37 protein-coding genes, 2 tRNA genes and 1 pseudogene (1 of these 40 running past the window's edge) are annotated in these 57,671 nt (G+C 55.5%); 24 read left to right on the top strand and 16 right to left on the bottom strand.

Features of this window, described 5'->3' with window-relative positions; genetic code table 11:
- From B9A24_RS11085 to B9A24_RS11075, 3 genes are all read left to right on the top strand, one after another.
- Nucleotides 1–758, top strand: the 3' portion of a protein-coding gene (locus tag B9A24_RS11085) for an endonuclease/exonuclease/phosphatase family protein (RefSeq protein WP_084445666.1). Its footprint begins 385 nt before the window's first position; only the last 758 of its 1,143 coding nucleotides appear in the window; its start codon lies beyond the left edge, outside the window; its stop codon occupies nt 756–758.
- 307 nt (nt 759–1,065) lie between these two features.
- The gene (gene cysS, locus B9A24_RS11080) at nt 1,066–2,571 is read left to right on the top strand and encodes a cysteine--tRNA ligase (RefSeq protein ID WP_084445663.1); all 1,506 of its coding nucleotides are present in this window, start codon (nt 1,066–1,068) and stop codon (nt 2,569–2,571) included.
- Nucleotides 2,572–2,765: 194 nt separating this feature from the next.
- Nucleotides 2,766–3,785, top strand: a complete 1,020-nt coding sequence (locus B9A24_RS11075; protein ID WP_084445910.1) for a M28 family peptidase — start codon at nt 2,766–2,768, stop codon at nt 3,783–3,785.
- 81 nt (nt 3,786–3,866) lie between these two features.
- Here B9A24_RS11075 and B9A24_RS11070 read toward each other — a convergent pair whose 3' ends face one another.
- Nucleotides 3,867–4,769 carry a S66 peptidase family protein gene (locus B9A24_RS11070; RefSeq protein WP_084445661.1) on the bottom strand — a complete coding sequence of 301 codons (903 nt, stop codon included), beginning with the start codon at nt 4,767–4,769 and terminating at the stop codon, nt 3,867–3,869.
- A 436-nt stretch (nt 4,770–5,205) separates the two neighbouring features.
- The gene (locus B9A24_RS11065) at nt 5,206–6,174 is read right to left on the bottom strand and encodes a GAF domain-containing DNA-binding protein (protein ID WP_084445658.1); all 969 of its coding nucleotides are present in this window, start codon (nt 6,172–6,174) and stop codon (nt 5,206–5,208) included.
- Between the two features lie 338 nt (nt 6,175–6,512).
- Here B9A24_RS11065 and tatA point away from each other — a divergent pair, with 338 nt between their 5' ends.
- From tatA to B9A24_RS11015, 10 genes are all read left to right on the top strand, one after another.
- Nucleotides 6,513–6,734: a twin-arginine translocase TatA/TatE family subunit gene (tatA, locus tag B9A24_RS11060; protein WP_084445656.1), complete on the top strand. Its 222-nt coding sequence runs from the start codon at nt 6,513–6,515 to the stop codon at nt 6,732–6,734.
- 10 nt (nt 6,735–6,744) lie between these two features.
- A complete protein-coding gene (locus B9A24_RS23085; RefSeq protein ID WP_084445653.1) occupies nt 6,745–7,146 on the top strand; it encodes a Sec-independent protein translocase subunit TatA/TatB in 402 nt (133 codons plus the stop codon).
- Between the two features lie 13 nt (nt 7,147–7,159).
- Nucleotides 7,160–8,599: an Asp-tRNA(Asn)/Glu-tRNA(Gln) amidotransferase subunit GatA gene (gene gatA, locus B9A24_RS11050; RefSeq protein WP_084445650.1), complete on the top strand. Its 1,440-nt coding sequence runs from the start codon at nt 7,160–7,162 to the stop codon at nt 8,597–8,599.
- Nucleotides 8,599–10,641 carry a lytic transglycosylase domain-containing protein gene (locus B9A24_RS11045; RefSeq protein WP_084445647.1) on the top strand — a complete coding sequence of 681 codons (2,043 nt, stop codon included), beginning with the start codon at nt 8,599–8,601 and terminating at the stop codon, nt 10,639–10,641. Before gatA ends, B9A24_RS11045 begins: the two co-directional genes overlap by 1 nt.
- A 166-nt stretch (nt 10,642–10,807) precedes the next feature.
- Nucleotides 10,808–13,078, top strand: coding sequence for an NADP-dependent malic enzyme (locus tag B9A24_RS11040; RefSeq protein WP_200813909.1), 2,271 nt, complete (start codon nt 10,808–10,810; stop codon nt 13,076–13,078).
- Nucleotides 13,079–13,151: 73 nt separating this feature from the next.
- Nucleotides 13,152–13,757 carry a Holliday junction branch migration protein RuvA gene (gene ruvA / locus B9A24_RS11035; RefSeq protein WP_084445643.1) on the top strand — a complete coding sequence of 202 codons (606 nt, stop codon included), beginning with the start codon at nt 13,152–13,154 and terminating at the stop codon, nt 13,755–13,757.
- A 191-nt stretch (nt 13,758–13,948) separates the two neighbouring features.
- Nucleotides 13,949–21,241 carry a T9SS outer membrane translocon Sov/SprA gene (gene sov / locus B9A24_RS11030; protein WP_234997201.1) on the top strand — a complete coding sequence of 2,431 codons (7,293 nt, stop codon included), beginning with the start codon at nt 13,949–13,951 and terminating at the stop codon, nt 21,239–21,241.
- 116 nt (nt 21,242–21,357) lie between these two features.
- Nucleotides 21,358–21,738 (top strand): glycine cleavage system protein GcvH, encoded by a 381-nt coding sequence (gene gcvH, locus B9A24_RS11025; RefSeq protein WP_084445636.1) that lies wholly within the window; start codon nt 21,358–21,360, stop codon nt 21,736–21,738.
- Nucleotides 21,739–21,756: 18 nt separating this feature from the next.
- Entirely contained in the window at nt 21,757–22,164 is a 408-nt protein-coding gene (locus B9A24_RS11020; protein WP_234997218.1) for a VanZ family protein, read from the top strand.
- An 86-nt stretch (nt 22,165–22,250) separates the two neighbouring features.
- Nucleotides 22,251–23,573, top strand: a complete 1,323-nt coding sequence (locus B9A24_RS11015; protein ID WP_084445630.1) for a M28 family metallopeptidase — start codon at nt 22,251–22,253, stop codon at nt 23,571–23,573.
- Between the two features lie 296 nt (nt 23,574–23,869).
- Here the strand turns inward: B9A24_RS11015 and B9A24_RS11010 are convergent, their stop codons facing one another.
- Both B9A24_RS11010 and B9A24_RS11005 read right to left on the bottom strand, forming a co-directional pair.
- The gene (locus B9A24_RS11010) at nt 23,870–24,412 is read right to left on the bottom strand and encodes a hypothetical protein (RefSeq protein WP_143434904.1); all 543 of its coding nucleotides are present in this window, start codon (nt 24,410–24,412) and stop codon (nt 23,870–23,872) included.
- A gap of 328 nt (nt 24,413–24,740) precedes the next feature.
- Entirely contained in the window at nt 24,741–25,619 is an 879-nt protein-coding gene (locus B9A24_RS11005) for a YicC/YloC family endoribonuclease (protein ID WP_234997199.1), read from the bottom strand.
- Between the two features lie 286 nt (nt 25,620–25,905).
- Here B9A24_RS11005 and B9A24_RS11000 point away from each other — a divergent pair, with 286 nt between their 5' ends.
- The 4 genes from B9A24_RS11000 to B9A24_RS10985 all read left to right on the top strand — a co-directional run bounded on the left by B9A24_RS11000 (nt 25,906) and on the right by B9A24_RS10985 (nt 33,010).
- Entirely contained in the window at nt 25,906–28,764 is a 2,859-nt protein-coding gene (locus tag B9A24_RS11000; RefSeq protein WP_084445622.1) for a TonB-dependent receptor, read from the top strand.
- Between the two features lie 51 nt (nt 28,765–28,815).
- Nucleotides 28,816–30,351, top strand: coding sequence for a hypothetical protein (locus B9A24_RS10995; RefSeq protein ID WP_084445619.1), 1,536 nt, complete (start codon nt 28,816–28,818; stop codon nt 30,349–30,351).
- Between the two features lie 107 nt (nt 30,352–30,458).
- Nucleotides 30,459–31,694: a glycosyltransferase gene (locus B9A24_RS10990; protein ID WP_159452031.1), complete on the top strand. Its 1,236-nt coding sequence runs from the start codon at nt 30,459–30,461 to the stop codon at nt 31,692–31,694.
- A gap of 17 nt (nt 31,695–31,711) precedes the next feature.
- Nucleotides 31,712–33,010 (top strand): polysaccharide biosynthesis protein, encoded by a 1,299-nt coding sequence (locus B9A24_RS10985; protein ID WP_159452030.1) that lies wholly within the window; start codon nt 31,712–31,714, stop codon nt 33,008–33,010.
- A gap of 28 nt (nt 33,011–33,038) precedes the next feature.
- Here B9A24_RS10985 and B9A24_RS10980 read toward each other — a convergent pair whose 3' ends face one another.
- The 7 genes and pseudogenes from B9A24_RS10980 to mutS form a co-directional block, all read right to left on the bottom strand.
- A complete protein-coding gene (locus B9A24_RS10980) occupies nt 33,039–33,860 on the bottom strand; it encodes a class I SAM-dependent methyltransferase (RefSeq protein ID WP_084445610.1) in 822 nt (273 codons plus the stop codon).
- A 124-nt stretch (nt 33,861–33,984) separates the two neighbouring features.
- Complete coding sequence (locus B9A24_RS10975) at nt 33,985–34,983, bottom strand: AAA family ATPase (protein WP_084445607.1); 999 nt, start codon at nt 34,981–34,983, stop codon at nt 33,985–33,987.
- 120 nt (nt 34,984–35,103) lie between these two features.
- Nucleotides 35,104–39,135: a PAS domain-containing protein gene (locus B9A24_RS10970; protein ID WP_159452029.1), complete on the bottom strand. Its 4,032-nt coding sequence runs from the start codon at nt 39,133–39,135 to the stop codon at nt 35,104–35,106.
- A 146-nt stretch (nt 39,136–39,281) separates the two neighbouring features.
- Nucleotides 39,282–39,364: transfer RNA gene (locus tag B9A24_RS10965), tRNA-Leu, on the bottom strand.
- Between the two features lie 42 nt (nt 39,365–39,406).
- Nucleotides 39,407–39,832, bottom strand: a pseudogene (locus tag B9A24_RS23230) (HNH endonuclease signature motif containing protein); the annotation flags it as partial.
- A 150-nt stretch (nt 39,833–39,982) separates the two neighbouring features.
- Nucleotides 39,983–40,058 (bottom strand) — tRNA-Gly (locus tag B9A24_RS10955).
- A gap of 205 nt (nt 40,059–40,263) precedes the next feature.
- On the bottom strand, nt 40,264–42,987 hold the full coding sequence (gene mutS / locus B9A24_RS10950; protein WP_084445907.1) for a DNA mismatch repair protein MutS: 2,724 nt from the start codon (nt 42,985–42,987) through the stop codon (nt 40,264–40,266).
- 136 nt (nt 42,988–43,123) lie between these two features.
- Here mutS and B9A24_RS10945 point away from each other — a divergent pair, with 136 nt between their 5' ends.
- Nucleotides 43,124–43,657, top strand: coding sequence for an RNA methyltransferase (locus B9A24_RS10945; protein ID WP_084445599.1), 534 nt, complete (start codon nt 43,124–43,126; stop codon nt 43,655–43,657).
- A 151-nt stretch (nt 43,658–43,808) separates the two neighbouring features.
- Here the strand turns inward: B9A24_RS10945 and B9A24_RS10940 are convergent, their stop codons facing one another.
- Complete coding sequence (locus B9A24_RS10940; RefSeq protein WP_143434903.1) at nt 43,809–46,379, bottom strand: T9SS type A sorting domain-containing protein; 2,571 nt, start codon at nt 46,377–46,379, stop codon at nt 43,809–43,811.
- Nucleotides 46,380–46,521: 142 nt separating this feature from the next.
- Here B9A24_RS10940 and B9A24_RS10935 point away from each other — a divergent pair, with 142 nt between their 5' ends.
- The 3 genes from B9A24_RS10935 to B9A24_RS10925 all read left to right on the top strand — a co-directional run bounded on the left by B9A24_RS10935 (nt 46,522) and on the right by B9A24_RS10925 (nt 48,365).
- Nucleotides 46,522–47,001, top strand: coding sequence for a DUF6438 domain-containing protein (locus tag B9A24_RS10935; protein WP_084445596.1), 480 nt, complete (start codon nt 46,522–46,524; stop codon nt 46,999–47,001).
- Between the two features lie 87 nt (nt 47,002–47,088).
- Entirely contained in the window at nt 47,089–47,547 is a 459-nt protein-coding gene (locus B9A24_RS10930; RefSeq protein ID WP_084445594.1) for a hypothetical protein, read from the top strand.
- Entirely contained in the window at nt 47,544–48,365 is an 822-nt protein-coding gene (locus tag B9A24_RS10925; protein ID WP_084445592.1) for a J domain-containing protein, read from the top strand. The genes B9A24_RS10930 and B9A24_RS10925 overlap by 4 nt, the downstream gene beginning before the upstream one ends.
- 86 nt (nt 48,366–48,451) lie before the next feature.
- Here the strand turns inward: B9A24_RS10925 and B9A24_RS10920 are convergent, their stop codons facing one another.
- The gene (locus tag B9A24_RS10920; protein WP_084445590.1) at nt 48,452–49,216 is read right to left on the bottom strand and encodes a TerC family protein; all 765 of its coding nucleotides are present in this window, start codon (nt 49,214–49,216) and stop codon (nt 48,452–48,454) included.
- Between the two features lie 105 nt (nt 49,217–49,321).
- Complete coding sequence (locus B9A24_RS10915; protein ID WP_084445588.1) at nt 49,322–49,813, bottom strand: YajQ family cyclic di-GMP-binding protein; 492 nt, start codon at nt 49,811–49,813, stop codon at nt 49,322–49,324.
- Between the two features lie 263 nt (nt 49,814–50,076).
- Between B9A24_RS10915 and B9A24_RS10910 the strand changes: the two genes are divergently transcribed.
- Both B9A24_RS10910 and B9A24_RS10905 read left to right on the top strand, forming a co-directional pair.
- Nucleotides 50,077–50,520, top strand: coding sequence for a GNAT family N-acetyltransferase (locus B9A24_RS10910; RefSeq protein ID WP_159452028.1), 444 nt, complete (start codon nt 50,077–50,079; stop codon nt 50,518–50,520).
- A gap of 117 nt (nt 50,521–50,637) precedes the next feature.
- Nucleotides 50,638–51,105 carry a PaaI family thioesterase gene (locus tag B9A24_RS10905; RefSeq protein WP_084445584.1) on the top strand — a complete coding sequence of 156 codons (468 nt, stop codon included), beginning with the start codon at nt 50,638–50,640 and terminating at the stop codon, nt 51,103–51,105.
- A 325-nt stretch (nt 51,106–51,430) separates the two neighbouring features.
- On the opposite strand, the gene B9A24_RS10900 is transcribed toward B9A24_RS10905, so the two are convergent.
- Both B9A24_RS10900 and B9A24_RS10895 read right to left on the bottom strand, forming a co-directional pair.
- Nucleotides 51,431–52,426 (bottom strand): NYN domain-containing protein, encoded by a 996-nt coding sequence (locus B9A24_RS10900; RefSeq protein ID WP_317044237.1) that lies wholly within the window; start codon nt 52,424–52,426, stop codon nt 51,431–51,433.
- A gap of 709 nt (nt 52,427–53,135) precedes the next feature.
- Nucleotides 53,136–53,876: a metal-dependent hydrolase gene (locus B9A24_RS10895; RefSeq protein ID WP_084445582.1), complete on the bottom strand. Its 741-nt coding sequence runs from the start codon at nt 53,874–53,876 to the stop codon at nt 53,136–53,138.
- 243 nt (nt 53,877–54,119) lie between these two features.
- On the opposite strand from B9A24_RS10895, the gene mfd reads away from it, so the two are divergent.
- A complete protein-coding gene (mfd, locus tag B9A24_RS10890) occupies nt 54,120–57,593 on the top strand; it encodes a transcription-repair coupling factor (protein WP_084445580.1) in 3,474 nt (1,157 codons plus the stop codon).
- The last annotated feature ends 78 nt before the right edge of the window (nt 57,594–57,671 follow it).

Raw genomic sequence — 57,671 nt, 5'->3', positions numbered from 1 at the left:
ACCCCGATCTGGCGTCGTCGCGGCAGATGATTCAGTGGCTGGCTGAAAACTCTGCCGATATTTTGTGCTTACAGGAGTTTTACAACGAGCCCCGCGGCTCGCGGGAGGATAGGCAGGTTTTTCGGTCCATAGATAAAATTGGTGAAAAAGCTGGCCGGGGGGCTTTTTTGTCTAAAACGCTGACCAATAGCATCGGAGCGGAGTTCGGCCTAGCTATTTTCTCTCGTTTTCCGATTGTAAAGCGGGGCACTATTTCCTTCGGCAAGCTCACGCAGAATCACGCCATGTTTGTTGATGTGCGCCTGCCCGCCGGCGACACGATTCGGGTGTATAACTTTCATCTCCAGAGCATGAGCATGGAGGAAAAAGCCATTGTCGACAGCTATTCGAGTCGGGAAGGATTGAAGCGGGAAGGCCGCGGACTGCTGCGCCGCTACAAGCGCGGCCTCATTGCGCGCAGTGTACAAATAGATACCCTTGCCCGGCGCTTCGAGCGGTGTCGCTACCCTATTCTGGTCTGCGCCGACCTCAACGATGTACCGTATAGCTACACCTACGATCAGCTCGCCGACCGCTTTCAGAACGCTTGGACAACCGTCGGAACTGGCGTAGGCGCTACCTATAATGGTCGCCTACCTTTCGTCCGCATCGACCATCAGTTTGCCGGCCCGCGTTGGCTGGTAGAAGACTTTCAGGTACACTACGAGATTCCTTACTCCGACCATTTTCCTACATCGGGTACTTACCGCCTGAAGTAAGAGCTACCATCTGATTACGTATTTGTGCTCGCTCTTGGTTAAATGGATTACATAGCCCCATAATGATTGTAAAGGGCTTTTCGAGCCAGAAAAAGGATCAATAACAGACAACTATTTTATTACTATCGGCTTTGGAGTTAGACTACTCATTGAACTTTATATACCACCCGCAAGAGTTTTATACTAATATCAGATGCTTTTTGAGCCAGAAATGCACCTTTTACTTCTGTTTGATCGAGAAGCAATAAACCACGTACCAGCTGCTATTCGCTAAGCTTACCAAGCTGTAAGTACTTACTTTTACCGCATGCACCACCCGCTTTCCCTCTACAACACCCTTAGCCGCCGCAAAGAGGCGTTCGAACCCGTGCATTCGCCTTTCGTGGGCGTATATCTATGCGGTCCAACCGTTTATAGTGAGGCTCACTTGGGCAACGCCCGTGGCCCCGTAGTATTCGACGTGCTCACGCGCTACCTGCGCTACCTTGATTACACCGTACGCTACGTGCGCAACATAACCGACGTAGGTCATCTTGAAAGTGACGCCGATGAAGGCGAGGACAAGATGGCCAAGGCTGCCCGCGCCCAGCGCCAGGAGCCCATGCAGATTGCCCAGCACTTCGTGAATCTCTACCGCCAGAATATGCTGGCACTGGGATGCTTGCCACCCGATATTGAGCCCCAGGCCAGCGGCCACATCACCGAGCAGATTAGCATGGTAGAGGAAATAATTGCCAATGGCTTCGCCTACGAAGTAAATGGCAGCGTGTACTTCGATGTACCCCACTATAATGCCGAGCAGGACCGTTACGGCAAGCTTTCGAATCGCAGCATCGATGACCAATTGGCGGGCACCCGCGACACGCTGGCCGGGCAGGACGAAAAGCGGAGCCCTCTGGATTTTGCGCTCTGGAAAAAAGCGTCGCCCGAGCACATTATGCGCTGGCCTTCGCCCTGGGGCGAAGGCTTTCCTGGCTGGCACCTCGAGTGCTCAGCTATGAGCCGCAAGTATCTGGGCCAGCTGTCCGATATTCATGGTGGAGGCTTGGATCTGATGTTTCCACACCATGAGTGCGAGATAGCGCAGTGCCAGGGCAGCCATACGCACACCGACGAGTCGCGCTTCTGGGTGCACCACAACCTGATAACCGTGAGCGGCACCAAGATGAGCAAAAGCCTGGGCAACTTCGTGCTGCTGGGTGATATGTTCAAGGGTCCGACAGCTACCCTTACGCAGGCCTACTCGCCCATGGTAGTGCGTTTTTTCCTGTTGCAGGCGCACTATCGCAGCCCCGTCGACGTATCGGACGAGGCTATGCAGGCTGCTCGCAAAGGCTACCGTAAGCTCATGAATGGTCTGCGCCTTTTGGAAAAGCTGAACCTGCCCGAGGGAACAGAGCGCCAACAAGACACAGAGAAAGCAGACGCCGAGCTACGTAAACTAGTGTCTGATTGCTTTGTGGGGCTTAATGATGATCTGAATACGGCCCGCGCTGTTGCGAGCCTGTTTAATCTACTGCGCAAGCTCAACGGATTCTTTGCTAATCTGCCTACGCTGGCGACGGTAAGCGAAGCGGCGTTGGAAGAGGCAATCACCGCTTACCGTACGTTAATAAGCGACATTCTAGGTCTTCAGGATGAGCCGCGCGCTAATGCTGAGCAGCTACTTGACCTTACCTTAGGCTTCTATCAGGAAGCCAAGGCCACGAAAGCTTACGACAAAGTAGACCAAATTCGGGCTGCGCTTAAGGAGCAGGGCATTTTGATTAAAGATCTGAAAACCGGCGTTGACTGGGCATACAGCGAGGAATAAAGTCTGTAACGCCAAGCTCCAGCTTGGAAATTGGTCGTGATTAGCAAAAAAGCCCCCCAGTGTCTCTTTATTTAAATAACTAACAGCAAACGGTAAGACAGCGAATTCAACACTGGATTCACTGTCTTACCGTTTGTTTGCTTACCAACTGTTCAACAACCCGCCAAGCTATGCTTGCGGATACTGTGCCCCTTATGAAGCTCTTTCGTTTTGCTCCTGTTGCTTTAGTTGCGCTGCTGGTGCTCACTGGCTGCCCCGACAGAAGCCGACAGGAATCTGCCACCAGTAAAGAAGAGCCCGCCATGCGCGCTGCCCCCGCCTTCAATGCCGATTCGGCCTTTACTTTTACGGCCAGGCAGGTAGCCTTTGGCCCTCGCGTGCCCAATTCACCGGCCCATATAGCTTGTGGCGATTGGATGGTAGCCGAGTTCAAGAAAATGGGGCTGACCGTACGCGAGCAGCCATTTGAAGCAATGGCCTGGGATGGCAAGATGTTGCGTGCTCGCAACATTATAGCGCAATTTGCCCCCCAGGCGTCCCGCCGCGTAGCTGTGTTTGCCCATTGGGACACGCGCCCCTTTGCCGATAAAGACAAACAAACTCCGAACGCCCCACTCGACGGAGCCAGCGACGGCGCCAGCGGCGTAGCCATAGCCCTGGAAATGGCCCGCGTTCTGAGCCAGCAGTCTGATAGCACGGCTCCAGCGGTAGGAGTGGATTTTATTCTCTTCGACGCGGAGGACTACGGCTACGATACTGCTACACAAAGCAAGCTCGAAAACAAGCTGGCCGCTCAGGGCACGGATAGCTGGTGCTTAGGCTCGCAGTATTGGTCCAAAAATCTGCTGCCGGCCGGCTACAAGCCCAGCTACGGCATCTTGCTGGACATGGTAGGTGCCCAAAATGCCAAGTTCAGCCGCGAGCAGCTCTCCCGTGAGGTAGCCCGCGACGTGGTAGACAAAGTATGGAACACGGCCGCGCGCCTCGGCTATTCCGATTTTTTCCTTTTTCAGGATAGCCCCGGCATCACCGACGACCACGTATACACCAATCAAGTGGGCGTGCGCACCATCGATATTATCGACCACTTGCCCATTGGCGACGACTATTTTCCTGCCTATCACCATACCACCCAGGATAATATGAATATCATCGACCGGCGTACGCTCAAAGCCGTCGGACAAACGGTATTGCAGACCGTGTACGCGGAATAACTTCTGTGCAAGACCTAAAAAATAAGCAAGCCTCGCCTGGTTAGGCGAGGCTTGCTTATGTGGTCAACCCCAAAAGCGACATTACATATAGTTTAGGCACACACCGGTCTCGTCTACTACCATGTGCGAGCGGCGGCCGCAAATCAATGCCATGTTCAGCGGCTCATGGCCCACTGGAAAACCATAGGCCACCGGAAAATCATACTTGGCGGCATACGTCTGAATAATTTCGTAGGGCGTTTGACCGAAAGGAATAATGTTGTCGTTGGAATCGGTGAAATGCCCCACGAGTAAACCGGCCAAGCCAGCGAGCTTGCCAGTGCGGTCGAGGTGTACCATCATGCGGTCAATATTATAGAGGTACTCATCAATATCCTCAATAAACAGAATCCGACCAGCCAGGGCGCAGTCGGAAGCCGTGCCGGTGATGGTTTGCAGCAAGCTCAGGTTGCCGCCAATCAGCTCACCGGTCGCGCTACCTACGCGGTTGAAAGGATGCTGGGCGGCAAAATAGCTGACGGGCTCACCGAATAAAGCGCGCCGCAGGCTTTCCAGCGCCTCCTCGCCACCAGCCTGATCAAAAAGAAGAGGCATGACGCCGTGAATACTTTCGTGGCCCAGTGCCAGCAAGTGGCAATTGAGCGTAGTAATATCACTAAAGCCCGCAATCCATTTGGGGTTATCAGCGAAGCGCGAAAAATCGAGCTGGTCGATGATGCGCGTGGTGCCGTAGCCGCCGCGGGCGCACAAAATGGCCCGAATACTTGGCTCGTCGAGCTGCTGCTGAATATCCTGACGCCGCAGCTCATCGGGGCCGGCAAACTGATGGTGCTGCGCGGTTAAAGTGGTGCCAAGTACCACCTCCAAGCCCCACGCAGTTAGAATAGCGATGGATGCCGCCAGTTCCTGGTGGGTAACTTTACGAGCAGGACACACAATAGCGACCCGATCGCCGGGACGCAGGGCAGGAGAAGGAGTTGGCATAGCGGGGGGCAAATTTTGACCGGCCGCAAACCTACGGACAATCCAGCATTTGCCGGAAGCGAAATCCTACCTTCATCCTGCTTAACGAACTGAATCTTGCTTACCTCATTTTTGAACTTAAGAAAGACCAGCGGGTGTCACCGCGCTTCCCCGGAATACAGCAAAATCCTGGGCATAAAAAAACACCGTGCAGTGCACGGTGCCTTTCTGAGCTATGAAAACAAACTTAGCTATCGAAAAACTAAACTTAAAGAGTAAGCCAAGAAAGATTTTCCAGCCTTACATTTAGGTTAAACCCTCCGATAACAGGGCGAAAGATATAATCTTTTTAATTGTATAAAAATTCTATTCGCTGAACTCCCTTATTTCCTCGGTGAATATTGTCTTTTAAGGTACAGTTTTTAGTAAATATCCGTTTGGCAATATTCAGATGCTACTAGACTAAATTGAGCCGGCTCATTAATACCGACTTATAAGAATTGCCAATAGGAATAGGCAGCGTATTGCTTCCGCTATCCAAGTGCAAGTTGCGGGCGCCCTCAATGAGGGCAAAATCGGATTCGATAGCTACGATGCAATCGAGCCGCACGATGTATTTGCGATGTACACGCACAAAATCGCGCGCCGGCAGCTTCGCCTCCAACTCCTTCATGGTGCTGTATACGGTATAGCGCTCCTTAGCTACATAGATATTTACATAGTCGCCGAGGGCCTCCACGTAGCGAATATCAACCGTTTCTACCCGCAGGAGCTTATTATCCTGCTTAATAAAAATCTCGGCCCTGCTTCCCATGTATAAGGACTCAGCTGCATCGTTAGCCATACGGAGCAGGCCATCCAGCTTGCGCTGTTCCTGTTCCAACTGCTGGCGCGCCCGGCGCAGCTCCAGGTGCGAGACCACCTCACGGGCCACAATGCGCAATGCATTCCGCTGTTCCTCGGTGAGGCGGTGCGGTACGGTATCGAGGGCGCAAATAGTACCAAGCGGAACGCCTTCGGGCGTGATCAGCGGAGCTCCCACGTAGAAGCGAATGCTTGGAGCAGCCGTTACCAGCGGATTATTACAAAACATCGGATCCTTCGTGGTATCCTCAATCTCGAACACATCTTCGCCTAGTATCGTGTGCTGGCAAAAGGCTAGTTCTCGCTTCGTACTCTCGCTCTCATCCCATCCTACTTTCGCTTTAAACCATTGGCGGTCAGCATCTATCAGTGAGACCAATGAGATAGGAGTTCCACAAATAAAGCCGGCCAACTGAGCCAGATCATCGAACACTTGCTCTGGTGGCGTATCCAGAATCTGATAATTGCGCAGTACCTCCAACCGAACGGCCTCGCTTTCTTTACCCAAGGCGGCAAAGGGAAGTGAAGAAGGATTGGTGTATGAGACAGGCTTAGCAGACATAGGACAAGGCAAAAAGGATGACTCTTAAACTTTGAATCCAAAGACAGATAGCTAGTACAAAGTAATCATAGTTAGGACACGAAGCATTAATTTGAAGCGATGAAATCAGGATTTTGCGCGTTAAACGAATTTCAAGTCGACTATATTTAAAGTTCTACTACGGCAAAAACACAGGTAATGGATTCAGGGTTGTTCGAGTAGACCACCCATCTGTTCTCAAACTAAGGTGTCTATCCGCTGCAATTTTTAAAATTAACTGGTACCTTTACCAATCCTGTCGCGTATCGACTTGCGTATACTTGGTTTGTTTCTCCCAAACGGCCTGAGCGCCTCCCATTATGACATTTGGTTCGCTTTTCCTGATTGGCAACTTCGGTACGACCGAAATATTGCTGATCTTATTCGTCATTATCCTACTCTTCGGGGCCCGCAAGATCCCGGAGTTGGCCAAAGGCCTTGGCAAAGGCATTCGTGAGTTTAAGGATGCTACCAAAGAAGATAAGCCCGAGTTTCGGGACCGGCCGGTGAATCCAAACGATCCTACCAACCCACGACTGTAAGCATTAAGCCATGAGTACTCCTCTCTTCCTGTTCTTGGGCGACCTTGGCGGCGGCGAAATCATGCTGATTTTGGTCGTCATTCTCATCTTCTTCGGTGCCAATAAAATTCCAGAGCTGGCGCGTGGCTTGGGTAAGGGCATACGTGAGTTTAAGGATGCATCCAGTGAAATCCGCAGTGAGATTGAAAACGCGGGTCTGCCCAAACAGAACCAGCCTTATCAGCAGCCCACTGCCTATACTGCTCCTACCTATGACACGCCAGTACAGCAGTCTACTCTGGAGCAGTCCACTATAACATCCGTATCGTCGACTGAGCCGATTGCAGAAACGACATTAGCACCGCCTATGGATGGTGGAATTGCCCCCCAGCCCACTCCCGAGCGGTCTCGCCTCGACCAGTCAGCCAATTGATTGCCCGCATCCCTTGAGACGTTTTAATTCACTTACCGAAGTTCACGACGAGCTGACGGCAGGCACTACCACCTGTCGTCAGCTCGTGGAGTATTATCTGAACAACATTCAGAAGCAAAGCCACCTCAATGCCTTTCTGGAGGTGTTCACTGAGGAGGCGCTAGCCCAGGCTGACGCTGTAGATGCCAAGCTAGCTGCTGGTACGGCTGGTAAGCTAGCCGGGATGGTTATTGGCCTGAAGGACGTGCTGGCGTACAAAGACCACTCGCTCCAATCCAGCAGCCATATTCTCGACGGGTTTAAGTCGCTTTACACCGGTACGGCCGTACAGCGCCTGATCGACGCGGATGCCATCATTATCGGCCGGCAAAACTGCGATGAGTTTGCTATGGGTGCCTCCAACGAGACGTCCTATTTTGGCCCCGCCCGCAATGCCATCGACCCCGACCGGGTACCCGGTGGCTCTTCCGGTGGCTCCGCCGTGGCTGTACAGGCCGATCTTTGCCTGGCTTCCATTGGCTCCGATACGGGTGGCTCTGTACGGCAGCCGGCGGCATTCTGTGGCATAGTGGGTTTTAAGCCGACTTACTCCCGAATTTCCCGCTATGGGTTGGTTGCCTATGCCTCTTCCTTTGATCAGATTGGCACGCTAACCAACTCTGTCGACGACGCGGCCTTGCTGCTGGAGGTAATGGCCGGCCCCGATAATTTCGATAGCACCGTCAGCCAGCAGTCTGTTCCGGCGTACAGTGAGCTACTAGAACCTGCTCCTCATGTACGGATTGGTTACATCCGCGACTGCATGGAGAGTCCAGGCTTGAATCCGGAGATAAAGGCAGCCACTGAAACTGCGCTTGACGTACTGCGCGGGCAAGGGCATGTGGTTGAGGCCGTTGACTTCCCCTATCTCGATTATATCGTTCCTTCTTACTATATCCTGACAACGGCGGAAGCCAGCTCCAACCTGAGCCGTTACGACGGAGTGAAGTTTGGATACCGCGCTCCAGACGCGACAGATTTGGAGTCGCTGTACAAAAAAACCCGGGCACAAGGGTTTGGCCCTGAGGTACAACGCCGTATCTTGCTGGGAACCTTTGTATTATCAGCTGATTATTACGACGCCTACTATACTAAAGCGCAGCGGGTCCGGCGTTTGATCAAGGAGAAAACGGACGAGCTGCTGCGTCAGTACGATTTTCTGGTGCTTCCGACCACGCCTACCACGGCGTTCCGGATTGGGGAGAACGAGAAGGATACGCTAGCTATGTACCTGGCTGACATTTTCACGGTACAAGCTTCGCTGGCCGGCGTGCCAGCGATATCGGTACCGGCCGGGCATGACGCGGCGGGGTTGCCCATTGGGCTGCAAATTCTAAGCGGAGCTTTCCGTGAAGAGCATCTACTGGCCTTCGCCAAATCTGTAACGGAATCGCTCACGCCTGTTTTGCCCTGATGAAAAAATCGTTGTTGCGCACTGCCGTCCTTTTTCTGCTGACCCTTGCTGTTGCCCGCCCAGCGGCGGCCCAAAAGCACGCTAATCCGAAACCGGACCTGCGGCGCGCCAACGACGACACGACCCGCGTGTCCATCGAGCTGCTGCCCGATACGCTTGCCTTTATCGAGTCAGTGCTACCCGATACAGCACGGCTCCGCTGGCTACAAATGCCCCCCGCCGTCCGCGACTTGGTTGCGGACCGTATCGGCTGTCTTGAGACGGACGTACCGCATCTTTTCAATAGCTCTGTAATGAGCTTCGTGGACTATTTTACGGTTCGCAACCGAAAGTATACCCAGCGCATTCTGGAGCGTCAGAACCTTTACTTCCCCTTGTTTGAGAAGTATCTGGCGAAATATAATCTACCACAGGACCTGAAATACTTGGCCGTGGTAGAATCGTCTTTACTACCGCAGGCCAAATCACGGGTGGGGGCCTTGGGCCTGTGGCAATTCATGGGACCCACGGCCAGCGACCTGCGGCTCGTGCGCAATGAATACGTTGATGAGCGCATGGACCCGGAGAAATCGACGGAAGCAGCCTGCAAGTACCTGCGCGACTTGTACCGCATGTTTGGCGACTGGGAGTTAGTGTTAGCCGCCTATAACTACGGCTCGGGCAACATCCGCAGGGCCATTGCGAAAGCTGGTGGCAAGCGGGATTTCTGGGCCATCTATCCTTATCTGCCCAAAGAGACGCGCAATTATGTGCCCACGTTTACGGCTACATTTTACACCTTGCAATACGCTCGTGAGCATAAGCTGCACTCCGATTCGCTGCGGTATCAGTATGCTGAGCCTATGGATACATTGCTCATCTCTGGTCGGTCGCTGGATTTGCGCAAGTTTTCGGCGCAGTTTGGGCTCGACTCGGCAGCTATTTCGCACCATAATCCTGAGCTACGCAAGCCTTATATCCCCGAAACGCTCCGCAATTATTCCCTTAAGGTACCCGTGCGGGTGCGGCAGGAGCTTGCGGCCCAGGACCGGAATCTATTCCTGGATTTTTGCAAAGTATCTGTACCTCCCCCCTCTCCGCTTGCACCACGCCTGCCTGATTTTCAAGGGTTCAACTTCACTTCTAGGGCTGTAGCAGCAACTAACAGCCGTGCACCAGCAGCCGAGCCACACTTCCGCAAAGTAAGTCATACTGTTAAGCGCGGAGAGACCGTGCGAGGCATAGCAGCCCGCTACGATGTAACGCCCGCTCAGCTGGCCGGCTGGAATAGCTTGCAGCGCGGCAAAGCGTTGGTGCCTAAGCGACAGCTGGTCGTTCTGATTCCAATAATTGAAAAGGCCGCACCCAGCAAAAAAATGGTGGTGGCTAACAGGCTGACTGTACCAGAAAAGCTGCCGTTAGTAGGTGTAAAAACAGCCCCCACGGTAGTTAAGGCTTCGCCCGCAAAAATACCCCAAGCAGAAGAAGATAGAGAGGATACAACCCCGGCTGAAGTAGCTATACTAGAGCAAGTTGCAGCAACTCCAAGCAATAAGGTGGTTGCGGTAAAGCCAGTAGCTGCTACTGCCACAGCTGATGCGGGAATAGTGGCTAGCGGCACTACGTTTGATGCTACCGCAGAAATAGCGCAGGACAGCTTACCCACGGAATACATCGTGCGGAAAGGTGATTTTCTGGAAAAGCTGGCTCGCACTAATGGGGTAAGCGTGGCGCAGCTAATGGCCTGGAATCAGCTTAAATCAGTTGGCTTATCACCGGGTCAGAAGCTGGTTTTCTATATACCGGCTAACGTGGAAGGAGTAGCGCAGAATGCCCCCCGGTCCACCGAGGAGCCAATTCAGCGTGTAGCCTCAACCCAACCTAGCCCTAAAGAATCTCCCAGCCGGGCCGCCATAAAAAAGGTGCATCTGGTGCAGCCCGGTGATACGCTCTACAACATCTCGCGCCGCTACGAGGGCGTAACAGTAGACCAGCTGCGCAAGCTCAACAACCTGAAGTCAGACGCGGTGAAGCCCGGCCAACAGCTGATTGTAGCCCGGTGAGGGTTGTAATATTATAGTCGCATTATTCAAAAAAGCCCCCCAGACCCTGCGCTGGGGGGCTTTTTTGAATATAGTTGTCTTACCTCAACTTTGATTCCGGGCAAATTCGCCCCAACTTGCTTATTGGTTGCCCCGCCCTACACCTCTCACCCGACCTCCTTTGGTAATGCTGAAAATCAACAAACAGGAAGCCCTCGATTACCATTCCCGTACCCCAGCGGGTAAGATTGAAGTAGTACCTACCAAGCCACTTAGTACCCAACTCGATCTGGCCTTGGCTTATTCACCTGGTGTAGCCGAGCCTTGCCTGGCCATTGCCGCTAATAAGGAAGACGTCTATAAATACACGGCCAAAGGCAACCTGGTAGGCGTCATCTCCAATGGTACGGCAGTGCTGGGTTTGGGTAATATCGGGCCTGATGCGTCCAAGCCCGTGATGGAGGGTAAAGGCGTGCTGTTCAAGAAGTTCGCCGGTATTGACTGCTTTGATATCGAGATTGACGCCACAGACCCCGATGAGTTTATTCGCATCGTAAAATCCCTGGAGCCCACGTTTGGCGGCATCAACTTAGAGGATATCAAAGCGCCGGAGTGCTTTCGGATTGAGACGGAGTTGCGGGAGAAAATGAATATCCCGCTTATGCACGACGACCAACACGGCACGGCCATCATTTCGTCGGCCGCGCTGCTGAATGCGCTGGAGGTCGTGGGCAAAAAAATTGAAGAAATTAAGCTGGTCGTAAGTGGCGCTGGGGCAGCAGCTATATCGTGTCTGCGGTTATACCTGGCGCTCGGACTCAAGGTCGAAAACGTAGTAGTGTTTGATATCAAGGGCGTTATCAACGCGGAGCGTACCGATCTGGCCGATTTGCAGATGCAGTTTGCTACGCAACGCCCTGTAACTGCTCTGGCCGAAGCGCTGGAGGGAGCCGATGTATTTCTGGGCTTGTCGGCGGCTAACGTGCTGCCGCCCGAGCTGCTGCTGCGCATGGCCGACAATCCTATCGTATTTGCGTTAGCCAACCCAAACCCGGAGATTGAGTACGAAGTAGCCATGGCTACCCGGCCCGATCTGATTATGGCCACTGGCCGCTCCGACCATCCTAATCAGGTGAACAACGTGCTGGGCTTCCCCTACATTTTCCGGGGGGCTTTGGACGTGCGTGCTACTGAGATTAACGAAGCCATGAAGCTGGCCGCCGTGCATGCGCTGGCTCACCTGGCCAAGGAGCCCGTGCCGGACATGGTGAATAAAGCGTACGGTGACAATACGCTGGCTTTTGGACGCACTTATTTGATTCCCAAGCCTCTTGATCCTCGCCTGATTACGACCATCTCGCCGGCCGTAGCGCGGGCCGCGATGGAAAGCGGGTCGGCTCGCCAATCCATTACTGATTGGAATGCCTACGAGGATGATTTGCGGGCCCGCCTAGGTGTGAATCAGAAGCTGATGAACCGCATCACCAGCGCAGCCCGCTCTAATCCGAAGCGCGTGGTATTTGCGGAAGCCGATACGTATAAAGTGCTCAAAGCCGCTCAGATTCTGCACGATGAGGGTATTGCCTTTCCTATTCTGCTCGGCAACCGCAAGAAGATTGAGGAGATAGCCCGCGCCAATAGCCTCGATCTGGAAAGCTGTCAAATCATTGATATTCTGGAAGAAGACGAGCAGCGGGCGGAGTTTGCTGAATTGCTGTACCAGAAGCGGAAGCGGCGCGGCATTACACTCTATGAAGGACGACGCCTGCTGCGCGAGCGAAATTACTACGGTGCTATGATGCTCGAAACCGGACAGGCTGATGCTTTTATCACCGGCTTGACCAAGGATTATGGGCAGTCTATCACGCCAGCGTTGCAGGTTATTGGGGTAGAAGATGGCGTGCAGCGCGTAGCGGGCATGTACATTATCCAGCACCGCAAGGGACCGTTCTTCTTTGCTGATACCACCGTAAACATCGACCCCACGGCCGAGGAAATGGTGGATATTATTGGCTTGACGGCGCGGGGCGTCCGCTTTTTCGATACCGAGCCTCGCATTGCGGTGCTCAGCTACTCCAACTTCGGCTCCAATCGGGGCGCATTGCCTGATAAAGCACGCTTAGCTACTGAGTTAGCTAAGAAGCGCTACCCCGATCTTATTCTGGATGGGGAAATGCAGGCCAACACGGCGTTGAACCCCCAGCTATTGCGCGAGCATTATCCCTTCTCAGAGCTGGCAGAACAAGGGGCCAATACCCTCATTTTTCCTAATGTGGTATCGGGTAACATTGCCTATAAAGTGCTGCAGGAAATAGGAGGCGCGGAAGTAATCGGGCCGGTACTGATGGGCATGCGCAAGCCTGTACACGTTTTGCAGCTTGGTGCTTCGGTACGCGAAATAGTGAATATGACAGCTATAGCCATTGTTGACGCCCAGACTTATAACAAGCCGCTATAAGACCTTAAAAGAACGTCATGCTGACGAAGGAAGCATGACGTTCCTATAAAAACTAAAACTCAATTCTTTCCCTATGATTGCCTACCTCGACGGTACCCTCGCCTACAAAGACCCCGCTTTAGCTATTATGGATGTGAGCGGTGTGGGCTATGAAGTAAGGATTTCATTGGCTACTTACTCAAAGCTGCCAGCCGAAGGCGAAAAAGCTAAAATTTATACTTACCAGCACATCAAGGAAGACGGTCAGAACCTTTACGGCTTCCTCGATCCGAATGAAAAAGTGCTGTTTATGCTGCTCATTTCGGTGTCGGGGATTGGGCCGGGCACGGGCATCGTGATGGTATCGAGCATGGGCGTGGGCGCTATCCGGCAGGCCATCATTCAGGAGGATGTGCGCTCCATTCAAAGCATCAAGGGAGTAGGCCCAAAAACCGCTCAACGGGTAGTATTAGAGCTAAAAGATAAGCTTCGGAAGGATGAGTTATTGGCCAAAGCCGGCATCGATACCGTACCGCTGGCGCGGGCACACAATACCAACCGCAGCGAAGCGTTAGCCGCTCTAGTCACGTTGGGATTTGCCCGGTCGGCGGCGGAAAAAACGCTGGAGACCATTCAGCACCGTCACGGTAATGACCTGAGCGTGGAGGAATTGATTAAATTTGCCTTGAAGTCGAATTAGGTTTACTCTCCGGCTGCTAGCCCGCCCGTCTTTCTTAGTCTCCCTTGACCCACGGTAAGAAGTCTCTCGCCGCCTCTATAGTCGTTGTCGCATCCTTGCTGACTTGGTTATCGCAGGCTGAACCCACCGGAGCCCACCCATTTGCCCTACGCCAGTTGTGGAGCTGGCTGCCAGTGGCTAGCCGGCCGGCTTTGGCTATAGTCCCCGATACACCCCGCACCGTTCTGCCCGATACGAGTATCTACCGCTCCAGTCGGCGGCCCAAAATTGCCCCCCAGGACCGTATTGGCTCCCCCCTCTCGCCCCAGCGCCGTCGGTCACCTTTGCTACTGGATTTGCCCCCCAACGTGAATGTGGAGGTGACGCCCGACGACAGCCTTCGGAACTATAATATCCGGGAGAGCATCGGCTCAGATATTGATTTTCGTGACCCCACGCGGGTCAGTTTTGAAGAGTACTCGCGCTATCAGCAGCAGCGAGTGGTGCGCGACTATTTCCGCACGCGCTCGGCGGGCTTGGATGGAGAAAGTGTAACCGGCTCGCGCCGCCTTATTCCGCGCATCTACCTGGGCCCTGTCGCTGACCGCATTTTTGGCGGCAGCTACGTGGACATCAAGCCCCAGGGCGCCGTGACCTTGCGGGCGGGGGCGCGTTTTAACCGCAACCGCAACCCCGCGCTTACCCTGCGTCAGCAGCGCGTGGGTGACTTTGAGTACGATCAGAACCTGAACCTGAATGTGACGGGGCAGATTGGGGAAAAGATGCGCCTCACGTTTAACTACGACACCAAAGCGGCCTTCGATTTCGAGAATAACATGAAGCTCGACTATACGGGCTACGAAACCGATATTATCCGCAAGGTGGAGCTGGGCAACGTGAGCTTGCCGTTGAACAACTCCCTGGTGCAGGGGGGGCAAAATTTGTTTGGTATCAAGACCCAGCTGCAGTTTGGTAAGCTGGGCATTACGGCCGTGGCCAGTACTCTGCGCGGCACCGCCGATGAGGTGCGGGTGCAAAATGGCGCTCAGAGCCGCATATTCGAGTTCAAAGCCAGCCAATACGAGCGCGACCGACACTTTTTCCTGTCACATTTTTTCCGCGAGCGCTACGATGCGGCCCTGCGCAACCTGCCTACGGTACAGTCGGGTATAGAAATCCGGCGCCTGGAGGTGTACGTGACCAACGATAACCGCACCACGGATAACCTGCGCAACATAGTGACGTTGATGGACTTAGCGGAGCCTTTCCGCGTGTATCGGTCACAGTTCCAGAATCCCAGCCCGCGGGTTATAGCCACCAACAATGCCAACCCGGAGTTTGGCCGCGTGCTGGAAAATGCCCCCCAGGCCCGCAACGAGCTGACCGTGGATAATTACCTGGCGAATACGGCCGGGCTGAACCTGGTAAAAACCGTGGACTTTGAGCGGGTTCGCGCCCGCAAGCTCGACCCACGCGAGTACACCTTTAATGTTCAGCTTGGCTACCTAAGTCTGAACACGGCCTTGTTGCCCGAGCAGGTATTGGGGGTGTCGTATGAATATTTGTACAACGGCGAGGTGTACAAAGTGGGCGAATTGGTGGAAGACTACGCCAACGTACGGCAGGATGAGGTGATTTTCCTCAAAATGCTGAAGGCCACCAACCCCGGCGTGGGCCTGGCCGATCCGGCCGCGAATCCGAGCAACCCGAACCTAGCCAGCGGCAACCTGCCTACCTGGGATTTGATGATGAAAAACATCTATCCGCTCAACGCCAGCCAACTCAACCGCGACAACTTCCAGCTTCAGGTAGTTTACAAAGATGACCAGACGGGCGTCGACTTGATTTCGCTTAAGGAAGGCGAGCGGATTGCCAATCGGCCCTTGATTGAGGTGCTCAACCTTGACAACGTAAACCCAAACAACGACCGCAACCCCGACGGCAACTTTGACTTTTTCCCCGGCATTACCATCGACCCGGAACAAGGCAAGATCATCTTCCCGGTGGTGGAACCGTTTGGCAGTTTTTTACGCGCCCAGTTCACAGCCACCGAGACGGCCCTGATTGACAAATACGTGTACAATGAGCTGTACACCCAGACGCAGAGTGATGCCCAGCAGGTGCAGGTGAAGGATAAGTTCTTCCTCAAGGGGCGTTTTCAAGCTACCGCCACCGACGAAATTGCTTTGCCCGGTATTCGGGTGGCCCCCGGCTCAGTACGGGTGCGCTCGGGTAGCACCTTGCTGGAAGAAGGCCGCGATTATCAGGTTTTCTATGATCAGGCCAAGGTTAAAATTCTCAATCCTAGTTACCTGAATTCCGCTAACGAGTTGCGGGTAGAGTTTGAGAAGGACGCCGTAGTGCAGATTCAGCCGCGCCGGTTGGTGGGTGCCCGCTTTGATTATCGCCTGAACCAGGACATAAACTTTGGTGCCACGGTGCTGCATTTGCGCGAAAATCAGGCACCCGGCATCAACCGCGTCAGTATCGGCGATGAGCCAGGCAACAACACCATCTACGGCCTCGACGTGAACATGCGCCGCGATTCGCGGGTGCTGACCAAATATCTGGATATGCTGCCGCTGATAGCCACGAAGGAGCCTTCCTCGGTAGCGTTCAGCGGGGAGTTTGCCCGATTGGTGCCAGGCCGCTCACAGCTAGGCCGTGGCGAGAACGGCGTTTCTTATATCGACGACTTCGAAACAGCGCGTACCCCCTATTCGCTAGGGGGCCTGAACGCAACCACAGCCTGGCGGCTGGCTTCTACCCCGTTGCCTTTGCAGGGGGCAAATCCGGAGGGGCTCTCGTCGGCGTATCGTCGGGCGAAGCTGGCCTGGTACACTATTGATCAGACTTATTACACGAACGGGCAAAGCAAGCCGCAGAATATTTCCAGCAGCGACCCAAGCCTGAGCAACCATTACACTCGTGGTATCGAGCGTAGCGAGATTTTCCCCAACCGCGACTTAGGTGCCACCGGCAACAGCTTCGAGTTTAGCTTTGACATGGCGTATTATCCGGGCGAGCGGGGCCAGTATAACTACACGCCGGAAGTATCGGCCACCGACGAGCGTAAGTTTGCCAACCAAGCGCCGGCCGCTAATGCTGCGCGGTATGGTGGCATCAGCCGGGAGATAACCTTCGACACGGACTTTGACAACGCTAACGTAGAGTACATGGAGTTCTGGCTGATGGACCCGTTCATTGCCGGGCCTAACGGACAGATTAACGACTCCGAAAATGCCCCCCAGAATAATACTACCGGCGGTGATCTGTTTCTAAATTTGGGTTCGGTGTCGGAAGACGTGCTCAAGGACGGGCGGCACGAATTTGAGAACGGCCTGCCTGATGGAGCCAGCATTACGGCCGCTGACGCACAGCAGGGTATTTGGGGCCGCGTAACGCGTCAGCAGTTTATTACTGATGCCTTTAGCTCGGCTCCCGGCGGGCGGGCGTTGCAGGATGTTGGGCTTGATGGGTTGAACGATACGGACGAAAGGACCTTCTTCCAGGGGGTATATGCTCAGTTCGATGACCCTTCCGCCGACCGGTTTCGTCACCATCTCGATGGCTACTACAATTCAGGTGGCCGCGACGTGAAGATTCTGGGTCGCTATAAGAACTTCAACGGCATGGAAGGCAACTCCAACGGCGACAGCCAGCAGAGCTCTACCGCTTTCCCCGACAAGGAAGACCTCAACCGCGACAACGCTATTTCGGACCAGGAGCGCTACTACGAGTATCGTATTCGGCTACAGCCGGGGCAGCTAGCGGTAGGCCAGAACTACATCATCGACAAGATCACCACAAAGAGAAACGGCAACGATGTATCGTGGTATCAGTTTCGGGTGCCAGTGCGTCAGTATTCGGCGGTGCGTGGAACTCAGAATGGGCAGCCGTTTGGGTTCAAATCTATCCGCTTCGTACGGATGTACATGACCCAGTGGCAGCAGCCCGCGGTATTGCGCCTGGTGCAGCTCCAATTTGTAGCCAACCAGTGGCGCCGCTTCCTCACGACTATTGCCGAGCCCGGCCGCCCGAACATCAACACTGATACCGATGCCGACGCCTTCGACATCTCCACGGTAAGTCTGGAAGAGAACGGCCTGGCCGCGGGTGCCGACCAGATTCCTTATGTTTTGCCCCCCGGCATCGAGCGTGACCGGGAATACGGCTCCAGCACCGTAAATCGTCAGCAGAACGAGCAGTCGTTGCGCTTGTGCGTGGAAGGTCTGCGCGATGGCTACGGCAAGGCAGCGTACAAGAACATCAGCATCAACATGCTGCGCTATAAGCAACTGCGCTTGTTTCTGCACGCTGAAAGCCAGGACCAGAGCATTCAGGACGGGCAGGTGCGCGGCTTTATTCGCATCGGCACTGACTATACCCAGAACTACTACGAGTACTCCGTACCGCTGAAACTATCGCGCCCCGGCCTCACGGGTCAGCGCGATATCTGGCCCCTGGAAAATGAGGTGCAGCTTTCCTTGCAGCAGTTCATTGATGCCAAAGCGGAGCGTAATGCGGCCAACGTGCCTTTCAATGTACCGTACGTAAAGAATGTCATTGGCCAGAACGGGATAGAAGCTCAAATCACGATTGTGGGCAACCCCGATTTCAGCACGGTGCAGGGGGCAATGATTGGTATACTAAATCCCACCGACGATAATGCCCCCAAGTCGCTCTGCATCTGGGCCGATGAATTCCGGGTGTTTGACTTCGACCGCGAGTCGGGGTACGCGGCCACGGCGCGCTTTAATACCAAGCTGGCCGATCTGGCCAATATCACGGCTACGGGCAGCTTCACGTCGGTGGGCTTTGGCGGCTTACAGGACCGGCCCAGTCAACGCTCTCTGGACAACGTCAGCCGCGGCGACTTGAACGCGACAATAGCGGCCGAGAAGTTCTTCCCTGAGAAGCTGGCCCTGCGCGTGCCCGTGTTGCTGCAGGCCGGCACGGAGAGCCGCGTACCCAAATACGACCCGCTCGACCCGGATACGGAGCTCACGCAGTCGTTGCAAAAGTTTGATAACGCAGAGGAGCGCTCGAAGTACCGCACCGAAGTAATCGACCAAACAACCAGCCGCAGTATCAGCGTGCTGAACGTGCGGAAAGAGCGCACCGACACGGAGCGCAAGGTGCGCCCCTACGATATCGAGAACCTGGCCCTGAGCTATTCGCTCACGGAGCGCGACCACACCGACATCGTAACGGACCGAGAATTTACGCGCACCTACAACGGGGCGCTAGCCTATATCTACCAGACGACGCCCCGCAATTACACGCCCCTGGCTAACATTAAAGCCTTGGACTCGCCGTATCTGAAAATTTTCCAGGAGCTGAATTTCACACCAACTCCCAGCCGTTTCGCCTTCCGTGCCGACCTGGACCGGCGCTATAATGAGCGTTTCCTCCAACGTACGCTGATTCCTGGTCAGGTGCCGACTACAGAAGGGATTCCAGGTGTATTCCTGAAGAGCTTCTTTTTCAACCGGATATATGACTTGAAATGGGACCTGACCAAAAGTCTCATTCTGGACTACACAGCTACGAATCGTGGCGTGATTGACGAAGGGCCGGGCCGTACTCTGGGCGAAAGCCCGGAGGCCCAACGTAACCGGGAGCTACTGCGGCGCAACTTGTTTGAGAGAGGAGGTCGCACCACCAACTTCAATCAGACCGTTGCCCTCACCTACCGACTGCCGCTGGACAAGTTCCCGCTCACTGATTGGCTGACCGCCGATACGCGCTACGAAGCCAACTATACGTGGCAGGCGGCCTCTACCGCGTTGCGGGCGCCGGTCAACCCATCCAACTTCGCCGATACGACGACTATCCCACTCAACTTGGGCAATACCATTCAAAACAACGGCGCTTTTAGCGCCAACGGCCGCATCGATTTGGTAAAGCTGTACAACAAAGTACGCTTCCTGAATATCATCAACAACGCGCCTCCACCCGGAGCCCGCGCCGCTGGCCAAAATGCCCCCCAGCCCGTCAATGGCGCAGTTACTGCTCCCGTCGATTCGGCCAAAGGACCTGAGTTGCGTTTCCTGAAAGCCGTGTTGCGCTCCCTGATGACGGCACGCTCCCTCAACTTCACCTACACGCTCAGCAACGGCACCTTGCTGCCCGGCTATCTGCCCCGAACCAAGTTTTTTGGGTTGAACAGCGACTTCGATGCGCCCGGTGTACCCTTCCTGCTTGGCCGTCAGTACGACCTCGACGCGCTTTATGATCGGGCCGCTAGCCGTGGCTGGTATACCCAGCGTAGCGACCTGCTGAATACTCCGCTCAGCTCCCTGCGAACTGAAAATATCACCCTGCAGACTGCTCTGGAGCCTTTCCGCGACTTCAATATTCGTTTGGATGCTCGTTGGCAGCAAGTAACAAACGAGGACGTCTTCTACCGCCTAGCTGTCGATTCAGTGTCGCTGCTACCCCTTCAGGATACCAACGGTGATTTTACGGGCGAGTTGGCCCGCCGTCGGCGCCTAGGTACGGGCTCCTTCAGCACATCTATTGTTTCGATTCAAACCTTCTTTGGCGACCGGACCGCGAATGGCACCATTTCGAAAGCCTTTAACCGCTTTGTAGAGAACCGGGGGCCAATCCAGGAGCGGCTAACGGCCGCTAACAGCAACGTCGGCACATACGGCTACAATTCGCAGGACGTGCTTTTGCCCGCCTTCCTGGATGCGTACCGTGGCAAGTTATCGAGCAATACGAATGATGGGAAGTTCACCCCTTTCCTCAAAATACCGATACCTAACTGGCGCATCGACTACAATGGTCTGGCTGAGCTAGCTTTCGTAAAGCGTTATTTCCGCTCCATCACCCTGCGACACGCCTACACCTCGGTGTATAGTGTAGGTAGCTACGGCACAGCTAGCCAATATGAGAACAGGCTGGAACCCGAAGATTTGTCCACAGAAATCAACAGGCTGGGGCAGTTTATTCCATATTACGTCATTGGGCAGGTAACTATTGCCGAACGATTGAGTCCGCTGATCGGCGTCGATTTCCAGACGCTGGAGAAAGTTACGGGTCGGGTAGAATACCGCACGGAGCGCGACATTGGCCTGAACACGACCAATGCGCAAATCACGGAGCTGCACACGCAGGAACTGGTGATTGGTTTTGGCTACGTCACGAATGGTCTTAAGCTGCCCTTCGGCTCGGGCAATAATCAGCGCGTGCTCAACAACGAGCTGACGGCCCGCCTCGATCTTTCTATTCGCGAAAACACCACCATTCAGCGTACTATCCTGGATGTGGTGGACCCTGGCACCGGCCAGACTGCTAGCCTGGGCCGCCCGGTTAGCTTGACCACCAATGGCAACCGCCAGGTACAGCTTCGCCCAACCATCGATTATGTGCTCAATCAGCGCCTGAACCTGCAATTCTTCTTTACGCGCAACATCTCAGATCCACGCGTGGAGAATGCCTTCAAAACATCTTCCACCGAGGGCGGCCTGCAATTACGTTACAGCTTGGGGCAATAGCTTACCAAGAGTTAGGGCAATAAATGGCCAGAATGAACACAGAAAATTAGCACTAAAACCATTCTGACCATTTTACTCTTACTTTTGCCGTCTCTACCTCTTCAATTTTGTCCCTTATGAATCTTCCCGAAAATCTGAAGTACACCAAAGAGCACGAGTGGGTGCGTGTAGAAGGCGACGTAGCCTACATCGGCATCACCGACCACGCCCAAAAGGAGCTTGGCGACATCGTGTACGTGGACATTGACACTCTTGATAAAGAGGTAGCGCAGAACGAAGTATTTGGAACAGTGGAAGCCGTAAAAACGGTTTCGGACTTGTTTAGCCCTATTTCGGGCACCGTGCTGGAAGTAAACAGCCACCTCGACGGCAGCCCCGAAACCGTTAACGCTGACCCGTACGGTGAGGGTTGGATTATTAAAATATCCGTTGCTAACCCCGCCGAAGTAGAGTCGCTGCTGACAGCCGAAGCGTACGGCGAGCTGGTAGGCGCTTAATTTCTCTGAACATTGGCAGTGTCTACCTCAGCGCCGCCTGCTTCTCCGCGCCGGGCCTATGTGGTCCTGCCGGGGACGTGGGCGGCGTTCATTTTACTTCTGACCCTCACGCCGAGCAAGGATATGCCGGTCACACCGACCTGGGAGTTGCTCTCTTTTGATACGGCTGCCCATGCTTTTGTATTTGCCGTGTTGGCGGTGCTTAGCTTTTTCTCAATACGGCGTCAGAGCCGCTTTCCACTGTTGCGCGCTACGGCTGTATCCTTTGTCATTATTGGGAGCATTCTTTTTGGTGGTTTGATTGAAATTCTGCAGTACAGCATGAACCTGGGCCGCCACGGCGAATGGTCTGATTTGCTCAGTGATGGCATAGGTGCGCTGTTGGGGGGCTTTTTGGCGCAGGTAGCTAGCCGGTGGATTAAGTAAAACCGCCACCTGCCCTTTTATGTAATAGTGAGTACTGGACGACAGATGGCACAAGGCGTTACCAGGTAGTTTTTAAAGCACACGCTATGCTGACTATCCGGCAACTAAATGCCTGCCTGTTTTTCGCGGCTGCGCGTCAGCTGGGGCTGCTGGCGGGTTTCTGGCTGAGCGTATCAGTTACGGCTTTGGCACAGGATATGGAACGTGTCCGCCAGAATATCCGCAGCCTTACGGCCCCTGCTATGCATGGTAGAGGCTACGTGCGTCAGGGCAACCAGAAAGCGGCCAACTATCTGCGGCAGCGCTTTCGTCAGCTTCACCTTCAGCCGTTAGCGCCTGACTTTACGCAACACTTCCCCCTCGATGTAAATACTTTCCCCGGAGATTTACGGCTTCAGGCTGGGGGGCAAAATCTAAGACCCGGCCTCGATTTTATTGCCGAGCCTACCTCCGGCGGAGGCCGCATTTCTGGGTCTGTTCTGGTTTTGGATACGCTCATCTTTACCAATGAAACCGTCGGGCAACATTGGCTTAACCAGAACCTGGGGGGCAAAATTGTGGTATTGCGCCAGCGCGACGCTGACCGCCTGCGCACCCTTCCCGATGCCTTCACGCAACACCTAGACCAAGCTGCCGCTCGCCTGACGCTAGTTACGAAGCTCACGGCCTCACTAGCTGCAACGCAGGACCCGCAGCCCCGCCTGCTTGTACTTACGGACCGTTGGCCTCCGCATGTCGCCCAAGCCATTATACAAGTAGAAGCTCGCCTCCAGCGCGACTACCGTAGCCAAAACATCATTGGCTACGTGCCTGGGCGTATTCACCCCGATTCGTTTCTACTCGTTACTGCTCATTATGACCATTTGGGGCACATGGGCAAGCAAGCGTACTTCCCCGGAGCGAATGACAATGCCAGTGGCACGGTCATGCTTCTGGAGCTAGCCACTTATTATGCCCAATCGGCCAATCGGCCCGCGTATTCTGTAGTATTTATTGCCTTTGGAGCCGAGGAAGCCGGCCTTGTCGGTTCTCGTTACTTCGTAGATCATCCTTTGATGCCGCTCACGCAAATCCGTTTTTTGGTTAACCTGGACTTGCTTGGCACCGGTGATGAGGGTCTAACAGTGGTAAATGGGCGTCTGCTGCCTGGCGCCTACCAGCTTCTAACTCGTCTGAACGATACGTATCATTTCGTTTCTGACATTGCGGCTCGGGGCCGCGCGGCTAACTCCGACCATTTTCTCTTTTCAGAACGTGGAGTACCTGCCTTTTTTCTGTATACCCGTGGTGGCAGTAAAGCTTACCATGATGTGCGTGACCGCGCTGAAACGCTGCCGCTTACGGCTTTCACCGGGGTCTTTGGTTTGATAAGACAGTTTTTAACTGCTATGGGAGCTACGCCACCATAGTAATTGAAAGCCAAGGTTTCATAAACCCATCGCCTCCAACAGATAGATTTACTATCTGATGTTACTATTACTCAGAATATCTATCGGGATAAATATTACGTTTGTCTGAGGTACCCTTGGCTGCCGTTAATACCAAAAGACAGTTCGTTTCATATCTAAGCAAGAGATGGCTGATATTCCTTTGGGAGCTGAGTGTATTTCTAAGTAGTGGTGATTAAACCTAAAAAGCACCTTAGCCCGGCCCAATTCCCGATATGTGAATTGGGCCGGGCTAAGGTGCTTTTGAATAAGCTGGACTACTGGTTAGTCTTTACGGAAGCCATGATCTGCTTGGCTACGGCTTCCCATTCTGGCTTCTGACGGTCGGCGCAGGTGAAGGTGCACATGAGCAGCTTGTCTTCCACATCGGTGAAGAAAATCAGTGTGTAAACCTCGTGGCCAAGCTCAGGCTTCATCAACTCCATGTAGCCAACCTTGCGGCCATTAATTTCCTTTACGCCGTTCTCAAACCACTTAGCGTCTTTGAACTGCTTCGTATAGGTTTTATAGAACGTAGCCGCATACATGTCGATCATATCCTGATCGGCAGCGTTATCGGTGTAGTTGAAAGTCAAGCTAGCTTCCTTGCTGTTGGTGAATATCATGCTCGGCCGGCTCTGCGACTTTGCGTAGTTAAACTCCATCTGCTGCTCGCTCATCACCTCAAATCCTTTCGGAATCAGGATCTCAACTCGCTCGCTTAACACACGCTTCTTAATTAGCTCAACTTCAGCGGCTGGCCGGGCTGCCGTCAGAAGGAGGAAGAGGCACAGAACAGGTAATAGTAAGACTTTTCTCATAGCCTTGAACCGAAAAAATGTGAAACTCAAAATAGAGCACTTATCCATGAAAGCAGAAGTAGCTCTGTTTGGATAACACAATTTACGAACCATTTATGAAGACGCAAGCGTATCATGGAAAAATAATTATTACAGCTGCATTAGTAGAACTTATTTAAGGACATAATCTTTAAAAACAAGCTTTAAACGAATAATTTGCTGCAAATAATTTTTTTCACTATGTGTGAAATCAATAATTAGCTTACAATAAATTATTTATAAAATTATATACCAATAAATATGATAAAAATACAAAATTTGTATCGGGAGTTATCCTCACCTATATTTATTAAAGAATGTTGTTGATCTGTTCTTTAACTTTTTCAAGCTCCTCTTTCATATCAACCACTAAGTGCTGCACTGTTGAGTCGTTAGCTTTGGAGCCTATCGTGTTTATCTCGCGACCCATTTCCTGAGCGATGAACGCAAGCTTTTTACCGCTGGGCTCAGGCAAGTAGACTGTCTCGGTGAAATAATGCAGGTGGCTAATCAGGCGAACCTTCTCTTCGGCAATATCAAGCTTCTCTATATAATGGAGTATTTCCTGCTCAAAGCGGACGGCATTAAACTGCTCATGCTTGGTTAGCTCGCTCAGATGGGTTTGCAGGCGTTGACGCACGTTTTCAATGCGGGTAGGATCATGACGGTCTATGTCTGCGAGCAGGATCCGGATACGATCAACGTAGCTAATGATTTCGGTAGTCAGCGCCTGACCTTCATTTTGGCGAAACTGGTTTAGATGCTCCAGCGCCTCATGCACTAAGGGCAATAACTCTTCCCAAGCCACTTCCTCCTCTGGCTCAGCCTGCATCTCGCTGGCGGTTAGTATCACTCCAGGCAGACGTAAAGCTGCCAGTAGTGTCTCTTCACTAGCATGAATTCCTAAGTCATGAGCTACGGCTTTCAACTCGTGAAATGCCGCCAGTAAGGCTGGTCGACTAACCATTGAAGTGGTACGGGCGGCCATAGGGCGCGTAAAGTCAAAGTTCAGATTCACTTTGCCCCGCACCAGACTTTTAGTTACCAGATTGCGAATCTCTAATTCCCGGTCCTGAAGAAAGCGTGGCAGGCGCAGGCTCAGATCCAGGGTTTTGGAGTTGAGCGATTTGATTTCAACGGTAGCCGAGTAGCGGTCGGTTTCGCGGTGTGCGATACCGTAACCGGTCATAGATTGAAGCATAAACAGGAAGTCGGGGGAGAGTGTGGACAGCTACAAATGTAAAGAACTCACTATTGATGCCTAACTGGTTGCTATCGTTCAGCTTCTTCTTGTAACTACTTGCTTTTCTGACTACTACTTCATAGATACCAAATAGATTACCATCAATGATGAATAATAATGAGTAGTAAAAACAGCTAGCCTATTGAAATAGGCGCGGTAGCCAAGCGGTTAACGATTACATAACACTCAGGAAATATTGAGCTAATAGCCCCCCGGTACTTTTGTACTCGTTATGGGAAACATCTGCTCAAAAAAGGCTTGTCTAGCCTTATTTTTCACCGTTTTTACCCTTACGGTAGGGTTTGCCCAAAACGGTAGTTTAAAAGGAACAATTAAGGACGCCACCACCCAGGAAGGCGTTATTGGCGGAACAGTCCGGTTGGAGGGCACGACGCTGGCCGAGCAAACCAATGTAGACGGCAGCTTTATCCTCTCGAACGTACCCGCCGGCACCTACACCGTCATTATTACATCGGTTTCCTACAAAAACCGCGAAATACCGCAAGTAGAAGTAAAAGCAGGCCAAACGGCTACCGTTAACTCGACTCTGGAAGAGGATACCAAGCAGCTCGGTGAGGTAGTCGTGCGGGGTGTACGGCGCACCAATACGGAGGTATCGGTTATCTCCGAAATACGGGAGGCTACGCAGGTAGTAAGCGGCATATCATCGGAGCAAATCGTTAAAACCCAGGACCGGGACGCCGCCGAGGTGGTACGCCGCATTCCGGGCGTGACCATCGTAGATAATCGCTTTATTCAGGTACGAGGCCTGAGCGAGCGTTATAATTCGGTTTGGCTGAATGATGTAACCGCTCCCAGCTCTGAGACGGACAAGAAATCCTTCTCCTTCGACATCGTACCTAGTGCGTTGCTCGACCGGGTGCTCGTGTTTAAAGACCCGTCGCCGGAGCTACCCGGTGATTTTGCCGGCGGATTGGTGAAAGTGTATCTGCGCAAGCCTGTACTCAATGAGCGTCTGCTGACGGTGAACTACTCCGGCGGCTACCGCAACGGCACTACCGGCAACACCTTTTTCACGGATAAGGGCAGCAATACCGACTGGCTGGGCTTTGGGGCTTGGCAGCGGGAGCTGCCGGGGGGCTTTCCGGTGCTTGGTTCGGCCTACCAGCAGTATGAGCGCGACTTTTATGCGAAGCAGCTGGACAACACCTTCCCGATCTTCAAAACCCAGGCGATGCCCGATGTGCGCTTCAACGCATCCTACCTGGACCAGATCAACATAGGCGGCTTGGAAATAGGCAGCATCTCTTCGCTTAATTACACCAATACCTTCACGCGCTACAGCATCGACCGCAATGTGTACGATGCCAGCGGAGAACGCACGGATCGTTTGCGCGATGATCAGTCGACCAATAATATCCGCTTAGGCGCTGTTCAGAATTTCAGCCTGATGCTCGATAACGGGGACAAGCTGGAGTTTCGCAACCTCTTCAACCAGTTTGGCCGCAACCAGCTCACCACCCGCGACGGCTACGATAATGAGGGCACGCAGGTGCGCAAAAGCTACGCGATGGGCTACCAGGGCCGCACCACCTACACGGGCCAGCTGGCGGGCACACATAGCTTCAACGACGAAAAAACCAGCCTCGAATGGGTGGGTGGCTACGGTTACTCCAGCCGCAACGAGCCCGATTTGCGCCGGGTAGCTTATTCTGTGCAGCCTGCGGGGGCAGCAGACGGAAAGGCTCCGACTGAAACCGTGCTAACACCGGCCGCTGGACAGGTAGACGTGAACAATGCGGGGCGTTTATTCCAGAAGCTGAACGAGGATATCTATACCATCAACGCCAACGGCAAGCACAAGCTCATGCTGGGCGAGCGGGAAGTGGAGCTGGGCGCGGGCACTTACCTGGAGTATCGCAAAAGGAACTTTGAGGCGCGGGCGTTTGGCTACTCGCTAAATAGCACCGCCACCGATCAGACCATTCGCAACCAGAACATCGGGAACATATTTGCCCCCCAGAACATAGCGCCAGGTGGTTTTCGCCTGGATGAAGACATCAACTCCACGTATCAGTATGGAGCCAGCAATGAGTTGGAGGCAGGCTACCTCTCGCTAAATATCCCGGTGACTCCCAAAATCAAGTTGCTGACTGGCGCGCGCTTTGAGCGCAACGTGCAGAAAATAGAAACCGGCCTGAATGGCCAGCCAGTAAACCAAAACTACACGACCAACTTCCTGCTGCCTTCGGCTAATCTGAGCTACAATTTTTCAGAAACCAGCCTGGTGCGCACTTCTTACGGTCGTAGCCTGAACCGGCCGGAGTTTCGGGAGTCGGCACCATTCTTCTACTACGATTTCGATTTCAATGTGCTCAACTACGGGTCGCTGTATCTGAACCCGGAAAGCCCCCTGAAAGTTGCCACCATCGACAACGTGGACCTGCGCTACGAGTTCTACCCTTCCGATGGCGAACTGATTCATGTGGGGGGCTTTTATAAGAACTTCCGCAATCCAATTGAGAACGTTGTAGTCGCCACTTCTAACCTGGCTTACTCCTTTGCTAATGCGCCCAGTGCTTACGCCTACGGCCTGGAGCTGGACATTAAGAAAAACCTGAATTTCCTGGATGAGGCGTTCAATACAGAAGCCTTCACCAATCTGACGGCCGTTTTCAATGCCTCGCTGATTAAGAGCGAGGTGAAGCTGGGCCCCGATGTTGTTGCTTGGGACCGCAACCGCGCGCTGCAAGGCCAGTCGCCTTACGTAGTGAACACGGGCCTGTACTATCAAACCTCCGATAATACCTGGCAGATGGCCGCCCTCTACAACGTATTTGGCCCCCGCATCCTCTTTGCCGGCAGCGACCAATACCCCGATGTTGTGGAGATGCCACGCCACACCGTGGATCTTACACTCACGAAGGCAATTTCCAAAAATTGGGCATTCAATGTTGGTATTCAAGACGTGTTTAACCAACGCGTGAACCTGCTCCAGGACTTCAACCGCGACAAGAAGTACGAGGTGGACACCGATCCTTCCCTGAGCAGCTACCGGCGCGGCACTTACTACACCGTCGGCTTGCGCTTCAACTTGGATGGCAAAGCCACTCGCACGCCCCTCCCCTAGTCTCCCAACCGCTTTTATCTAGCTCCAATCAGCCAACATTTCACCATTTGTATGAGAAAGAAGAAGCTATTACGCATCACCCCGCTGGCCTGTTCGGCAGCGCTGATGCTGACGCTGGCAGCCTGCGAGAAGGAAAACACGACGCCTGCCCCAAATCCGCCCCCCACGGGCGGCACCACCGGCACCACTCCCCCCGTTACGCCGCCTACTGGTCAATCGGTGGATGTGCAAGGTGAAATCACTACCAATACCACCTGGACTGCCGCAAATAAATATTTACTCAAAGGGTTCGTGTACGTGCGCAACGGCGCTACGCTAACCATTGAGCCCGGCACCATCATCAAGGGCGACAAGGATACCAAAGGCGCCCTCATTGTTGAGCCAGGGGCCAAAATTGAGGCAAAAGGAACAGCGGCAAAGCCTATTGTATTTACTTCCAACCAGCCCAAAGGCTCACGCAACTACGGCGACTGGGGCGGCCTTGTCATTGCCGGCAACGCACCAGTGAACCCCACTGACCGCCCTATTATTGAAGGTGGCCCTACTACCCGCTACGGCGGTACCAATGCTGCCGACAACTCCGGCACTCTACAATATGTGCGCATCGAGTTCAGCGGCATCGCCTTCTCACCGAATAATGAGGTAAACGGCCTAACACTGGCCGGCGTGGGCAGCGGCACCACCATCGACCACATTCAGGTCAGCTACAACGGTGACGACTCCTTTGAATGGTTTGGTGGTACCGTAAACGCCAAATACTTAGTGTCGCACCGCGCCTTCGACGATGACTTTGACACAGACTTTGGCTTCACGGGGAAAGTGCAGTTCGGGGTATCGCTGCGCGATCCGTTGCAGGCCGACCAATCGGGTTCGAAAGCGTTTGAGTCCGACAACGACGGCAACTCTTCTAATAATCTGCCGCGTACAGCACCGGTCTTCTCCAACATTACAGCCATTGGGCCTTTACTCAACCCCACGCCCCAGGCCAACATCAGCAACCAATACATTGCTGGCGCTCATCTGCGCCGCAACACTTCTACCAGTATCCTAAACTCGGTTATCATTGGTTATCCAACCGGGGTACTGATTGATAATGGTGTAACGGCGGCTCGTATTGCGGCTAATGAGTTGGTATTCAAGAATAATATCGTAGCCGGCTCGCTTATTAACTCCAACTCCGTGCGGGGCCAGCGCGACATCATTTACGTTGGCCCGGCCGGCGGCCCGAGCAACCTGACCCCAAATAGCGTGATGAGCGCTGACTCAGCCGCCTGGGGCTCGGCTGTTGGTCCGCTCACATGGCTGAAAGCCAGCGGCAACCGACGCTACGCCAACGCCGACAACGTGCAGCTATTAAACCCTTTCAATTTGACGGCGCCTAGCTTCCTGCCCCGCACGGCTTCCCCAATTGTCATCGTGAGCCCTGCAACTGCCCCAGCCGCACCCGCCAACTTCACGGATGCTAAGGTTTCAGATCCCTTTTTTACGAAAGTAAATTACATCGGCGCCTTCTCCGGCTCCGGCACATCAGCCGATAACTGGATGGCGGGCTGGACGAATTTTGATCCTCAGAACACTGATTATTAAGCTTATTCTTTATCTACTTTTGGTATATTATGAATAAAAAAGAGGCTCCTAAAGGGCTTCTTTTTTATGGGGTAGCAGGCCGACAAATAGTGCTTAGCTTAGACACCATGAAGCCGCGCGTACTCATGCTGCCCAAGTGGTACCCCAACCGCTACGACGACCAGGATGGCGACTTCGTGGCACGCCACGTAGCGGCAATAGCGCCCCACGCGGACGTAGCAGTCGTATTCGCGACGGTAGCCAGCGGCCCACTATCCGCCTGGACCGAGTGCGAGGAAGATGTGGATGGCGCAGTACCCGTACTGCGCTACTATTATCGGGCGCGACCAAGCGGGTTGCTTATAGTAGATAAGGTGCTGAAGCTGCTGCTCTATTATTGGTGCCTGGGGCAGGGCTACAAGCAGGTAGTGCAGCGCTGGGGGGCAAAACCTGATCTGGTGCATGTGCATGTACTCTTACGCACGGGATTAGCTGCACTGTGGTGGCGGTGGCGCTACGGCCTGCCTTACCTCATTACGGAGCATTGGACGCTGTATTTGCCATTTCGGTCCCATACTATTGGCTGGCTTCGGCGGCAGCTCACGCGGGTTGTCGTGGGCCACGCCGCCGCGCTGCATACCGTATCGAAGGCGCTACGAGGGGCTATGTGGAACCTGGGATTCAGGAATGACACCAGCGTAGTCATTGCCAACGTGGTTGATACAAACCTATTTTACCCCCCAGATGCCCCGCGCGTCCCACAGACGCTTTTGCATGTAGCCGCTTTTCACGAAAACGTTAAAAACCTGACGGGAATCCTGCGTGTGGTGTCTGGCTTACGCTCAACCTGGCCCGACTTGCGCTTGCGCCTGGCCGGTTACGGCCCTGATGAGGTTCGCGTACGGCACTTAGCTCAAGACCTAGGTTTAATAGCTGATGGCACGGTTACTTTCCTGGGGAAACTGCCGCACGCCGCCGTAGCCGCCGAAATGCAACACGCTACAGCGCTGGTTTCCTTTAGCCGCGCCGAAACCTTTGGGTGCGTGTTGCTGGAGGCCCGAGCCTGTGCCTGCCCCGTCGTGGCCACGCATACGGGTGGGGTGGCGGAACTGTTTGAGCCAGTGAGCCGCTTCGGCCTGCTCGTAGCCCCCGACGACGAAGTGGCCCTGGCTGCCGCCCTGACGGCGGTACTAACTGGCAGTGCATCGTTTGAGCCTGCCCAACTCAGCTCTGATGCTGAGCTTCGCTGTAGTCCGGCACGGGTGGGCAGCCAGTTTGCGGCGCTCTACACGAATATACTGCGGCCCGCTGGGGGGCAAAATTCAGTGCAACCCAGCCCTCATTCGGTGCTTGTCTCATGCTGAAGCGGGTTTTCCAAAATATGGTCACTCGGTTGGCCACAGCCGGGGGCAGCTTCGGGATTGTGTGGCTCACGGCCCGCTACCTGGGCGCAGCTGGCCGGGGCGCGGTCAGCCTCTTCGTCACCGACTGTGCGCTGCTGTTGCTGTTTGTCGGGCTAGTGGGGGGCGTCTCGCTCATGTACCTGGCGCCGCGCCGCAACGTGTGGAACCTGCTGATACCGGCTTACATGTGGGCCACAATGGTATGCACGGTGGGCGCGGCAGGGATTTGGGTGTGGCGGGCGGTGTCTTTCAGCTACGTGGGGCACTTGTTAGGCGTATGTCTGCTCCAGGCTTTCTTTCTGATAAATGCCGGGCTGCTGCTGGGGAGGCGGCAGGAAAGAACATACAACTCTCTGCTGCTACTTGCTACCGGCTTGCAAGGCGGCCTGCTCCTGCTGGCGTTTACGCTGGGGCATTGGCACGAAGTCGAGGTCTATTACTACGCCGCTTACCTGGCTCAGGGCATCCCATTTCTGCTGAGCCTGGGCCTGCTCTACCGCCTGCCCGACCGCTGGCAGCTGAGCCACCGGCTGCGAGCTTCGGCCCGCGAGCTGGCGCGACATAGCCGCGCCGCGCACTTATCCAATATCTTATCGTTCGTCAACTTTCGCCTCAGCTATTACTTCGTAGCCTATTATGCTGATGCTCATGCCGTGGGCGTGCTGTCGGTGGGCGTAGCGCTGACGGAAGCCGTGTGGGTGATTTCGCGCAGCGCCTCGCAAAGCCAGTACGTCGACCTGATTTATGCTGCTGATAAACGCTCCCAGCTGGCTCCTACCCTGCGCGGCATTCGGCTCACGCTGCTGAGCACGACAGTCATTGTGCTGGGCCTGTGCCTGGTGCCAGCCAGCACGCTGGCTGGCGTGTTTGGAACCGATTTTGGGGAAGCACGGCCCGTTATTCTACTGCTGGCTCCAGGAGTAATAGCTATGGCGGTCAGCATTATTCTCAACTCCTACTTTGCCGGCTTAGGGCGCTATCAGATCAACACGGCGGCGGCTATCTTCGGGCTTTGCGTCACGGTTCCGGGGTGCTGGCTGCTTATTCCTCCATGGGGAATTGAAGGGGCCGCCGCCGCCGCCGCCTTATCTTATTTGGTTTCGGCAGCGTATCTGCTCCGGGCCTTCCGGCGAGCCAACTCCATTCAGCTAAGCGAATTATTGCCCGGAAAAGCAGAGCTATATTACCTCGTTGCTTTACTCCGATGGCAGAAAAGCAAGGCGGAGCCAGCAAGGCAAGTGGAAGCAGCTGTTAAACAGCTCATTCAACAAGAGTAGCAATTGCTATTGAGCTTTCATCACCGGCCTACTGCTTGGGCTGGATATGCACCGAAAAGGCAGGTACTGGATCGGCCAGCGGATCGGGCGCAAAGGCAAGCAGCGCGGTGGGCGCGTACATGGCGCAAAGCGTATTCGACACTTGTACTATTTGCCCCCCGGCCCCCGACGGCAACCCAGCCAGAAGGCCGGCTAGCACTTCCCAGCGTGGTTGCCCCGGCTGGCGGGCCGCGTCGTGCCATACTACTACCGTCCGGGGATGCACCAAGTGCTCAAACACGCGGCGCGTGTCGGTGCGCACTGCTTCGTAGTGATGGTCGCCGTCGATAAATATCAAATCAAACGGCTGACCCAAACCGGCCAGGTCAAAAGTGGCTGAGTTGCCGTGGAGGTGCCGCACGTTAGGAAAATCCTTTGAGAAAAACCCGTGTAGCTCCGTGTAGCGCGCAGGCTGGCCCATAGCCAGCATTTCGGCCACTGATAAGTTGAGCGTGTGCACCGTGTGGGCCACTTGCGCCACGTTGGCAGCACTTTCCCCCCGCCACGTCCCGATTTCGAAGTAGCGACAAGCCGTCATAGAACGGGCTAGACCGCGCAGCAATGCCAGGTCGGTGGGCAGGGAGCCGCCCTCCCGAAAGGCGAAAGGCTGCACGGTATCACCGCTGGAGGGCAAAAATAACGTGAGAGGAACAGTCGGCAACCCGTGCGCCGTCAGGCCGTGGCGGTTGGCGGCGTGGGCCAGGGCCCGGCGCTGCCACGACGCTTCATCGGCGGCCAGTACGTGGTTGAGCAACCACGGATTTCGCATGAGGCTACTCAGTGCCCGCAGGGTTTTGGTAAGGCGAGACATACGGACTAAGTGGTGAAATTGTGAGTGGTGAGATGGTGAGTTTGATGTTCTGGCTGAATCATCAACGCAGTATGCGTTTTAAGAACATCAAACTCATCAGTTCACCATATCACAATCTCACTGCTCAGCTGATCGGCACTTTTTTCAGAATGGCCTCAATCAAATCCTGGGTGCGGATGCCATCGGCTTCGGCTTCGTAGTTGAGCAGAATGCGGTGGTTGAGCACGTCGGTGGCTACTTCTTTGATGTCTTCGGGCAATACATAGTCGCGGCTGTCGAAGAAGGCGACGGCTTTGGCCGCGCGGTGCAAAGCGATGCTGGCCCGCGGGCTCACGCCAAACTGCACGTACTGGGCAAACTCGGCCAAATCGTACTCGGCAGGCTTGCGGGTGGCAAATACCAGCTCCACAATGTACTTCTCCAGGGTTTCCGAAATCTGAACCTGATTGATCAGGCCGCGCACGCCAAACACGTCTTCCTTGGTAAGCACTGGGCTCACTTCGCCCACGTAGCTCAGGTTGGCCATGCGCCGCATTACCTCCAGCTCGTCGGCTTTCTTGAGGTAATCGACATACACTTTCATCATAAAGCGGTCGACCTGGGCCTCGGGCAAAGGATAGGTACCCTCCTGCTCCACGGGGTTTTGGGTGGCCAGCACCAGGAAAGGCAGATCGAGCGGGTAAGTGGTTTCGCCGATAGTCACCTGCTTTTCCTGCATAGCTTCGAGCAGAGCGCTCTGCACTTTGGCCGGCGAGCGGTTTACTTCGTCGGCCAGCACCAGGTTGGCGAAAATCGGCCCCTTCTTGACTTGAAACTCCGACTGATTCTGATTGTAAATCATGGTGCCTACCAGGTCGGAGGGCAGCAGGTCGGGCGTGAACTGCACGCGCTGAAAATGCAGGTGCAACACTTTGGAAAGTGTGCTGATGGTCAGCGTCTTGGCCAGGCCCGGCACTCCCTCCAGCAAAATATGGCCCCCAGTGAACAGCCCGATCAGCAGCCGATTGACCATGTACTGCTGGCCCACTACCACCTTGCCTACTTCGGCAAATACCTGCTTTATTTTATCCTGGTAATAAGCGAGCTGATCGGCAGCGGAGGCGGTGGGGTCGGGGGCGGCCATAGGGGAGAGCAGGAAAGAAAGGCTTAAAAGTAGTGAATACGACGCTTGCGGCCGCAAGCGTCGTACAACTCCGGTTTTGCGGCCGTAGTCTGTTTATGACTCTATTTTCACCTAGCCTTCTTAGGTGGCAGCACCGCCCACCTGATGCTGCGAGCTGAAATATACCCGGAAGGTAGTACCCTCTCCCACTGTGCTCTCTACCTCTAGGCGGCCACCGGCTTGCTGGATAATCCGATTGACTAGGTGCAAACCCATGCCGGAGCCCGCTACGTGGTCGTGGAAGCGGCGGAACATTTGAAACAGCTCCGCGCCATGGCGGGCCATATCAATTCCCAACCCGTTATCGGCCACCGTGAGTACGGGCACGCCGTCGACCAAATCGGTGCGCACCCGGATGTAGGGCGGGCGGCCGGGCATGGCGTACTTCAGGGCATTGCTGAGCAGGTTATAGAGCACACTTTGTAGGTTACTACGCACAAACAAGAGCGTGGGCACGGCGTCGGTATTCAGCTCAAATTTGCCCCCCGCCTCCTCCACCTGCTCCTGCATGCTACGAATAACCGACTGCGCGAGCAACTTAACATCGACCGGCTCGGCGGGCACCTGCTCGTGGCGGCGCTGTACCTGCACCAGGTCGGCCAAGTCCTGGATGGTGCCATAGATGCGCTGCAAGGCTTCCTCAAACATGGCGATGAGCTCGGCCGTGTCGGGGTCCTGAAAATGCGTGGTGCGGGTCAGCTCCTCAAAAATGCCCGCCATATTGTAGATGGGCTGTCGGAGGTCGTGCGAAGCGGTATACACGAAGTTGTCCAGGTCCTGATTGATGCGAATCAGCTGGGCATTCTGCGTTTGCAGGTGCTGTTGCGCCTGCTTGAAGTCATCAATATCGGTGCACGAGCCAAACCACTTTATTACTTCACCCGCGGCATCGCGCAGGGGCTCGGCTCGGCCCAAAAACCAGCGGTAGCCCCCCAAGCGCGACACAAATCGATACTCTATCTCATATTTGCCCCCCGTGCGGGTCGCTTCTTCCCAAGCAGCCTGGGTGCGCTGCTGGTCATCGGGATGAATAATATGCAGCCACGCCACGGTACCCAGGCTTTCGCTTGGGTGGCGGCCCGTAGCATCCCATAATTGCTGATTAAAGTAATCGACTTGCCCGTCGGCGTCAGCGGTCCACATGATCTGGGGAATACTCTCGGCCAAGAACCGGAACTGCTCGTCGCGGCCCCGCAGCTCGGCCTGTAGAGCCGCGGTTTGTTGGCGGGCCTGAACCTGCTGCGTCACATCAATGCTGAACCCAAGAATACCCTGGGTCTGCCCGTGCTCATCCTGCAATGGCTGGTACACAAAGTCCAGATAGTACTCCCGTCTGCCGCCTGTTTCAGGATCGAGAAGATACACAGGAGTTTCCCGGCTTACGTAAGGCTTTCTGGAATTGTATACCTCATCCAGTAGCGCCACGAAGCCCTGCTCTACCATCTCCGGAAGCAGGTCGGCCACTCGCTTGCCAATCTGTATGCGTCCACCCATGAGGGCATTATAGCCGGGGTTAATGAAAGTATAGCGGTGCTCGGGGCCGGTTACGGTAGCGATGTAAGCCGGCACCTGGCTGAGAATCTGCTGAAGCTGCTGGTCTTTTAGCACCAGCTGTTCCTGTAATTCGCGTAGCTCGTGAATGTCGGTGTTCGAGCCAAACCAGCGCCGGAGCCTGCCCGTGCTCAAGTCCAGATCGGGCACGCCCTGGCCTAGATGCCAGCGGTACTGCCCATCGTGACGGAGCACCCGAAACTCGCGGCGCCAGGGCCGCAGCTCATTGGCGGCAGCTATTACTTCGTTTTGTAACGCCGCCAAATCATCGGGGTGGACGGTATCAACCCAAAAGGCCGACAAATTTGGGGTAAGCTTGTTGCCTGAATACGCATACCACTGCGGACTTATATAGCTCAGTCGCCCGTCGGTTTCGGTCACGAAGGTGATGAGCGGCAGGCTCTCGGCCATCATTCGCAGCTCCCGGTCGCGCCGACTGATTTTGGCTTGCAGCACCTGGGTTTGCCGGCGCGCTTTTACCTGCTCGGTTACGTCGTAGGCAAAGATAGCGACGCCCACCGTGGCTCCATCCTCCTGGAAAACCTGATAGGTAAAGTTGAAATACAGGTATTTCGGGTTGCTTCCGTCCCTACTCTGCACCTGAAACGGCAGTTCGTCTCCAAAAAAGGTTTCGCCCGTGCGGTACACCCGGTCCAGCAATTCGACGAAGCCCTGCTCTACCGTTTCGGGCAGCGCCTCGGCCATGGGTCGCCCTAGCAGCTCCAGGTCGGGAAACAGCGCCTGATACCGAGGATTAAAGTAGTCGAAGCGATGCTCGGGGCCGCGCAGAATGGCGATGCTGGCTGGGGTCTGCTGAAAAAGCTGATAAAACGTTTCGCGCTGCTGCACCAGCTGCCGGGAACCTGCCTGCACCTCCTGCATCAGCGCCTCCGTCCGCTGGCGGGCGCGTACCTGCATAGTTACATCCACCACAAAGGCCAGGATGCCATGGATTTCCCCCCCAGCGTCACGCAGGGCCTGGTACGTAAAGTCGAGGTAGACTGGCTGCCGCTGTCCGCTGGCCGGGTCCAGCAGCTCAATCAGGATTTCCTGCCCGACGAAGGTTTCGCCCGTGCGGTACACATTGTCGAGCAGGTCAATAAAGCCTTGTTCTACCAGCTCAGGCATACACTCAACTACCGGCTGGCCCAGGCGCGCCCGGTACCCTACCAGTCGGTCGTAGCCGGGGTTAGTGAAAGCGAAGCGGTGCTCCGGCCCCTCCGCCGTAGCAATAAGTGCCGGACTTTGCAGCAGTATCTGGTGGAGCTGCTCATCTTTCGCCGCCAATTGTTGCTGGAAGCGCTTCTGCTCATCAATGTCGGTATTGGTACCTACCCAGCGCGATATGGTACCATTTGCCGCCCGAACAGCTTCGCCACGGGCCAGAAACCAGCGGTAGCCGCCTTGCTGATCGCGCCAGCGGTGCTCGGTTTCAAACACCGTTCCCTGGCTTAAGGCCGTTTGCCAGCGCTGCACGGTGGTAGCCAGGTCGTCGGGGTGGAGAAAACCTTCCCAGCCCCAGTCCTGCATTTCTTCAAAATTACTCCCCGTGTAGTCGTACCAGCGCTTGTTATAATAGGTTACGCCCCCATCAGGCCGCGCTACCCACGCCATTTGAGGCAAGCCTTCCATTACCTGCTGAAACTGCTGGTCCTGGAAGCGTACTTCCTCCATCAGCTCAGCCGCGCGCTGCTTGGCCCGGACCCGCTCGGTTACGTCCACCCCAAATACCAGTACTCCCTGCGTTTGCCCCTGCTCATCCGTCAGGGGTTGCAGCACGCCATCAAAATACAGGGTTTCACCGGCAGAGTTGCCTGCCGAAGCAGGCTGCTCGGTCGGCATTTCGATCAGCTCAAACGGTACTCCCGTCTGATATACCTGGTCTACTAGGCGGATGTAGCCAGTAGCAACCAGCGAAGGGCGGGCTACGGCAGCGGGCAGGCCAACCTTTGCCGTCTCGCCCAACAATTGCTGGGCTTGCGCATTGATGAAGCCATACACATGATCAGGGCCCAAAAGAGTCGCAATCTGAGCCGGTACCTGCCGTAAGATTTGCCGTAGCTGCCGGTCAGACGCCATGAGCTGATGCCCGGAGTTATCCTCCTGCCCACCGTCTGCGTTGGAAATCCATTGCCCGGCCGGGCCGGCGGCTTCCGGTCTAGTAGCTACGGAAGTACTAGCGGGCAGGGCCTCTACGCTATACAGAAGGTAGCGAATTTTGTCCCCCGCGCCAAATACCGGCCATGCCCGAGTGTGCCAATTGCCTGCCACAGCCGACGTATTAGCGGTTGGCAACGCTACGGGATTTGTGAGCAATGTATGCTCATAAGCAGTATGATGCTCCAGCACGTAGCGTAATGACGCATACAGACTTTGCCGGGCCGGGCCCTCCTCAGGCAATACCTCCGCCATTGCTTTGCCCAGCAGTTGCGCCTTGGCTTTTCCAGCTGCTGTCTCCAGTCCCGCCGAAACCGCTACGACAACTAAATCGGGGTCGCAAGCCAGATAGCTACCTGGCAGCGTCTCAAACAAGGCTTGATAATCAACTGAATCTGGGGTCATACAAGCATAGCAACAGCCTCCAGGTGCAAGTACGGCACCCGACATTTATCATATAAAGTAACGTACGCTGTCAAGCCGAATTCAGCGCACCAATATCTGACATAAAGTAAAAAGCCCCCCGCATAGTTGGCGGAGGGCTTTTATAGTACCAGAGACGGGAATCGAACCCGTACGCCTATTCGGCAAGGGATTTTAAGTCCCTCGTGTCTACCAGTTCCACCACTCCGGCTTTTGCCTGGTTCTTGCCCCGATAGCTACTTATCTGAGCGTGGCAATTAGGGCAAAGTAACTGCAAATTTTCTATTCTATGATCATTATTTACGCCATTAATGTGATGCAGCTCCAACGGAATAGGCATACCACGCCACATTTTCAAGGCACAAACTTCACACCGTTCCTCCTTATAGCCTTCCTCTATCAACCGATTATGCAGGCCGTGGGTATAAGAGTAAGCAGAGTCTCTGACCAGAATATCAGTCAGTTGAAACGACTTGCCGAAGCTACGGTACCTATCTCCCACATTCCAACCTCTGCCAGTAAAATGGCTCGTATCAAGGGCCAATTTATTGCTGCGCGCTTGCACCGTCTTATAATTGCCCCCCGCCGGCACCAGCCCTAACCGCACAATTACCTGTGCTATCGATAAGCTCTGGGCTACTACTTCGCGAAACTCCTCGTCCGATATTTTTCTTCTCATGCAAAAGCTGCTTGCACAAACATAGCACTCTCGTTGAGAATAGAAGACACTACTTATCAAGTAAAATATGTGTCTACCTTTTTTCTGATAAGCTTAGCGAACGGGCTAAAAACAAAAAAGACGCTCCATTTAGGAAGCGTCTTTTTTGTTTGGAGCGGGAGACGAGGTTCGAACTCGCGACCTCGACCTTGGCAAGGTCGCGCTCTACCAACTGAGCTACTCTCGCTTGAGGTACGCCGCCGAAGCAGCGAATGGTGCGACAAAAGTACAACGGATTTCGCTTTTGTCAAGAGGTAGAGCCACATTTTTCTTGAATCGCTGCCCTAAAAAGGTGCTTGGGCCTCAGTATCAGGCACTTTTTTTTAGTCGCAGCTTGTGTTGACTGCTTGGGTTTTGCTGATTCGGATGAAGCGACTTCGGGGTCAGCAGAATCATTTGCCCCCCAGCGCCAGCTTCAGCTCATTAAGTTTAAGTAAGGCTTCGATGGGCGTAAGGGTATTCACATCGAGCTGCTGAATCAGCTCCCGCACGCGCTCCAGGGCTGGGTCGGCGGGCTCAAACATACTGAGCTGCAAACTCGGACGCGGGGCGGTGGCTACGGCTGCGGCAGGCTGAGCCCTCGGCCCGCGCTGGGGAGCATTTTCGGGTGCCTGGCCGTTGAATTGCAGCACCTTGCCGCCGGTTTCGGCGGGCTGGGGGGCATTTTCGAGGCCAGCCAGCAGCTCGTCGAATGCGGTGGGCGCGTCGGCCTCCGGGTCGCCGGCGTGGGCGCGCTCCTGCTCTAGGTGGTGCATGATTTCGTTGGCCCGCAGCACCACCGAAGTCGGCATTCCGGCCATGCGCGCGACGTGAATGCCGAAGCTGTGCTCCGAACCGCCGGCCACCAGCTTGCGCATAAACAGGATGCGGCCATCGGCCTCCTTCACGGCCACGTTGTAGTTGCGTACGCGCGGGCAGTCGTCGGCCAGCTGGTTCAGCTCGTGGTAGTGGGTGGCAAACAGCGTTTTAGCCCGCGCTTTGGGCGAGTTGTGCAAATGCTCCACGATGGCCCAAGCAATGCTGATACCGTCGTAGGTGCTGGTGCCGCGCCCGATTTCGTCCATGAGCACGAGGCTGCGGTCCGACAGGTTGTTCAGAATGCTGGCCGTTTCGGTCATCTCCACCATAAAGGTACTTTCGCCCTTGCTCAGGTTGTCGGAGGCCCCTACGCGGGTAAAAATCTTGTCAATCACGCCGATAGTCGCCGCCTCGGCCGGCACGAAGGAGCCGATCTGAGCCAGCAGCACGATAAGCGCCGTCTGGCGCAGCAAGGCCGACTTACCGGCCATGTTGGGTCCCGTAATCACCACGATTTGCTGGTCGTCTTGGTCGAGGCAGATGTCGTTGGGAATATAGGCTTCGCCGGGGGGCAATTGGCGCTCAATCACGGGGTGGCGGCCCTGGCGAATATCGAGCACGCTGCCGTCGTTCACCGTAGGCTTCACGTAGTTATACTGCCGGGCCGTGGCCGCGAACGAGGCCAGGCAATCGAGCACCCCGATGGCGCGGGCATTCTGCTGAATCTGGGGCACGTAGTCGGCGGCGGCTTGTACCAGCTCGTTATAGATATTTTGCTCGATGACGAACAGACGGTCCTCAGCGTGCAGGATTTTCTCCTCGTACGTTTTCAGCTCCTCCGTAATGTAGCGCTCGGCATTCACTAGGGTTTGCTTGCGAATCCAGGCGGCCGGCACTTTGTTCTTGTGGGCGTTGGATACTTCCAGGTAGTAGCCAAACACCTTATTATACGCCACTTTCAAGGACGAAATGCCCGTGTTCTGCTGCTCGCGCTGCTGCAATTGCAGCAGGTAGTCCTTGCCCGAAAACGCAATGCTCCGCAGCTCGTCCAGCTCCTTATCCACGCCATCGTTCAGAACGTGACCCTGGTTGGTAAGCACGGGCGCGTCGGGGCGGATTTTGGTCGTAATGTCGGCGCACAGGGTCTCGCAGGCATTGAGCTGGTCGGCCAGCTTCTGTAAGGCCCGGATGCCCGAAGCTGCCAGTACCGCCCGGATCGGGCCGATGGCCTCCAGCGCCCGGCTCAGCTGAATCAGCTCGCGCGGATTGATGCGGCGCACGGCCACCTTGGAAATCAGCCGCTCCAAATCGTTTATCTGCCGCAGATGCTGGGTTATTTCGCCCAACAGCTCGCTGTCGGCCAAAAGGGCCTCCACCGTATCCAGGCGGCGCTGAATCTGGGCGGCTTCCTTGAGCGGCAGCACTACCCATTTGCGTAGCAGGCGCGCCCCCATGGGCGTTACGGTCTGGTCCAGCACGTCGATGAGCGGTACGCCGCCCAGGTGCTGGGGCTGCACCAGCTCCAGGTTGCGGACGGTAAAGCGGTCCAGCCACACGTATTTATCCTCCTCCAGCCGCCCGATGCCGGCGATGTGGCCTACGTCATTGTGCTTGGTTTCGGCCAGGTAGTGCAGAATGCAGCCCGCCGCCGTGATGCCCTCGCGCAGCCCATCGATGCCGTAGCCTTTGAGCGTGGTGGTTTTGAAGTGACGCGTGAGCGTATCGTGGGCGTAGTCGAAGCCGAACACCCACTCATCGAGGGCGTAGTGGCAGAAGTCGGGGCCGAAATGGTGCTCAAACTCCTGGCGGCTTTTTTTGCAGAACAACACTTCAGCGGGGCCGAAATTCTGGAGCAGCTTGCCCAGGTAGGGCACATCGCCCTGGGCCACCAGAAACTCGCCGGTGCTGATATCGAGAAAGGAAATACCAGCCTCCTGCTTGCCGAAATGCACGGCGCAGAGGTAGTTATTGGACCGGCGGTCCAGCACGTTATCATGAAACGACACACCGGGCGTCACCAGCTCCGTCACGCCGCGCTTCACCAGGCCCTTGGCCAGCTTGGGGTCTTCGAGTTGGTCGCAGATGGCCACGCGCTGCCCGGCGCGCACCAGCTTGGGCAGGTAGTTGTCGAGGGCGTGGTGGGGAAAGCCAGCCAGGGCCACCTCAGAGGAAGTACCCGCTCCGCGCTTGGTAAGCACGATGTCCACGATGCGGCTCGTAGTCACGGCATCTTCGCCGAAGGTCTCGTAGAAGTCGCCCACCCGGAACAGGAGCAGCGCGCCGGGGTACTGCTGCTTGAGTTGGTAGTACTGCCGCATGAGCGGCGTAGTTTCCAGCGTCGGGGCCACGGCGGCGTAGGCTTCCGAGCGCGGACCAGGACCTTTTTTAATTTTCGTTTTCAACTGTTTTCGTGCTTTTGAACCCGTGCGCCGGGCGCGTCCCTACCTTTGCGCCATGCGCAAACTTTCGATGGAAGAGCTGAACCGGCTGACGGTGGCAGACTTCAAAAATACGCAAAAAATCCCCCTCACCCTCGTGCTCGACAACGTGCGCAGCCTGCACAACGTGGGGGCCGCCTTCCGCACCGCCGACGCTTTCGCGGTCGAGAAAATCTGGCTCTGCGGCATCACCGGCCGCCCGCCCCAGCGCGAAATCACGAAGACGGCCTTGGGCAGCACCGAGTCGGTAGCCTGGGAATTTGCCCCCCGGACCACCGACGTAGTGCGCCGGCTGCAGGCCGGCGGCTACGTGGTGGTAGCCGTGGAGCAGACCGACAACAGTCAGTTGCTCAGCACCTTTCAGCCCGACCCGGCGCGGCCTTACGCCCTGATAATGGGCAATGAGGTATTCGGGGTCGAAGATGAGGTATTAGCCCTCTGCGACGCAGCCGTGGAGATTCCGCAGTTCGGCACCAAGCACTCCCTGAACGTATCGGTGGCGGCGGGCGTGGTGCTCTGGGATTTTATGCGGAAGCTGGGCTTTGGGTAGGGGCACCTTGCAGGCGCCCGGCGTTGTTTGAGTGTTTATTCTGCGGCACGCCGTTCAACCAAACAACAACGGGCGCGGGCGACGCGCCCCTACCAAAAAGCGGCAGCCCCCATCGGAGGCTGCCGCTTTTTGGCGTGAATCAATTAAAAAACTACTTAGTAATCAAAATCTTACGCATGGCAGCGTCGCCTTCGATGCCAACACTTACCATGTACATGCCAGCGGACAACGTACTTAAGTCAAGCGCCTGCTTTAGCTCTCGCTGAGCGCCAGCCAGTGACTGACGCAGTACGACCTGTCCCAAGTTATTGCGCACGATGATCTGCAAGCCGGTAGTGGGCTTTGCAAAGCTGGCCTGCACGGTAAATTTGCCTTCGCTCGGGTTAGGATACACGTTCAGGCCGCCGGTTTTTTTCAATTCAGAAGCCAAACTGGTTACGGTGTTGTCCTGAATCCGCAGGTTGTCGATGGCCCAGCCCCAGCCGTGCGCCGCCGGATCGGCGAAAAGACGGAAGCGCAGACGCACTACATCGCCGGCGAGGAAGAAGCCATTATCACGCAGGTTCATGGCGCGGGGCAAGAAGAGCGCCGGCGAACCTACGGCCGTAGAGTTTTGCTCCGCGTCGATGCCGCTGTTGTACGCGGCCAGCCAGGCCTCTCTATCGCGCGAGTCATAGCCATCGGCCACTGGCTGCCAGGTCCGCCCTTCATCCTTGCTGCCTTCCACCACTACATAGTCGAAGAAGTCGGCGCTGGGAAAAGGAGCACCATCCGTGCCCGGCTCCACGAGGACAATCTCATCGAAGTTAATCGTCGATTTTGTCGGATCAGTTGCTACGATAATTGGCGTCAACAGCTGATAAATCAGCGTGTTGTTGGCATCCGGGTAGGGATGCGCGGAGTGGATGGCCAGATCATTAAAACCTGTTGGCTGAGTGATGGAAAACCCATTACCCACGAAATCGGGGGACGTAGCTGCCGTTATCGCGTTAAAATTATTCACGTAGGAAGCCTGGGGGGCTTTTATACTAACCACCGGCACCCGGTACGTGCCACTGGCGGGACTCACGGTTTGGTTAGCATTGGAAGAAGCATCGCGGGCTATCAGCCGGTAGGCAATTATGTCACCCGCCCCGATAGGCGCTCCCGCCGTGCTGGCAATGGAGCCCCTGTACGTAACGTTATCCGCCTGACGCGTCAGGTTGAAGCTGGGCCGGGCCACGCTATTCACGCTGTACTCCACCGACACGGAGGCCACGCCAATGTTATCACTGGCTTGGGCCGTTATAACCAAAGGCAGTTGATCAGCAAAGATGAAGGCGGCCGGCTGATGCACCAGCACCGGCGGCACTGCATCGGGGCCAACGAAAAACTGGTAGCGCGGCTGCGCAGTAGTGGCATCCGTGGTCAACAGTACTCCCGGAGCCGTATAGGTGCGGCCCGTCTCGACATCAGCAGCCGAGATATAATAGCTCACCCGCCGCCCCAGACCTGGATTGGGGATGGTGGCCGTGTACTGCGTAGAGCCGCTGGCGGCCGTCATCGGCAGTACAGTGTCGGTAGCGCCCGGAGCATCGGTGCCGTTGTCTACGCGGTAAAACAGGCGCACGGAGCCCGCCACAATCGTCCCGTCGCTGACCACATTAGCCCGCACCACAAAGTCCTGGGCGGTTTCGGTGTCTCTCAGGGAAGGATTATGACGAATGGCGGTATTAAACCAGCCCATTTCATCAAACATCTTAAGCGTAATCGGGCCGGGGTTCTGAATGGCCTCGGCGGCACCAATGCGGGGCGTCATCAGGGAGTTAGGGTCGCCGGCACGGTAAGAAGCCTCATTTAAGTGCGAAATACTGGAGCCGCTACTAAACCTGGGAGGCGCATGCAGGCGGGCCCGCTGATTGTTGGTCACCGCATTAACCAAGGGGCTGCCAAAGTACAGATCATCGCTGGTGAACTGGTCGGCGAGGGCCGTGGAAGGACTTGGAAACAAGCGGTTGCCGGCCAGCCGCACGCCCGGACCATTCTCAATGTACGTGGAGAAAACCCAGGGGAAGCCGGAGCTATTCAGGCTTGCTACCGCACCCGTTGCGGGAGGCGGATCGGTGTAGCTGGCCGCCGCGATAAAGCCCAGGCCGTGGCCCAGTTCGTGCAATACCACCGATACCAAGTCATACGAACCCGTGGGCGGAATACCCTCCAAACCAAAATACCAGTTGATGTCGCTATTGAATTCGGCGCTGATGTCGGGGTTCGTACCATTCAGGTCCTGACCGGCAATTTTCTCGGCCAAAGCTGCCGGATACCAGATATTGCTCTTCGGCGCGCCGGGCAGGTTCCGATATATCTGGGTAGTGCCGGCGGCACCCAGCACACCTTCAGCCAGTGGCTCCCAGCGGGCCTCCACCCGAATGACGACCGGCGAAAAAAGCTGAGATTGCCAGATATCGACCGCCTTTTGGAAGGCCGCGCGGGCATTGGCTGGGAAGTCGATGTAGTTAACCTCAATGCGGGCCCGGTCGGCGGTGGGCCGGCCGGCAGTCCGGTTCAGGAACTGGGCCGGGGGCGCCACGTAGGTGTACATATTCTCGGGCCGGGCGTAGCAGATGACGGGCTTCGCCGGCCGCGACTCCAGCACCAGTTCCGCCTGTGACACCAGCTGCTGGGCGCGTGCGGTGCCTAATATTCCGCAGGCTACTAAAGAGAGGAAGAGTAGTTTTTTCACAAATGGAAGGATGGCGTATTCGGCCAATAAAGCTGTAGATCCTTAAATTTAAAGTATCAATCTCATTTTTCCGAAAAAATATCCCTTCTTACTGTTCTCCTCTTATTGGCATCGGCATTTAAACCGAATTGGGGCTCTTTTTATGATAAAGCTATTTTGTACGCGGGGGCTGCTCGGCCTGCTACTGCTGCTGGCCGTGAGTTGGCTGGTGGCTTGCCGGCCGGTGCAGGCCGCCACCGAGAAACTTATGCAGCTGGAGCGCACCGCCTGCATGGGGCCCTGCCCCGTTGATCAGCTTACCGTGTACTCCGACGGGCGACTAGAATACAAAGGGGGCGAAAATGCCCCCCGGCAGGGAGCTTATGTGGGGCGCCTGACGGCAGCGGAGCGCAAGCAGTTAGTTGCTAAGTTCGACGCGGCCAATTTTTTCGCTTTCCAGGATAGCTACGAGACCAGCAAGCTCGACTATCCTACCAAATACATTACCTACTGGAAAGCGGGCAGGAGCAAGCGTATTCGGGATTATGACGGCGCGCCGGCGGCGCTTAAGGCGTTGGAGGCAGAATTAATTAAGCTAATAAAAGCCGACCGCTGGCAGCAACGTGTTATACCGGCCAAATAGCTCAGGTTTGGAGCGTGTATCTCACTGCTTATTTCGGCTTTCACCACCCATCTTTTCTCATTTACGCCACCGGGGGGCTTTTTTACTATGAGTCAGACTTCTGCCGCTTTTACTCCTGACGACCGCGACGCGGCTATTCTCACCTCGCGCCCTTTGGTGGAAACGGCTTTTTTGCCCCCCACCGCCGACGGCCCCACGGTGGGCGACTTTCTGCACCGCACGTTGCGGCCCGTGCTGAAGCTGCAAAATGAGTTGTTGCTGCTCCTGGTCGCCGATTTTATTCAGGAGCACCATATTCCGTTTCTCACCACGTCGGTGGAGCAGCAGCAGCGGGTGGTGGCGGAGCTGCTCACGCGCAATATGAAGCTGCGCTACCTGCTGGTGGGCACGGTGGTGGGCTTGTTTACGCAAAAAGAGCTGGCTTTTTATCGACCAAACCGTGCCGAACTCAACCGGCGCCTGCTGGAGCTGGCCATTCGTCGGGTGCAGGATCACGTGGCAGCCTTGGCTATGCTGCTTGCTGAAGGAACCGCGGTGGAGGAATGACCACCCATTATGAGGCGTTGGAGGTGTCTGAGCAAGCGTCGGCGGCCGATATCCGGCGGGCGTATCGGCGGCTGGTACTTCTCACCCACCCCGACCGCACCCAAGACCCAGCCGCACACGAGCGGTATCTGACCGTAAATCGTGCTTACGACGTCCTGAGTTTGCCCGACAAGCGCAAGGCGTATGATGCGCGTCTATGGGCGTTGCGCAATCCGCCCCCACCGCTGGTGCCGCGCCCCGTTGTTTTCCCGCACCCCGATCCCGCCTATCGGGGGCCGTGGCCACCACCCGTAGTTCCGCGCCGACCGGCTAGGGACCCCTATGCGGCGCAGTACGCCCGGTATACACCAGCAGCCAGGGTTGTGTGCCGCATCCTGGTTGCGTTCAGCCTACTTTTGGTTCTCGATTCTCAGTGGGTACTTACGCTTCTACAGGAGCCAGTAGTATCCCAGAAATACCATATTTCATACAGTCGTCGGGGCGGAGTGCTGGATAGCTACTACCTCACCGAGACGCCACGGGCCTCATTTCGGGGTCAGATACCCTATAAACAGGGAGAAGTATTAACACTGACGCGGACTGCCATTTTTCGCCAGGTCTTAACGCACCGGCCAGCCTCGGCACCAGTTCAGGAAACCATCAACAGCCGGGAAGAAACTCTATACAACTACGGGCCGATACTTTGTTTTCCCTTTATCATGTGGGTAGCCGCGGCAGTTGGTATTTGGCCCGGTTCAGTGCGTCGGCGGGCCGTTGATGCAGCCGTTACCGCTTTTCTATTTGCCCTTATTACTAGTTTCTTTTTGCTCCGCACTTGATGTCAAGAAACAGTAAGCAACAGGCCTGACTACCCAGCGTTACTGTCTAGTCAGGCCTGTTGCTTACTGGCCGTATGGCCTCTCCTCTAATCGAAGCGCGAATCGCGTAGCTCCACGGGCGGCACTTTCTTGCGCAGGCGCAGATTCAGCAGCTCTACGCCCAGAGAGAAGAACATGGCGAAGTACACGTAGCCCTTTGGAATTTCGCGGTGGAAGGCTTCCATCACCAGCATCACACCGATCATAATCAGGAAGGACAGGGCCAGCATTTTCACCGTCGGATTCTGGTTCACGAAGTCGCCGATCAGCTTGGCGAAAACCAGCATGATGCCCATGGCGATGATAACCGCCAGAATCATGACCAGCACATTATCGACGAGGCCTACAGCCGTCAGAATCGAGTCGAAGGAGAACACGATGTCGATAAGAATGATCTGGATAATCACCCGCGTAAAGTTGCTGTAATTGCTCGCTTCGTTGCTTTCCTCCTCGCCCTGAAGCTTGGTATGAATCTCGGTAGTACTCTTGGCCAGCAGAAAAAGCCCCCCGGCAAACAGAATCAGGTCGCGGCCTGATACGCCGAAGTTCGGCTCCGTGAAAGGCAGGTTGAGGACGAACAGCGGCTCCTTCAGACTAACAATCCAGGAAATACTCAGCAGCAGACCGATGCGAAATAGCAGCGCCAGCAGCAGTCCCATCGTGCGTCCGCGGCCCTGCTGATCGCGGGGCAACCGGTTGACGATGATGGAGATAAAGATGATGTTATCAATTCCTAGCACTACCTCCATGAAGGTCAGCGTGAGCAGGCTGATCCAGGTATTAGGATCGGAGAAAACAGAAATATCGAACATTCAAGCGCAGGTTTGGCAAACGGGAGGGAAGCAAAGGAACAAAAGCTGAGCAAGTGCCGCTGATAGCTGCATCAACAGCATCTGCTCTATTTTTACAAATGGCCTCTAGCTTTTCATATTCACGAATTGCAGGGGAATGCCCAGGTCGGCACCGCGCAGCAGGGCCATTACCTGCTGAAGCTCATCGATTTTTTTGGAGGCCACGCGCACCTGCTCATCCTGGGTTTGCACGTCTACTTTCAGCTTGCTGTCTTTGATGAGCTTCCCGATTTTGCGGCTCGTGTCCTTATCAATACCAACCCGCACTTTAACCGTTTTCTTGACCAGGGCCCCGGAGGCCTGCTCCTCCTCCGAAAAGTCGAGGCAAGTACCATTGAGACCCTGCTTCACGATGCGCGTCAGCAGGATATCCTCCAGCGACTTCACGCGCATCGAGTTTTCGGAGCTGAGCTCAATGGTATTGGCCTTTTTGTCCAGCTCGATGCCGCCCTTAGTGTCGCGCAGGTCGTAGCGGGTCTGGAGTTCTTTTTTAGCCGTATTTATCGCATTTTCAAGCGTCTGCGGGTCTACTTTGCTAACAATATCGAAAGAGGGCATTGGTAGGGTTTGAGGAGTGGAGTAATCTGTACGTCGGAGCGGCGGTTCGGGTGACGCAGGCACCAAAGGTAGGCGTTTGCCAACGTTCGCGCACGGTGGTGCTACACGCCGGCCGCTCAAATTCACCCCCAGCCAAGCGCTGCTTTCCACTATCTTGGCTTGCCGCTCTGCTACCCAAAATGCCAATCGTTGCAAATGATGGCTGGGGGGCAAATGCATGCAATCACAGCTTCCCTACGCGCTCTTCAGACTCGCTACCACGTATGATCATCCGCCAGCCCAGCACCGCCGCCGACTTTGCCGCTTACTATGCCCTACGCTACCAGGTGCTGCGCCAGCCCTGGCAGCAGCCGCCCGGCTCAGAGCGCGCCGACGACGACGAGGTTGCTGCTACCCACCACATTATGGCCGTAGCCGACGATGGAATGGTTATCGGGGTGGCTCGTCTGCACCCGTCTGAGAAGAACCAGGTACAGGTGCGCGCCGTGGCCGTGCACCCCGACTGGCACGGCCGCGGCGTTGGGCTACAGCTCATGACGTATCTGGAGGAAACTGCCGCCGCGCAGGGTTTTACGGAGTGCATTCTCCACGCCCGCGAATCGGCGGTGGCGTTTTACCGAAAGCTGGGCTATACAGTCGTGGCGCCTTCACATACGCTGTTTGGTGTAATTCCGCATTTCCTGATGCGCAAGTTGCTTGCCAGCTAGGCCTTCTCTTCTATACAAGACACCTCTTTACTACACTCTCGCGCTTGCGGAAATCGTTAGTGAGCAGCAGGTGTTCTTGGGGGCTTTTTAAGAAGGAGCCGTATCTTTTCAGCTACTATGGAACCTACTCCGAACGTTGCCACGCTACTAGCGCTCTACAAACAAATCAACAACTACGGCCGCATGAATGGCATGGAGCTGAGCATGACGAAGCCCGGTGAAGTGGTTTACACTATGAAGGTACGCAAAGATCATCTGTCCTCACCCGGCACCTGCCACGGCGGCGTGCTAGCCGGCCTCATGGACGCCGCCCTAGGCGCCGCCGCGCTCAGCCTGGCTTTCACGGCCAGCGAGCTAGTCTCGACGGTCGAGTTCAAGATAAACTACCTGCTGCCCGTTCGTTTGCATGACCATTTGCTGGCCCGCGGCCACGTAGAGCACTCCGGCAAAACCCTCATTGTAGCCAGCGCCGATATCTATTGCGCCACCCGCGAAATAGTAGTGGCCCGCGGCCTTGGCACCTTCAACCGCTATCCCGCCGATAAGCGCGACTTTCATGAGCTGCTGTTTCCGAAGGAGGTGTAGTCAGGTGACCGCGCCAACTGTTCAAACGCTCATGATTCACTACCCCGTTCGTCATGCAGAACGCAGTGAAGCATCTCGTATAAGGTCGTCTGATTACCAATCAAACATCAGCGCGCGCGATGCTCCGCTCCGCCTGGCAATGGGTTAAAGAGGCAATAGTAGCTCTAGGGTTTCAAACTTTACAAACAGAAAAGCCCCCTATAGCTATATAGGGGGCTTTTCGATTAAATAAATTCGGCCCTCAAGCTCTCTCAACAAGAGCCTGAGGGCCGAAAGTGAATGGTCGCCGAACCGCAGGGGAGAGATCAGAGCGGAATAATGTAGATTACAAGTGCTCCGAGGTGTTGGCCGACTCGTGCTCTTCGGTCTCTGTCTCGTCGTCGTACTCGTCGCCTTCCTGCGGGGGCTGCACTTTGCGTACGTTGCGGGCGCAGTCTTCGTCGCGGTGGTTACGGCCTACGGTGAACTCCACCCAGTCACCTTCGTGCAGGTCGTTGAAGTCGCCTTCCGACATATCCGCGTAGCTGAAGAAGAGGTTGTTGGGGGGCATTACGACGAAGCCAAACCCGTTTTTCAGGTTCTTGATGGTACTCATGCCTACCGTGCCAACCGGGCCAGCGGCCGTGGGGCCGGTTGGGCGAGCAGACTTAACGGTTGGAAAAGGAGCAGGCTCGGGCTGGGTCACGAACAGGCTGTCGATCAGCTCGTCGTTGCTGGCGAGGCCGGCGTCAATCACGTCGTGCATGGCAATTGGGTACGTCGCGTGCTCCAAAAGTTGCTGGGAAGCGCGCGTTACGCGGTTCTCGCCTTTGAAGTCCACGTACTTGAAGTCCCAGTTCAGCAGCATCACGCGGGTGCCGATGGTATTGAGTTTCTTGACCAGCGGCGCGTAGTCGCTGTCGCCGGCGATGAGCACCAGCACGTCGAAGCTTTTGTGCAAAGCCAGTTCCAAGGCTTCCAGGGCCAACCACACGTCAATGCCTTTTTCCTGCAAACGGCCGTCGCGGGTTTTCAGCGGCATGTAGTGCGTAGTTACGCCCAGGTGCATCAGAATATCGTCGAGCAGCCGATCGTGGAACAAGCGGTCTTTATCGCGGGCTTCCGTAGCACTTAGGCGACCGCGGAAAAAGTGCGAGTCGGTCACCTGGCTTAGGCGCACGTCTACGTCTTCTTCTTCGGCTACTTGGTGGCGGATATACTCGTGCAGGCCCTCCAGGCTGATACGAGCCTTACGCTCATGCTGGAAGTAGTAATAATCGCTGATTTTCAGGAAATAATTGCCGTCGTAGAAGACGCCTATCCGAATCAGAGGGCTATTCATCTGGTTCATACTAAATAAATTTTTGTGCGCAAGTGAGGTGTGAAATAGGAGCGGGTAAATAAGTTCGGCAGGGTAATCAAAAGTAGAAAATTGGCCCAGCCAAAGATACAAAGCACGCTGCTTGCACTACCTAGAATAGTTAAAGCAACACTTGAGTACCACGATGTTGGGTGAGCCAATCGCCACGAATTACTACGGGGGCGACGCCAGTGAAACAACTCGAAAAAGAGTGGGGTAACGAAACTAACTGTAGAAAGCCGGTAAGCACTGCCGGAATTGCAGTATAACTAACTGATTTAATATAAACGTAATATTAAAAAAATATATTTAATACTACGTAATTTATACCAGGAAATTTGCTCCTTAACAACTTTCGATTGGCGAAACTAACTGCATCATTTTAAGAATACAAACTTATGCTGTTGCATCTTTTTGTCCAACTATCTTTTTTAAGTACATGCGGTATATACGTAGTCATAGCATATAGCTGATTGCGGCCTATACGTAGTACTAAACTAGGCAATATATAAGGAGAGTAGTGCTTTAATCAGCCAAGACTTTATACTTTATTCAAATAATTACGCGGGTGCTTGGGCGACTCCACATTGCCTGCCACCGGGGGGCTTTTCGGATTTCTTTAGCCGCCCTGATGGCTTCGGTAACCGTTTGGCTTGCAGTTTTCTTGTTTCACCTGCGCAAGTCCTGTGAGTTAAAACTGCAAACGACCAATCACTAACCCCAACACGAGCAAGCCGTAGCCAGCGCAAATAGCGACTTCCAGCACATTGCCGGTGGCCGAGCCAGTGGAGATAAGCGGCAGCTTCAAACTCGTTTCGGAGAAGGGCAGGAACCAGCGCACGCCCTGCTTGGTAAGCGAATCGGCCAGCAGGTGCGAGAGGTAGCCGGCCCCGGCAAAATGGGCCACACCATGCCAGCCCAGCGACTTATTAGCCAGATAGCCAATATAAGTCCAGAGCACGGTGGCCCAAATAGTGTGCGTCCAGGAACGGTGGGTAGTGAAGGGCGCCACGGCTACGAAGATTCCCAGCAAGCTCAACCACAGAAACTCAAAGTACAATCCGGCCAGCACGGTGAGCACACCCGTGAACAGGAGCGCCAGCTTCCGCACGGAGCCGCCTTGCATAGCCAGGCCCAGCAAGCCGAACGCCAGCGCGGCCGTGAAACCCATGCGCCGGTCGGGGCCGATGGGCAGCAGGAAGTGAGTGTAGGCAGCCAGGCCGGCGCCAGCGGCAGCAAAAGCCCAGCGCACGTAGTTCTGGGAAAAGCCAAGGCGCTTGCTCAGGCGGCTATCAGGGTGGTCGAGGTCGGGGGCCAGGGAGGAGAAGCCAGCCAAGGCAATACCGGCGGGCGAAAAGGGGATACCGGGCACCAGGCCAGCAATGGCCACGCCCGTAATCAGGCCGATGGCCAGGTGAGATGAACCGCGCACTTGTAAGAATTATAGCAGGAACGAGACGACGAAGATACCGGCGCGGACGGCAGCTTTGGGCTGGGGGGCTTTTTTAAGTTGTGTCTTTCAAAAAGTAGCCTTATTTGCCCCCCAATAGCCATACTTAACCACGCCGGAAACTTTCGGCCCCTACCTATGGTATTGCCTAACGCGCAGTAGCCCGACCGGAGAACCATCCGGTCGGGCTTCTACCTTTGCCTCCCTCCTAGCCTTCTCTACCTTTTGAAAGTCACCGACTTCCTCCAGCTATACCGCCTCGATCCCACTGTAATGACCGTGGCGGCCCGCCTGAATCCGGCCACCGCCCGGTCGCTACGCGCTACGGGTGAGCCCGCCCCCGACGGGCCGCCCCGCCTGCATCTGCGCGGGCTGGTTGGTAGCCAGGATGCTGTGCTGGCCGCGGCTGCGCACACGCTTTATCCTGAGCAGCACCACCTGTATGTGCTGCACGATAAAGATGAGGCCAGCTACTTCCTGGCCGACTTGCAGCACCTGCTTCCCGAGGCCGATCCGCTCATCTTTCCCAGCTCATACAAGCGGCCCTACCAGTTCGACGAGACGGAAAACGCCAATGTACTGATGCGGGCGGAGGTGCTCAACCGCCTCAGCAGCAGTCGCAGTGGCGCCGCAGTTGGCCCTAATACGAAAGCTTCAAAAGCGGAAGTGCGCGGCGAGCTGATCGTGACCTACCCCGAGGCGCTGTTTGAGAAAGTAATCAACCGCAAAAGCCTTGTGGCCAACACCTTTTTGGTGAAAGTGGGCGAAAAGCTGGACGTCAACTTTATCAGCGAGATGCTGGCGGAGTACGACTTCGAGCGGACGGACTTTGTGTACGAGGCCGGCCAGTTTGCCGTGCGCGGTGGTATCGTGGATATTTTCAGCTACGCCAACGAGCTGCCGTACCGCATTGAGCTGTTTGGGGATGAGGTCGAGACAATCCGGACGTTTAACCCAGAGACGCAGCTGTCGGTGGAGCAGAAGCCGCAGGTGAGCATTATTCCGAACGTGCAAACCAAGCTGTTGCAGGAAACCCGGGAGGCTTTTCTGGACTTTATGCCGCGCAACACGGCGCTGTGGATAAAGGACGTGCGCCAGACCATCGACATTGTGGGGGAGTCGTTTGAGAAGGCTGACCAGGGGTTTCAGGAGATGCTGCAATCGGCGGGCGGCGTGCAGATTGTGAGCCGGCCGGAGGGCTTGTTTGAGTCGGGCAAGTCGTTTAAGAAGCTACTGGATAATTTCCCGGTGGTGGAGTTCGGCAAGCGGTTTAGCTTCAAGAACGCGGAGGATTTTCAGTTTGCCGCTAAGCCCCAGCCCAGCTTTAATAAAGACTTTGAGCGCCTGGTAAAAAACCTGCGCGAGAATCAGCAAAAAGGCTTTACCTGCCTCATCGCGGCCGACTCGGTGCGGCAGGCCGACCGGCTGCGCACCATTTTCGACGAGCTGGATAATAACGTGACCTTCCAGCACATGCTGCTAGCCCTGCGCGAGGGCTTCATTGATGAAGTGCTCAACCTGACCGTGTACACCGACCACCAGCTGTTTGAGCGGTTTTATCGGGCCCAGGAAGCGCGCAAGTTTTCCAAGAAAAAGGCCCTTACCCTCAAGGAGCTGCGCACCCTTTCGCCCGGCGACTACGTGACCCACCAGGACTACGGCATCGCGCGGTTCGCGGGCCTTACCCAGGTGGAGATAAACGGGCACTTGCAGGAGGCCATTCGGCTGGTGTACCGCGACGACGACGTGCTGACCGTCAGCATTCACGCCCTGCACAAGATTGCCAAGTACTCGGGGGCCGAGGGCACGCCGCCCACCATGAGCAAGCTGGGCTCGCCGGAGTGGGAAAACAAGAAGAAGTCGGTAAAGAAGAAGGTAAAGGACATTGCCGCCGAGCTGATTCGACTGTACGCCAAGCGCAAAACGGCCCCCGGCCACGCCTTTGCCAAGGACTCATTCATGCAGGCCGAGCTGGAATCGAGCTTTATCTACGAAGACACGCCCGACCAGGCCAAGGCCACCGAGGACGTGAAGCGCGATATGGAAGTGCCCCACCCCATGGACCGCCTCATCTGCGGCGACGTGGGCTTTGGCAAAACTGAAATTGCCATCCGGGCCGCCTTCAAGGCTGTGGCCGACGGTAAGCAGGCGGCCATTCTGGTGCCCACCACCATTCTGGCTATGCAGCACTACAAAACCTTCCGCGAGCGGCTCGCCAACCTGCCCGTGACGGTGGAGTACGTGAACCGCTTCAAGAGCACCAAGCAGATAAAGGAAACCCTAGGCCGCGTGGCCGACGGCAAAACCGATATTCTCATCGGCACCCACCGGCTCACCAATAAAGACATCAAGTTCAAGGACTTAGGCTTGCTCATTATTGACGAAGAGCAGAAGTTTGGGGTCAAGACCAAGGACAAGCTCAAGGAGCTGAAGATAAACGTGGATACGCTCACGCTCTCGGCGACGCCCATTCCGCGCACCCTGCACTTCTCGCTTATGGGCGCCCGCGACCTGAGCGTGATTGCCACGCCGCCGCCCAACCGCCAGCCCGTGCAAACGGAGCTGCACGTATTCGATGAGCTGCTGATTCGCGACGCGGTGGCCCGCGAAATCAAGCGTGGGGGGCAAATTTTCCTGGTGCACAACCGCGTGAAGGACATTGAGGAAATGGCTGCCATGGTGCTGCGCCTCGTACCCGACGCCCGCATCACCTACATACACGGGCAGATGGAGGGCGACTTGCTGGAGAAGCGCATGATGAAGTTTATCGACGGCGAATACGACGTGCTGGTGAGCACCAACCTGATCGAGTCGGGCCTGGATATTCCCAATGCCAACACCATCATTATCAACCGCGCCCACCTCTTTGGCCTGAGCGACCTGCACCAGATGCGGGGTCGCGTGGGGCGCTCCAACAAGAAGGCGTTCTGCTACCTGCTCACCCCGCCGGTGGCCACGCTGCCCTCCGACGCCCGCAAGCGCCTGAGCACCCTGGAAGAGTTCTCGGACCTAGGCGCGGGCTTCAACGTGGCCATGCGCGACCTCGATATTCGCGGGGCAGGCAACCTGCTGGGGGGCGAACAGAGCGGCTTTATCAATGATCTGGGCTTCGAAACCTACCACCAGATTCTCGACGACGCGGTGACGGAGCTGAAGGAAACCGAGTTCCGCGACCTGTTTTTGGGCGACACCACCGGCCGCCTCCAGGAAGCGGCCGGCACCAAAGGCCCCAAGGAGTGCAACATCGAGACGGACCTGCAAATTCTGATTCCGGATAGCTACGTGAGCAGCGTATCGGAGCGCTTGCAGCTGTACTCCAAGCTCGATAGGGTGAAAGGCCCCGAGGAGCTGCGCAAAATCGTGGCCGGCATCGTGGACCGCTTCGGTCCGCTGCCGCCCGAGGTGGAGCAGCTGGCCGACATCGTGCGCCTGCGCTGGCAAGCCTGCCACGTCGGCTTCGAGAAGCTGACGCTGAAGAAGAACCTGCTGAAAGGCTACATCCCGGCCGCCGACAACGAGGCCTACTTCCAGGGCGACACCTTCGGCACCATCCTCAACTACGTGCAAACCCACCCGAGCACCGCCTCCATGAAGGAGCGCAAGGAGCAGCTCATCGTCAGCATCGAGGAGGTGAAAAGCGTGCAGGCCGCCAAGCGGATCTTGAGCGAGTTGGGCAGTGAGGAGAAGGTAGGGGTGTAACATAAGTTAGCAGTAAAAAAGNACACACGTCGTACTACGTACGTACGTAACGTACGTTACGTTACGTTACGTTACGTT

It is taken from the genome of Hymenobacter roseosalivarius DSM 11622 (assembly GCF_900176135.1).
Lineage (GTDB): Bacteria > Bacteroidota > Bacteroidia > Cytophagales > Hymenobacteraceae > Hymenobacter > Hymenobacter roseosalivarius.
The sequence above is the reverse complement of the archived record's forward strand: the minus strand, read 5'-3'. Positions and strand labels throughout refer to the sequence as shown.

Coding starts and splice junctions, on each gene's coding strand:
- cysS (WP_084445663.1), top strand. CDS start 1,066: ATGCACCACCCGCTTTCCCTCTACAACACCCTTAGCCGCCGCAAAGAG.
- B9A24_RS11075 (WP_084445910.1), top strand. CDS start 2,766: ATGAAGCTCTTTCGTTTTGCTCCTGTTGCTTTAGTTGCGCTGCTGGTG.
- B9A24_RS11070 (WP_084445661.1), bottom strand. CDS start 4,769: ATGCCAACTCCTTCTCCTGCCCTGCGTCCCGGCGATCGGGTCGCTATT.
- B9A24_RS11065 (WP_084445658.1), bottom strand. CDS start 6,174: ATGTCTGCTAAGCCTGTCTCATACACCAATCCTTCTTCACTTCCCTTT.
- tatA (WP_084445656.1), top strand. CDS start 6,513: ATGACATTTGGTTCGCTTTTCCTGATTGGCAACTTCGGTACGACCGAA.
- B9A24_RS23085 (WP_084445653.1), top strand. CDS start 6,745: ATGAGTACTCCTCTCTTCCTGTTCTTGGGCGACCTTGGCGGCGGCGAA.
- B9A24_RS11045 (WP_084445647.1), top strand. CDS start 8,599: ATGAAAAAATCGTTGTTGCGCACTGCCGTCCTTTTTCTGCTGACCCTT.
- B9A24_RS11040 (WP_200813909.1), top strand. CDS start 10,808: ATGCTGAAAATCAACAAACAGGAAGCCCTCGATTACCATTCCCGTACC.
- ruvA (WP_084445643.1), top strand. CDS start 13,152: ATGATTGCCTACCTCGACGGTACCCTCGCCTACAAAGACCCCGCTTTA.
- gcvH (WP_084445636.1), top strand. CDS start 21,358: ATGAATCTTCCCGAAAATCTGAAGTACACCAAAGAGCACGAGTGGGTG.
- B9A24_RS11015 (WP_084445630.1), top strand. CDS start 22,251: ATGCTGACTATCCGGCAACTAAATGCCTGCCTGTTTTTCGCGGCTGCG.
- B9A24_RS11010 (WP_143434904.1), bottom strand. CDS start 24,412: ATGAGAAAAGTCTTACTATTACCTGTTCTGTGCCTCTTCCTCCTTCTG.
- B9A24_RS11005 (WP_234997199.1), bottom strand. CDS start 25,619: ATGACCGGTTACGGTATCGCACACCGCGAAACCGACCGCTACTCGGCT.
- B9A24_RS11000 (WP_084445622.1), top strand. CDS start 25,906: ATGGGAAACATCTGCTCAAAAAAGGCTTGTCTAGCCTTATTTTTCACC.
- B9A24_RS10995 (WP_084445619.1), top strand. CDS start 28,816: ATGAGAAAGAAGAAGCTATTACGCATCACCCCGCTGGCCTGTTCGGCA.
- B9A24_RS10990 (WP_159452031.1), top strand. CDS start 30,459: ATGAAGCCGCGCGTACTCATGCTGCCCAAGTGGTACCCCAACCGCTAC.
- B9A24_RS10985 (WP_159452030.1), top strand. CDS start 31,712: ATGGTCACTCGGTTGGCCACAGCCGGGGGCAGCTTCGGGATTGTGTGG.
- B9A24_RS10980 (WP_084445610.1), bottom strand. CDS start 33,860: ATGTCTCGCCTTACCAAAACCCTGCGGGCACTGAGTAGCCTCATGCGA.
- B9A24_RS10975 (WP_084445607.1), bottom strand. CDS start 34,983: ATGGCCGCCCCCGACCCCACCGCCTCCGCTGCCGATCAGCTCGCTTAT.
- B9A24_RS10970 (WP_159452029.1), bottom strand. CDS start 39,135: ATGACCCCAGATTCAGTTGATTATCAAGCCTTGTTTGAGACGCTGCCA.
- mutS (WP_084445907.1), bottom strand. CDS start 42,987: ATGCGGCAGTACTACCAACTCAAGCAGCAGTACCCCGGCGCGCTGCTC.
- B9A24_RS10945 (WP_084445599.1), top strand. CDS start 43,124: ATGCGCAAACTTTCGATGGAAGAGCTGAACCGGCTGACGGTGGCAGAC.
- B9A24_RS10935 (WP_084445596.1), top strand. CDS start 46,522: ATGATAAAGCTATTTTGTACGCGGGGGCTGCTCGGCCTGCTACTGCTG.
- B9A24_RS10930 (WP_084445594.1), top strand. CDS start 47,089: ATGAGTCAGACTTCTGCCGCTTTTACTCCTGACGACCGCGACGCGGCT.
- B9A24_RS10925 (WP_084445592.1), top strand. CDS start 47,544: ATGACCACCCATTATGAGGCGTTGGAGGTGTCTGAGCAAGCGTCGGCG.
- B9A24_RS10920 (WP_084445590.1), bottom strand. CDS start 49,216: ATGTTCGATATTTCTGTTTTCTCCGATCCTAATACCTGGATCAGCCTG.
- B9A24_RS10915 (WP_084445588.1), bottom strand. CDS start 49,813: ATGCCCTCTTTCGATATTGTTAGCAAAGTAGACCCGCAGACGCTTGAA.
- B9A24_RS10910 (WP_159452028.1), top strand. CDS start 50,077: ATGATCATCCGCCAGCCCAGCACCGCCGCCGACTTTGCCGCTTACTAT.
- B9A24_RS10905 (WP_084445584.1), top strand. CDS start 50,638: ATGGAACCTACTCCGAACGTTGCCACGCTACTAGCGCTCTACAAACAA.
- B9A24_RS10900 (WP_317044237.1), bottom strand. CDS start 52,426: ATGAATAGCCCTCTGATTCGGATAGGCGTCTTCTACGACGGCAATTAT.